This window comes from Rathayibacter sp. AY1F4 (assembly GCF_002931775.1).
Lineage (GTDB): Bacteria > Actinomycetota > Actinomycetes > Actinomycetales > Microbacteriaceae > Rathayibacter.
On the sequence record NZ_PSVE01000017.1, the window covers coordinates 1 to 56108 of the forward strand.

The following is a 56108-nucleotide window of genomic DNA, read 5'->3' on the forward strand; positions in this document are numbered from 1 at the left end:
GACGCCGACGTCCAGAGGACGAACTGGGGGGTCGAGCTGCAGAGCTGACACGAGACGCGGTGAGTCGGTAGGCGCACCGGAGCGAGCACGCACCGTCGGGCCGGCGGTTCATCCGGCCCTCTGTCACGCGGTGGGCAGCGTCCCGGCTCCGGCCGTCACTCACAGCCCAGCACCGAGGACCGGTGACCGCGCAGACAGAACACCTCATCACCATGTGCTGGCCGGTGCGCCGAGGGCGGGTTCGGGGATCTCACCGCGTCTCGGGCGCACGCGGACGCCTACCGGGTCGGGGCGGGATCTTCTCGAACGGGCACGGGGACGCACGCCGCGCTCGGGGCAGCGGCTCCTCGAACGGGCACGTGGACGCCTGCCCGGTCCGGGCCGGTGTCCGGCCGGCCGCGCCCGCCTTCCCGCCGCTCAGTACTCGATGCGCCCGCGCCGGTCGTGGAACTCGCCCGTCGGCCCGTCGGAGCCGAGCAGGGCGAGCGCGACGGTCGCGTCCGTGCCCTCGGTGACGGTCTGGTGCCCGCCGTGTCCGTTGAAGTCGGTCGCGGTGTATCCGGGGTCGCTCGCGTTGATCCGCATCGCCGGCAGGTTCTTCGCGTACTGCACGGTGAGCGCGACGACCGCCGCCTTCGACGCCGCGTAGGGGATCGCGGTGACGGGGAACTCGTCGTGGCCCTCGGTGCTCAGCCAGCGCGGCCAGCCGACTCCGGACGCCACGTTCACGACGACCGGGGCCGCGGAGGCCCGCAGCAGCGGGAGCGCGGCCTGCGTGACGCGCACGATGCCGACGACGTTCGTCTCGAGGACGCCCGCCATCGCCTCCGGGGTGAGGTCGTCGACGCCGAACGAGGTGCCGAGCACGCCGGCGTTGTTGACGAGCACGTCGAGCCCGGGCAGGGAGGCGATCGCGGAGTCGACGCTCGCCTGATCGGTGACGTCGAGGCGGACGGGGTGGGCTCCGAGCGCGCGGGCGGCGTCGCCGTCGGCGGTGTCGCGCATGCCGGCGTAGACGGTGTGGCCCGCCTCGAGGAGTCGGCGGGCGGTCTCGAGGCCGAGGGAGCGGTTCGCTCCGGTGATGAGTGTCGTGGTCATGCGCCCATCCTGCGCGGGTGGTCGGGCCTCGACCAGGCCGCGCTCGACGGGGGGACCGGCAGTACCTGGCTCGGCGACGGCGGGCGGAGGAGGATGGGCGGCATGGAGGAGTTCGCCGCGGTGCTGCGCTCGTGGCGCGACCGCATCCGTCCCGCCGAGGTCGGCCTGCCCGCAGGCTCGGGCCGCCGAGCCACGGGCCTGCGCCGCGAGGAGCTGGCGGCGCTCTCGGGCGTGAGCGTCGACTACCTGGTGCGGCTCGAGCAGGGACGCGCGCGGAACCCCTCGCCGTCGATGCTCCGCTCGCTCGCAGTCGCGCTCCGGCTCACTGACAGCGAGCGCGACCACCTCTACCGGGTCGCCGGTGCCGCCGTCCCCTCGCCGGGCGTCGTGCCGCAGCACGTGAGCCCGGGCGTGCAGCGGATAGTCGACCGCCTGGGCGACGTGCCGCTCGCGGTGTTCACGGCGGCCCACGACATCCTGCTGTGGAACCCGCTCTGGGCCGCCTTGAACGGCGACCCCTCGGTGTACACCGGGCTGGAGCGGAACCTCGTCTGGCGGCACTTCACCTCCGGACACGCGGGCACCGAGTTCGACGCGCAGCACGAGGAGGACTTCGCGAGCGACCTCGCGGCCGACCTGCGCGCGGCGACCGGGCGCTACCCGCGCGATCCGGCGCTCGCCGCCCTGGTCGCCAGGCTGCGGGAGGAGTCGCCCGAGTTCGAGCGGCGCTGGGCGGAGGTGCGCATCGCCGAGCACCGCGCGAGCCGGAAGACGGTGACGCGGACGCCCGTCGGACCGATCACGATCGACTGCGACGTGCTCACGGCTCCGGGCACCGACCTGCGGATCGTCGTCTACACGGTGGCGCCGGGCAGCGAGGACGAGGCGCGGCTCGACCTGCTGCGGGTGACGGGGCTGCAGGCGCTGAGCACGGCGCCGGCGTGAGGCGGACGGGCGCGGCTGGGGCGCGCACAGCGGAGCGGGGCGCCGGCTGAACCGGGCTGAGCTAGTCGAGCGGGCTGAGCCGAGCCGGGCGGGGTAGGCCGGGCTCGTCCCACGGCGGGCGGGACCGGCTCGGCGCGGCAGACGGCGCAACCTGCCGATGCGGGCGAGCGGCGGCGAATGACGGCCGAGGTGGACGGCGAGACGCGTCCGCGGCGCCGACGTCCGCGCCCCCGGACCCCCCGCCTCCCCTGCTCAGGACGCGCAGTACGCGGTGATGAACGCGTAGAGCTCGCCCTTCTGCTCGGGGGTCGCGGCGACGACGACGGTGCCCTGCCGGCCCGCGGTCTCGACGGTGACCGGCAGGCGCGTGCCGACCTTGTCCTCGGCGAGCGCGTGGGTGTCGCAGCGGGTGGGGACGGCGTCCAGGACCACGGAGTCGAAGGTCCCGGCGGGAACGGAGCGGTCGAGGGTCCAGGCGTCGGCGGCGTCGGGCGGCTGGAGCAGGATCGTGGCGTCGACGCTGCGGAGCACGAGGGGGGTGCCCCGGACGTCGGCGGTGATCGTGAGGCGCGCCGGCTCGTGCGCGGCGCCTCCGGACGTGTCGATCCGCAGGGCGAGGTCGGCGTCGACGGTGCGGGCGAAGCATCCGGACCGGGCGAGAGCGTCGACGAACGAGAACGGGTCGTCGGCGGGGTACGCGTGCTCGCCGTGGCCGTCGATGGCGAGGACGACCTCGAGCGCAGCGGGCGCCTCCGCGGCAGGGCAGGCGGGCTCGGGCACGTCGACGCGGAGGTCTCGCGAGGTCCCGTCGGGGACGCCCGTGCCGCCGGTCCAGGTGAGCGGGGCGGCGAGGCGCGGGTCCGTGAGGCGGGCCGCGGTGACCTCGATCGGGGCGCCGCTCCCGTTGTGGACCTCGAAGGCCATGGTGCCGCCGGCGATGTCGGACCGGTTCTGCTGGACGGAGACGGTGACCCCGGGAGCCGAGGCGGACGAGGCGGAGGAGCGGGTCGGGTCGGGGGCGGCCTGAGCCGGGGTCGCCGCAGCCGGGGTGGCCTCGGTGCCGCTCGGGGCGCCTATCGCGCCTCCCGGCGCGCAGGCCGCGAGGGCGGGCAGGAGGAGCAGCGCGGCGGCGAGGGCGCGGAGGCGTCGCATCGTGCCTCCCTCCGCTCGCCGTCAGTCTGGCGCCCCGGACCCCTCTTCGCGAGCGGGCGCTCCGGCGCCCCTCAGCTCGATCGATGCGTCACGAACGGTCGCCACGGCGGCCGGATGACGACCGTTCGTGACGCATCGCCGGAGCGGCGGGGGTGAGGACGCGGGGACGCGCACCCATCCGAGTGTGCGTCCGCTCCGAAGAAGGGCGGGGACTTCAGGAGGAGACAGATGGCACGCGGCAGATGGCACGTCGGCACGATCGTCGCGCGAGTGCGCGCATCCGCAGCGATCGGGGCCTCCGGGCTCGACGCGGTGGAGCGGGCGGAGCGCCGGGCAGAGGTCCTGCGCATCGCCGGAGGAGTCGACTCCGGTCGTCTCGGCGACGACCAGGCGATCGCGGCGTTCGGCCGGATCGTCGACGGCCTGCAGAGCGACCTGCCCGGCTCGGCGCTCGGCGCCTAACCCGCGAGCCCGGCGTCCCAGCACCCGCCCGGAGCGGACACCCGCCGGGCCGACATCCCGAGCCTCCGCGGCGCTGAGACCCGCCGGGCGAGCGTGCCGAAGGCGCACTGGGCGCCGAGACCCGGCACCCCGAGCGCCCGCGCGCCGCGGAGCCCCGCTACCCCAGCGTCCCGAGCGCGATCCGCGGCAGCAGCCGCTGGATCGCGACGGCTGCCGCGCCGCGCGCCCACTCCACGAGCCCGCCGTCGTCGACGAGCAGGGCCAGGGGCGGAGCGTCCGGGTCGCGCGTGGCCGCGATCGCGGCGTCCACCACCGCGGCCTGCTCCGTGTAGAGGGCGACGCCCTCCCCGGCCAGGATCACCGTGCCGGACATCGAGAGGTTGCCGATCGCGGCGATCATCGTCCCGAGCGCCGTGCCGGAGTCGGCGAGGATGCGCTCGGCACCGGGGTCGCCCGCGCGAGCGGCGGCGAAGCCCTCGGCCAGGGTCAGCTCGCGGCCGGTGGCGACGAAGAGCTGACGGAGGAGCGAGGGCAGGCTGAGCATCGCGGTCGAGCAGCCGCGGTGGCCGGCCTCGCAGACGGGGCCGGTGGGATCCAGCGGGTAGTGGCCGCCCAGGCCGAGCCCCGCCTCCGGGGGCGCGACCACCCGGTCGTGCACCACCAGTCCGTAGCCGACGCCCGCCCCCACCGTGAGCACCGCGAAGTGCGGGATGCCGCGGCCCCGTCCGAACCAGTGCTCGGCTCCCGTGAGCGCGACCACGTCGTTCTCGAGGGCGACCGGCAGCCCGAGGGCGGCGGAGAGCGGAGCGGCGAGGTCGACGTCGCGCCAGCCGAGGAACGGCGCGCGGCTCACCCGGCCGTCGGCGGCGATGCTCCCGCCGAGCGTCACGCCCAGGCCGGCGAAGGCGGAGGGGCCGCCGAGCTCGTCGACGACCGAGACGATCGCGGCGATCACGTCGGCGGGCTCCGTGCCCGGCAGCGGGCGGACCAGCTCCCGCTCGGTCCGAGCGCGCAGGTCGGTGCGGACGGCGAGGACCTCGGTGCCGGTGATCTTCACGCCCGCGAAGCTCAGCGCGTCGGCGCGGATGTCGAGCGGGCGGGCGGGGCGGCCGACTCCGGTGCTCTGCTCGGGGCCCTCGACGACCAGGCCGCCGTCGAGGAACGGGCGCGCGAGCCGGGTCAGGCTGGCGGGCGAGAGGCCGAGGCGGCGGCCGAGCTCGGCCCGCGAGACGGGACCGTGGATCAGGACCTCGCGCGCCAGGAGCTCGGAGGAGCTCCCGGAGGCGTCCTCGGCGACGATGGTGTCGGTCACGGGGCTCCTTCTTTCCGGCCTGGTAGAAAGCTACCGGCAGTGCGCCGCTCCAGGAACGGATCCGGACACTCGCGCCGCTCTTGACACCCCTATTACTTCTGCTCTAGAAATAAGCCATGCACCGCAGCATCGCCCCCACGAACGACTCCGTGACCCTCTCCGGCCGGGAATCGCGCCTCTTCCACTTGCAGGACGGGGGCACCAGCGTCGTCGTCGACGCCCGCCTCGTCACCTTCCCCACTATCGTGCACTGGGGCGCCGCGCTCGGAGATCTTTCCGCCGCCGAACTATCCGCCCTGGCAGACGCCGCCCTCCCCCAGCGCGTCTCGGGCGGGCTCGACGCCTTCGCGCCGTTCGGCCTCGTCGCCGTCGAGGCCGACGGCTGGCAGCACGCCCCCACCTTCGAGGGCACCCACGAGCGCGCGGCCGCGTCGGAGCGGTTCGAGGTCGAGAGCATCGAGGCGCTCGGCTCCGCCCTCCGGACCGTCGCCACCGGCGCGGGCGTGCGCCTGACCGTGGACCTCGAGGTCGACGCGGCCGGCCTGCTCACCCAGCGCGCCCGGGTCGAGAACCTCGACGCCCGCCCGTTCCGCCTCGAGCGCTTCGAGCTCGGCTTCCCGCTCCCCGCGACCGCGCGCGAGATCCTCGACACCACCGGCCACCACCTCCGCGAGCGCCACCCGCAGCGCCGCGCGCTGACCATCGGCGAGCACACCCGCCGCACCCGCCGCGGCCGCCCCGGCGCCGACGCGACCCTCCTCCTCGCCGCGGGCACGCCCGGCTTCGGCTGGGAGCGCGGGCTCGTGCACGGCGTCCACCTGGGCTGGAGCGGCGACACCTCGCTCCGCGCCGAGCGCACCGTCGAGGGCGTCTCGCTCCTCGCGGCCGGCGAGCTGCTGCGGCCTGCCGAGATCGAGCTCGCGCAGGGTGAGAGCTACGAGACCCCGGTCGCCTACGGCTCCTGGGGCGACGGGCTCAGCGCTCTGCAGGCCCGGTTCCACGCGTCGCTCCGCGCCCGCCCGCAGCACCCCGTCGCTCCGCGGCCCGTCACCCTCAACACCTGGGAGGCCGTCTACTTCGACCACGACCTCGCGCGCCTCACCGCCCTCGCCGAGCGGGCCGCGCGGATCGGGGTCGAGCGCTTCGTGCTCGACGACGGCTGGTTCCTCGGCCGCCGCGACGACACCGCGGCGCTCGGCGACTGGACCGTCGACCCTTCGGTCTGGCCGGAGGGCCTCACTCCGCTGACGGACGTCGTCACCGGCCTGGGCATGCAGTTCGGCCTCTGGGTGGAGCCCGAGATGATCAGCCCCGACTCCGACCTGGCCCGCGCGCACCCGGAGTGGATCCTCGGCCCGGCCGGCCACCTCCCGGCCTCGGGGCGGCAGCAGCAGGTCCTCGACCTCTCGCAGCGCGGCGCGTTCGAGCACGTGCTCGACGCCCTCGACGCGCTGCTGACCGAGTACCCGATCGCGTACCTCAAGTGGGACCACAACCGCGACGTGATCGAGGCGGTCTCGCCCGCCACCGGCCGCTCCGCCGTCCATGAGAACGTGCTCGCGCTCTACCGCCTGCTCGACGAGCTGCGCTCCCGGCATCCCGGCGTCGAGATCGAGTCGTGCGCCTCCGGGGGCGCCCGCGTCGACCTCGGGATCCTCGCCCGCACCGACCGCATCTGGACGAGCGACTGCATCGACCCGCTCGAGCGGCAGACCATCCAGCCCTTCACCCAGCTGGTGGTGCCGCCCGAGCTGATGGGGCAGCACATCGGAGGGCCGCGGTCGCACTCGACGCAGCGCACCCACTCGCTCGCCTTCCGCGCCGGCACCGCGCTGCCCGGCCACCTCGGCATCGAGTGGGACGTCTCGGATCTCGCCCCCGCCGTCGAGGAGGAGCTGACCGCCTGGGTCGCCTTCCACCGCGAGCACCGGGCGCTGCTGCACACCGGGACGGTCGTGCGCGCCGACCTCGCCGACGACGCCGCCTCGCTCTCCGGAGTCGTCGCCGCCGACCGCTCCGCCGCCCTCTTCACCTTCGCCCAGCTGCGCACCGGCGAGACCTACCCGCCCGGCCGGATCACGCTCCCGGGCCTGGACCCGGAGCGCACCTACTCCGTGGCGCTCGCCCCGGTCACGTCGCCGCTCGGCGGCCCCGGGCAGTCGCCGCTCGGCTGGGCCGAGCACGGGACCGCGCTCCGCGGCCGCGTACTGGGCACTGTCGGGCTCCAGGCCCCCGTCCTCGATCCGGAGCAGCTCGTCGTGCTCGTGCTCACCGCCCTCTGACCCGCCCTCCCGGCGCCGGAGCCGACCCCGCTCCCCCGCCGCCGCACCTGCTCTCGCACCGCCCTCCGCGGTCGAGCGCGCCCTGAGACCTGTCCCCACGCGCAAGGAGGCGCCGCATGTCCGCTCATCCGCATCCCCCCGGGTTCTCCCGGCGGCTGTTCCTCTCGGTGCCGCTCGCCGCGGCGTCCGCCGCCGCCCTCGCCTCCTGCGCCTCCTCCGGCGCCGGCGACGGAGTGACCACGCTCGACTTCTTCCAGTTCAAGGCGGAGGCGGTGGAGGACTTCGCGCGGATCATCCGCGAGTTCGAGGCGGCCAACCCGGACATCCGGGTCATCGCCAACAACGTGCCCGACCCCGACACGGCCATCCGCACCCTGCTCGTCAAGGACAAGGTGCCGGACGTGCTGACCCTGAACGGCAGCGGCTACTACGCCGACCTCGCGAAGGCCGGCGTGTTCCACGACTTCACCGGCGACGAGCTGGTCGAGCGGGTGAACCCGGCGGCCCTCGACATCCTCGCCGCCCTCGGCAGCTTCGAGGGGAAGGAGGTGAACGCGCTCGCCTTCGCGAACAACGCGGACGGGATCCTCTACAACCGCACGATCTTCGCCGAGAACGGGATCGAGGTGCCGACCACCTGGGACGAGCTGATCGCCGTCTGCGAGACGCTCACCGCCGCCGGGATCACTCCTTTCTACGGCGCGCTGCTCGACAACTGGACCGGCGCCCCCGCCTTCAACGCGCTCGGCGGGCAGCTGCAGCCGGACGGCTTCTTCGACGCGATGCGCGAGGAGGGAGCGGCGCTCGGCCCTGACTCCCCCGTCTCGTTCACGAAGGACTACGCGACGACGATGGAGCGGCTCGGGCAGCTCTTCTCGTACACGCAGGAGGGCTCGTTCGGCCGCGGCTACGACGACGGCAACCAGGCCTTCGCCGCGGGCGAGGCGGCCATGTACCCGCAGGGCATCTGGGCGATCAACCCGGTGCGCACGAACAACCCCGACATCGATCTCGGCGTCTTCCCCTACCCGGTGCTCGACGACCCCGCGGACACGCGGGTCACCTCGGGCGTCGACGTGGCCGTCGCCATCGGCCGCGGCACTCCGAAGCTCGACGCGGCCCGCCGCTTCGTCGACTTCCTGCTGACCCCCGGAGTCGTCGAGCCGTACGTCGAGAGCCAGGCCGCCTTCTCGCCGCTGGTCGGCGCCGCACCCAACTCGGACCCCACGCTGGCCGAGCTGCAGCCCTACTTCGAGCAGGGACGGCTGATCGGCTTCGTCGACCACCAGATCCCCGCGAGCATCCCGCTCAACCCCACGCTCCAGGCGTTCCTCGCCAGCGGGGACGCCGACGCGGCGCTCCGGACCCTCGACAGTGAGTGGCGCAAAGTCGCGGCACGCACGACCAGGAAGTGACCCCATGACCACGACCACGACGGCCGCCGCGCAGGCGGTGGCGACCACTCCTCCGCCGCCCGCGCGCCGCAAGCGCACCATCGGGCGCACCTCGAAGACCTTCTACTGGATGACGGTCCCCGCCGTCCTGCTCTTCTTCGTGCTCCACACGGTCCCGGTCCTCACCGGGATCTTCTTCAGCTTCACCGACTACGCGGGCTACGGCTCGTGGGACCTGATCGGCGCCTCGAACTACCTCGCGCTCCTCCAGGACGACCGTGTCTGGAAGGCCTACGGGTTCACCTTCGGCTTCGCGATCGTGGCGACCGTGCTGGTGAACGTGATCTCGCTCGCCATCGCCGTCGCCCTCAACGCGCGGATCAAGTTCCAGACGGCGTTCCGCGGGATCTACTTCATCCCCTACGTGCTCTCGACCCTGGTCATCGGCTACGTGTTCCAGTACCTCTTCGCGAACTCGCTGCCGCAGATCCTCGGCGCGATCCCGGTGATCGGCGAGAACATCCTCGCGAACGCCGACTGGGCGTGGGTGGCGATCGTGGTGCTGGCGGTCTGGCAGGCCTCGGCCTTCTCGATCATCATCTACCTCGCCGGACTCCAGACCATCCCGGGCGAGCTCTACGAGGCGACCTCGCTCGACGGAGCGGGGAGGTGGCGGCAGTTCACCTCGATCACGTTCCCGCTGATCGCCTCCTTCTTCACGATCAACATGGTCATCTCGATGAAGAACTTCCTCCAGGTGTTCGACCACATCATCGCCCTCACCAACGGCGGTCCCGGCACCTCGACGGAGTCGATCACGCTGCTGATCTACCGCGGCGGCTTCCAGGGCGGCGAGTACGCCTATCAGACGGCCAACGCCGTCCTCTACTTCCTCATCATCATCGTGGTCTCGCTGATCCAGTTCCGAGTCCTCAGCCGCAGAGAGGCGTCGTTCTGATGACATCGACCATCACCCCCACGACCGCGATCGCCCTCGGCGAGCCCGAGGGGCGGCGCCGGCCCTCCCGCGACACCTACCGGATCAACTGGTGGGCGACCGCGCTCATCGCGGTCTGCTCGCTGACGATCCTCCTGCCGCTCTACTTCGCCGTCGTGACCGCGCTGAAGACGCCCGACCAGCTCGGCGGCACCGGGTTCGAGCTGCCGACCTCGATCTCGTGGGGCAACTTCGCCGAGGCGTGGACGGCGACCCGCTTCCCGCAGGCCTTCGTGAACACCGCGCTGATCACGGTCGGAGCCGTCGTGCTGACGCTGTTCTCGAACTCGATGGTCGCCTACGCGGTCGCCCGGAACATGCACAGGCCGTTCTTCAAGGGCGTCTACTTCTACCTGCTCGCCGCGGTCTTCGTGCCGTTCCCGATCATCATGCTGCCGGTGGTGAAGGAGACGGCCCTGCTGGGCCTGGACAACCAGGCCGGGCTGATCCTGCTCTACGCCGTGTTCGGGCTCTCGATCAACACGTTCATCTACACGGCCTTCATCCGCTCGATCCCCATCGAGCTCGAGGAAGCGGCGCGCACCGACGGCGCCTCGACCTGGCGGACCTACTGGCAGGTGATCTTCCCGCTGCTCGGCCCGATGAACGCGACCGTCGGGATCCTGACCTGCGTGTGGGCGTGGAACGACTTCATCCTGCCGCTCGTGGTGCTCTCGGACCCGTCCGCCCGCACCCTGCCGCTGGCCGAGTACGTCTTCCAGGGGCAGTTCAACACGAACTACACCGTCGCCTTCGCGTCCTACCTGATGGCGATGGCGCCGCTGCTGATCGTGTACCTCTTCGCGCAGCGCTGGGTGGTCAGCGGAGTGATGCGCGGGTCGATCAAGTAGCGGTCGCGGCGAGCGCCGCCTCGAGCAGGTCCGTGAGCACGGTGCCTCGCGAGCCCGCGTCCTCCGGGTGCCACTGCACGCACCAGAGCGGCGCGGACTCGTGCTCGAGGGCCTCGACGGTGCCGTCGTCGGCGCGGCCGACCACGACGAGGCCCTCGCCCGGACGGTCGACGGCCTGGTGGTGGGAGCTGCGGACGACGAGCTCCGCGGCGCCGAGGATGCCGGCGAGGGCGCTGCCCGGCTCGAGCGCCACGCGGTGGTCGACCATCCCGGACAGGTGCTCGCCGGGGACCGACCGGCCGACGTGACCCGCGCCGGGCAGGTGCTGCACGAGGTCGCCGCCGAGAGCGACGTTGACCAGCTGCATCCCGCGGCAGATCCCGACCAGCGGGGTCCGCGTCTCGACGGCACGGCGGACGAGCGCGATCTGCGCGCGGTCGGCCGCGGGGAAGGACTGGCCGCGGTGCGGGTCGTCGGGTCGGCCGCCGTAGAGGGACGGGTCGACGTCCTCCCCTCCGGTGACCACGACGGCGTCGGCGGCGGCGAGCCGGCGCTCGAGCTCGGCGGCGCCGGCCTGCTCGGCAGGGACGCGGTCGACCACGAAGCCCGCGGCGGTGGCGGCCGTGACGACGCTCGCGGTCAGCAGCTGCAGCTCGATCTCGAACTCGGGATCCTCACGGCCGCCGTCGGCGACGTCGACGACGAGCAGGACGGGGCGGTCGGAGGCCATGCGGACATCGTGCCACCCGGCCGGCTCCTGCAGAACGTCGGCGGAGAGCAGGGCCTCTGCGTCGGCGGGCGAGGGACCGCGCTCTCGGCGTGCGTTCTGCAGGAGCCCGCAGACCTCTCCCGGGGACTGGTCAGGATCCGGCACCGCGATCTAAGATGTTCACGTTCACATTCCGTGCGAAGACGCACACCTCCGCGGCCCTGCGGATCGTGCCTCGACGCCGCACCCGATCACGAGGGCCATCTGCATGAGACGATCACGATCGGCGGTGAGGACCGCTCTGGCGGTCGCGACCGTCGCCGCCACGGCGCTGCTCGGCGCCACGGTCCCCAGCTCCGCCTTCGGAGCCACCGAGACCCCGCTCCTCCACTACACCTTCGATACCGCCCCCACCGGCACCACGGTCGCCGACACCAGCGGCAACGGCTACAGCGCGACGCTGCGCGGCTCCGGAGCCCAATTCCGCAACGGGCTCATCAGCCTCCCCGGCGGATCCGCCGCGGCCGCCCCCTACCTCGAGATCCCCACCGCCGGCCTCGTCGGCAAGAAAAACCTGACCTTCTCCACCTGGCTCGCCCACAAGGGCGGCACCGGCAACGTCGCCGCCGCGTTCGTCGGAGCGCCCGTCGCCTCCGGCGCCTCGTTCTCCTCCGGCTACTGGCTGCTCAACCCGAGCAACCTCTCCGGCTACACCAAGTCGGTCGTCACCAACTCGGTCAACGCGGGCGCTCCCTACAACACCGAGGTCGGCGCCGGAGCGACGGGCACCCCGACCGTCGGCGCGCGCACCCCCGCGGGCCTCTCGCTCTACACGACCGTCGTCGACGGCTCGACCGGCAAGCTCACCGTGTACGTCAACGGCGCGCAGATCTCGCAGAGCACGATCGCCCGCGACGTCTCCTCGTTCGGCCCGTCGCTCGTCGCGTACATCGCGCGCTCGACCTACAACGACCCGGGCTGGAACGGCGAGATGGACGACTTCGCCGTCTACGACAGCGCCCTCAGCAGCAGCTCCGTGCAGGCGCTCTACTCCTCGCAGGCCCTCGACCGCGCCGTCGCGTCGGTCACGGTGCCCACGGAGGCGACCGCCGGCTTCACGGTGCCCACCACCGCCAGCGGCGTCGGCATCACCTGGACGTCGAACAGCGCGGCCGTCGCGATCACCGGCGGCACCGCGACCGTCACTCGCCCCGCCGCGGGACAGCCGGACGCCACCGCCCCCCTCACCGCCACCTACAGGGTCGGCACCGAGACCCGCTCGGTCGACTACACGGTGCGCGTCGCCGCGCAGCTGGACGACGCGACGAAGGTCCAGCGCGACCTCGCCGCGATCGCCATCCCGAACGTCGGCGACATCCGGACGAACGTCTCGGTGCCCACCACCGGCACGCTCGGCTCGAGCATCGCCTGGAGCGTCGTCAGCCCGAGCGGAGCGACCGTCCGCGACGGCAGCGCCGCCGGCACCCGCACCATCGACGCCGACCGCCCCGCGACCGGGAGCCCTGCGATCGACGTGGTCGTCCGCGCGACCGCGACCAGCGGATCCACCACCCGGACCCGCGACTTCACCCTCCGGGTGCAGCCGCTCCCCGCCGGCACCGACGACACCGAGGCGTACGTCTGGGCGTTCTTCACCGGAGAGGGCGACGGCGCCGAGCGCATCAGCCTCGCCGCCTCGAAGGGCAACGACGCGCTGAGCTGGAACACGCTGAACGGCGGCAAGCCGGTCTTCACCTCGAACCTCGGGACGATGGGCCTGCGCGACCCGTTCATCATCCGCTCGCACGAGGGCGACAAGTTCTTCATGCTCGCCACCGACCTGAAGATCGACGGGCTCCCCGGCGGCTTCGACACCGCGCAGAAGTCGGGCTCGAAGTACATCGAGGTCTGGGAGTCGACCGACCTGGTGAACTGGTCCGCCCAGCGCCACGTCAAGGTCTCCACCGACTTCGCCGGCAACACCTGGGCCCCCGAGGCGTATTGGGACGACGAGCTCCAGACCTACGTCGTGTTCTGGGCCTCGAACATGTACCCGACCACGAACACGGCCGACCGCGCCTCCGTCACCTACAACCAGATGATGTACGCGACGACCGAGGACTTCACCTCCTTCTCGGAGGCGAAGCCGTGGATCGACGTCAAGCGCGGCGCCGGCAAGGGCACCATCGACTCGACGGTCGCCAAGGACGGCGACACCTACTACCGCTTCACCAAGGACGAGGCGTCGATGACCCTCCGCGAGGAGAAGAGCACCGACCTGCTGGCCACCGTCTCGGGCTCGCTGCCCGGCACCGGCGGACCGGCGGACGAGTGGTCGCTGGTCAAGGAGAAGGTGGCCTCGGGCCTGCCCAACGGCGAGCCCGGCAAGACCTTCACCAGCGGTGAGGGCCCCAACGTCTTCCCCGCCAACGAGGGCGACGTGAACGGCCTCGACTGGTTCCTCTTCATCGACCAGCCGAACTACCACGACGGGCCGAACCACTACATCCCGTTCGGCACCGACGACCTCGCGAACGGCGACTCCTGGCAGCCGCTCGGAGCGAAGCTCCGCACGGGCCTGCCGCAGAACGCCGACGGCGGCAAGCCGCGCCACGGCACGGTCATCCCGGTGACGCGCTCCGAGTACCAGAAGGTGCTCGAGGGCTACGCCCCCGGCCTGGCCGTCGCCTCGGTCGCTCCGCTGACCGCGACGACCACGGCCGGCACCGCGCCGGTCCTGCCCCGCGCCACGATCACGACCGCCGCCGGCACCACCAGCACGGTCGACGTGGCCTGGGACGCCGTCGCGCCCGCCGCCTACGCCACGGCCGGGACCTTCACGGTCTCGGGCGTCGCGCAGGACGCGTCTCGCATGCCGGTGCAGGTCACGGTCACCGTGCAGTCCTCGCTGAAGGTGAGCGCGACCGCCACGTCGCGCTGCGTCGCCGGCAAGGTCGTGCTGACGGTCGTCGGCAAGAACGGCGACACGGTGCCGATGGACGTCTCGATCAGCACCCCGGAGGGCGTGAAGACGATCGCCGGCGTGAAGCCGGGCGCCTCCGGCTCCGCCGCGTTCACGGTGCGCTCGACGCAGCTCGCCGCGGGCGATGCGACGGTCACCGGCACGGCCACGGTCGGCGGCAAGACCGTCACGGCCACGGCCACCGCGCCGTACAGCGCGCGCAGCTGCGGCTGACGCACGGCACTCCCCGGGAGCCCGTCGCACCTCACCGGTGCGGCGGGCTCCCGTCGTCGTGCGGGGAGCCGGGACACCGCCCTGACGCCGAGACGCCGCCGCCTCGGCCGCGCTTCGACGGACGGCGCGGCGCCTCGTCACGCGGGCGGGCCCGGGACGGCCCGCCCGGCGTCATCCGGCGACGGCTGCCGGTCCGGCTTCGAGCAGGTCGCGGACGCTGCGCGGCTCGCGTCCGAGGAGGCGCCCGAGCTCGGGGCCGGTGCCCGCGAAGAAGCCGTGCTCGGCCGCCTGGTGCATCCCGAGGGTGAAGCGCACGAGGAACTCGGGCTGACCCGCCGCGACGCGCGCGGCGACCCACTCGTCGTCGCCGAGGACGCGCAGCTCGACGGGCCGCCCGCCGACCTCGGCCGCGATCCCGGCGATCTCCTCGAACGTCGGAGCCTCCGTCGCGGTCAGCGTGATCGGCCCGTCGTGCGGGCTCCCCGAGAGGAGGAGCCGGGCGGCCGCCTCCGATTCGTCCTCGCGGGCCGTCCACGAGACGCGGCCGTCGGAGGGGACCTCGATCACTCCGGTCTCCCGCCACGGTCCGAGGAACAGGCCCAGGCTGTGCGCGTAGAAGCCGTTGCGGAGCGACGTCCAGGCGAGTCCGGACTCGGCGAGCAGGCGCTCGGTCGCCGCGTGGTCCCGGCCCGGGCCGAAGGGGGTGTCGGCGGCGGCGCCCTGGTGGCTCGTGTAGAGGACCCGTCCGACTCCGGCCGCGACGGCCGCCTCGACGGCGGTGCGGTGCAGGGCGACGGCGTCGGCCCGCGGATCGCTCGAGGAGACGAGGAGCAGCTGATCCGCTCCATCGAAGGCGGCCGGGAGGGAGGCGGGGTCGGCGTAGTCGCCGACGCGCACCTCCACTCCGCGCTCCGCGAAGCGGGCGGCCTTCGAGGCGTCGCGGGCGACGACGGCGATCCCGGAGGCGGGGACGGAGTCGAGGAGGTGGTCGACGGTGGCGCCGTTCAGAGCGCCGGTGGCACCGGTCACGATGATCATGGGGAGAGCCTTCCGATGAGGGGTATCAGCGATACCACGAGGAAGATAACCACGGAATTCCGCCGATAGCAACCGTGCGCTACCGTCGATACGTGACCAGCCCCACTCCTCCGACCGACACGCGCCTGCGCATCGTCGAGGCGGCCGCCGGCCTCCTCCGCGACGAGGGCCCCGCCGCCGTCACCACGCGAGCGGTCGCCCAGGCGGCCGGGCTGCAGGCCCCGGCGATCTACCGCCTCTTCGGCGACAAGGACGGCCTGCTCGAGGCGGTCGCGGAGCACGTGCTGGCCACCTGGGTCGACTCCAAGGCGCGGACGGTCGAAGCGGCCGTCGCCGGAGGCGTCGACCCGGTCGAGGACCTGCGCGCGGGCTGGGCCGCGCAGGTGGAGTTCGGCCTGGCCAACCCCGCGCTCTTCCGCCTCCTCAGCGATCCGGGCCGCGCCTCCGGATCGCCGGCCGCCCTCTCCGGGCGGCGGGTCCTCGCCGCCCGCGTGCAGCGCGTGGCCGCCGAGGGCCGCCTCCGAGTGCCGGAGGAGCGCGCCGTCGGCCTCATCCAGGCGGCGGGCACCGGCGTGGTCACCACCCTGCTCTCCACCCCCGCCGCCGACCGCGACCCCGGTCTCGCCGACGCCGCGCTCGACAGCGTGCTCGCGGGGATCCTCGCCGACCCGCCCTCCCCCGGCGACGGCGGGCGGCTCACCGCCCTCGTCGGCGTCCGCGCCCTCGCACCGGAGCTCGCCGGCCTCACGCCCGCGGAGCGCCTGCTGCTCGCGGACTGGCTCGACCGCGCCCTCGCGGCGGCCGCGCAGGAGTGACGGGCACGCAGGAGTGAGGGGCAGGCAGGAGTGACGGGCGCGCTTCCACCACAGGAGTGACGAGCGCCGTCCCGCCGCGGGGACGACTGCGCCTCCGTCCCGCAGAGGCGCGGGCTTCGCGGCTAGGCGCGCCTGCCGTCGGGCGGGAGGATCGACGCCTGGATGAGCGGCACGGGGAAGTGCGACGCCCGCAGCGGGTCGAGCAGGCTGTCGGTGATCCCCGCGGTGAAGTCCTCCGTGCCGAAGACCTTGAACAGGGCCTCCCGCCCGAACTTCGAGCTGTCGGCGACGAAGAACGCCTCGCGCGCGGACGCCATCATCAGCCGCTTGAGCTCGAGCTCGTAGCTGGTGGTGCTGTAGATGCCGTCGTCGCCCACGGTGTCGGCGCCGAAGATCGCGACGTCCACCCGCAGGTTCGAGAGCTGCTGCACCGAGGTCGGCCCCCACATCGAGAAGGCGTTCGGCAGGAGCTCGCCCCCGATGAAGACGAGGTGGATCGTCTGCTTGCGGGCGACGGCGAGGGCGACCCGCAGGTCGCCGGTCACGACGGTGAGGCGCTGGTTCTCGAGGTGCCGCGCGACCTCGAGCGTCGTGGTGCCCCCGTCGAGGAGGATCGTCTGCCCCTCGAGGACGCGCTCGGCCATCGCCCGCCCGATCGCCGCCTTCTCGCTGCGGTGCAGCTCCTCCTTGAAGTGGTGCGGAGTCTCGGACTGCTTCACCGGGATCGCACCTCCGTGCGTGCGCTTGACCAGGTCCATCGCCTCGAGCCGCTCGAGGTCGCGACGGATGGTCGACGGAGTGACGTCGAACCGCTCCGCGAGGTCTCGCACCGACTGGAAGCCGCCGTCCTGGAGGGCGTCGACGATCTCTGCTTGACGGGACATCCCACACCTCGATCCTGGTCTCGCCTCCGTCGAGGCTACGGGGCGGAGCGGGGAGGAGGCGCAGACGGCGCGCGGAAACGCGCAGATTGCGCGCATGCGCGGGCGGCTGCGCGTCCCGATCGCCGGGTGCGCGGCGGATCTGCGCGGTCGAACGCACCGTCTGCGCCCGCGATGCGCGATTCGCGCGCTTCCCACGTCCCATGCGCGAAAGAGTGCAGCCATCTGCGCGTTATCGCTTGACGGAGTGCTCGATCAGCGATTAGCGTCGGGCTCCTGCGACGGATTCCGACACAGCAGCGTCAGAACACCGCACCGGATGAGGGCCGAACGGCCGCCATCCTCTCGTTCACGAAGGAGTCAACGAATGGACCGCTCTCGACTTTTCCGAGGCATGACGCTCGCAGCGGGCGCCGCAATCCTCCTCACCGGATGCACGACCGTCGGCGCCGGCTCCGACACCGCCGCCGGCAGCGGAGGCTCGGCCGCCCCGGGCGAGATGGTCATGGTGACCGTCGTCAAGGCGCAGACCATCCCGTGGTTCCAGCGCATGGCCGTCGGCGTGCAGGACTTCGCCGACGAGACCGGGATCGACGCCCGCCAGGAGGGCGCCGACGACGTCAGCCCCGAGAAGCAGACCGCGATCGTGCAGGACCTGATCGCGCAGCGCCCGACGGCCATCACGGTCGTCCCAAACTCGCCCGAGTCGCTCAGCAACGTGCTCGCCCAGGCCCGCCAGCAGGGCATCATCGTCGTCTCGCACGAGGCGTCCGGCATCGAGAACGTCGACGTCGACATCGAGGCCTTCGACAACGCGTCCTACGGCTCCGAGATCATGGACAACCTCTCGGAGTGCATGGGCGGCGAGGGGAAGTACGTCCAGTTCGTCGGCGGCCTGACCGCGAAGACGCACATGGAGTGGGTCGAGGCGGCGTACGAGACGCAGCAGGCCGACTCCCCCGGCATGACCCGCGTCGAGACCCCCATCGAGAGCACCGACAACCAGGAGACCGCGTACGAGCGCGCGAAGGAGATCCTCGCGAAGTACCCCGACATCGCGGGCTTCCAGGGCTCCGCCGGCAACGACGTCCCCGGCATCGCGCGCGCGGTGCAGGAGGCGGGCCTCCAGGACCAGGTGTGCGTGATGGGCACCTCGATCCCGTCGGTGGCCAACCAGTACCTGGCCGACGGCTCCATCGACAAGATCTTCTTCTGGGACCCGGCCCTCGCCGGTGAGGCCCAGCTGTCGATCGCGAAGATCCTCGCCGACGGCGGCGAGATCACCGAGGGCACCGACCTCGGCGTCGAGGGCTACGACTCGCTCAAGAAGCTCGACGGGTTCGACAACGTCTTCGTCGGGAACGCGTCCGTCGCGGCCGACGCGGAGACCGCCGCGCAGTACGACTTCTGATCCCCCTCCACCCCCGCTCCGGGGCGCGCCGCCCGCGCGCCCCGGAGCACCCTCAGGAAGGTCGACGATGACCGACGCTCCCCCCGGCACCATTGCCCCGATCCTCAGCGCCCGCGGCATCACCAAGCGATTCGGCGGCGTCACCGCCCTCGACGGCGTCTCGCTCGACCTGATCCCCGGCGAGGTGCACTGCCTCGCCGGCGAGAACGGCTGCGGCAAGTCCACCCTGATCAAGATCATCTCCGGGGCCGAGCGCCCCGATGCGGGCGAGATCTCCATCGACGGGGACACCCGCTCCCGGATGGACACCACGTCCGCGATCACGAGCGGGATCCAGGTCATCTATCAGGACTTCTCGCTCTTCCCCAACCTCACGGTCGCCGAGAACATCGTGCTGACCTCGGCCGTCGCGGCGAAGCACCGCCTCTACCGCGCCGGCACCGCGCGCCCCCGGGCGAAGGCCATCGTCGACGAGCTGCAGCTCGACCTGGACCTCGACGCCGACGTCGCCGACCTCTCGGTCGCCGACAAGCAGCTCACGGCGATCTGCCGCGCCCTCGTCAACGACGCGCGCGTCATCATCATGGACGAGCCCACCACCGCGCTGACGCACACCGAGGTGGCGCGGCTGTTCACGATCGTGGAGCGGCTGCGCAGCCGCGGCGTCGCGCTCGCGTTCGTCTCGCACAAGCTCGAGGAGGTCCTCGAGATCTCGCAGCGGGTGACGATCATGCGCTCCGGCCGCGTGGTCACCAGCGGCCCCGTCGCCGACTTCGACCGCCGCTCCATCGCCGAGCACATGACCGGCCGCGAGCTCGACGAGTCGCGGATCGTGAGCACGCTCGACGAGTCGGCGCCCCCGATGCTCGAGGTCGTCGGCCTCTCCCGCCCCGGCGCCTTCCACGACGTCTCGTTCTCGGTGCGCCCGGGCGAGATCCTCGGCATCACCGGGCTCCTGGGCTCGGGCCGCACCGAGATCGCGGAGGCCGTCTTCGGCTCCCAGCCCGCCGCCTCCGGGATCATCGCCGTGGACGGAGCGCCCACCGCGGTGCGCAGCATCCGCGACGCCGTCCGCGCCGGGATCGGCTACGTGCCGGAGGACCGCCTCTCGCAGGGCCTCTTCCTGGAGAAGCCGATCGCGGACAACATCATCGCGGGCTCCCTCGACGCGCACCGCACGCCGTGGCGCTCGCTCGACAAGCGGCGGATCCGCGCGACCATCGACCGGCTCTTCGCCGAGCTGTCCATCAAGGCCCCGAACCCCCAGGCGCCCGTCCGCTCCCTCTCGGGAGGGAACGCGCAGCGCGTGGTGATCGCGAAGTGGCTGGCGACCGACCCGAAGGTGCTGATCCTCAACGGACCCACGGTCGGAGTCGACGTCGGCTCCAAGTCGCAGATCCTCGAGCTGCTGCGGCGCGAGGCCGCCCGCGGGATGGCCGTCGTCGTGATCTCGGACGACGCCCCCGAGCTGGTCGCCTGCTGCCACCGCGTGCTGGTGGTCGCCCGCGGCCGCATCGCCCACGAGCTCCGCGGCGACGAGATCACCGCCGAGAACCTCCAGAACAGAATGGCGGTCTGACGTGTCCACGCTCCGATCCCTCCGAGGCGCGAACAACGAGGGCGTCCTCGCCCTGGTCCTGGTCGCCCTCGTGATCGTCATGACGGCCGTGAACCCGGTCTTCTTCAGCGCGACGACGGGTCTGTCGATCCTCCGCAGCGCCACCGTGCCGCTGATCTTCGCGCTCGCGGTCCTGATCGTCATCGTCTCCGGAGGCATCGACGTCTCGTTCGCGGCCGTCGCGATCTTCTCGGCCTACACGGCGGTCAGCGTCACCATCGCCACCGGGCAGGACCTCCCCGCGCTCGCGATCATCGCGATGGCCGTGGTGATCGGGGCGGTGCTCGGCCTGGTCAACGGCTTCGTGATCGCGCGGTTCCGGCTTCCCACGCTGATCGTCACGCTCGGCACGCAGGGCGTGTTCGTCGGGGTGATGTACACCTTCGTCGGCGCCCAGTACTACGCGCAGCTGCCCCCGTCGCTCGCGGCGCTCTCCTCGGTCAACGTCGTCGACGTGGCGACCTCGGGCGGCCGCGCGGCCCTCCACCTGATGACGCTGCTCGCCGTCGTGCTCGCGGTCGTGGTCTGGCTGATGCTGACGCGCACGATGTTCGGACGCTCGCTCTACGCGATCGGCGGCGACATCGAGGCCGCCCGCCGGGCGGGCTTCCGCGTGGTCAGGACCCAGCTCTCGGTCTACGTCCTCGTCGGCGTCCTCGCCGCCCTGGCCGGGATCGCGCACATGGTCCTCGGCCGCAGCGCGAACCCGCAGGACCTGGTGGGCGACGAGCTCGACATCATCGCCGCGGTCGTCCTCGGCGGCGCGTCGATCTTCGGCGGCCGCGGATCGGTGCTCGGCACGGTGCTGGGCGTCGTCCTGATCCAGGTGATCAACAACAGCCTGCTGCTCGCCGGCGTCCCCAGCGCCTGGCTGCGCGCCGCGGTCGGAGTCCTGCTGATCGTCGGGGTCGGCGTGCAGGCGATCGCCGCGCGCCGCAAGGCGAAGCGGGTCCGGCCCGTCGACGACGACGTGAGCCACGAACGAGAGAGCGCGAGGGTCGCATCATGACCGACGGATCCCGGACCACCTCCGAGCACCCGGCTCGGCGCATGAACGACCGCCTCGACGCGTTCACCCGCGGTGTCGTCGGACGCGCCGCGGGCAACCGCGGGACGGGCCGCATGCTCATCGCGCTCGTCGTCGCGGTCGCGATCTTCGCGATCGCCAACCCCCGCGTGTTCCTCAGCCCGCTCAACCTGCAGAACATCGGCGTCGCGGCTCCTGAGATCGGCGTGATCGCCATCGCGATGATGCTCGCCATGCTCACGGGCGGCATCGACCTCTCCCTCGTGGCGATCGCCAACCTGTCGGCGGTGACGATGGCGACGATCTACTCCCAGGTCGCCGCCGCCGACCCCGCCGCCGCGGAGGCGATGACCGTGCCGATCGTCCTCGCGGGCCTGGTCGTCGGAGTCCTCTGCGGCGCCCTCAACGGATTCCTCGTGAGCGTCGTCGGGATCACCCCGATCCTGGCGACCCTCGGCACCATGCAGATCCTCAACGGCATCGCGGTGGTGTGGACCGGCGGGACCACGCTCTACGGAGCACCGTCGGCCCTGACGACCTTCGGCATGATGGCCGTCGGGCCCGTCCCGGTGCTGTTCCTCGTGCTGCTCGTGGTGGCCGTCGCGGTCGCCCTGCTGATCAACACGACCTCCCTCGGCCGCAAGGTGCAGCTGGAGGGAGCGAACCCCGAGGCCGCGCGCTTCTCGGGCATCCGCAGCGTCAGCGTCCTCTCGCGGAGCTACATGATCGGCGGGCTGCTCGCCGGCGGCGCCGGGGTGCTGTTCCTCGCCCGCAACCCCACCGCGTCCGCCGACTACGGCTCCTCGTACGTGCTGCTCGTCATCGTCATCGCGGTGCTGGGAGGGACGAACCCGTCGGGCGGCTTCGCCTCGGTCGCCGGAGTCGTGCTCGCCACGCTCACCCTCCAGGTCGTCTCGAGCGGATTCACCGCTCTGCGGCTGACCTCCTACGAGTACGCCATCGCCCAGGGCGTCCTCCTCATCGCCGTCATGGTCCTCGACTCCGTCACCGCGAACCGGCCGCGCCGGCAGCGGGCGACGGCCCCGACCCCTCCCGCACCCGCGCGGCCCACCGTGGACGCGTCCACCAGAACGGAGCACCAGTGAAGAAGATCATCAACGAGCCGAAGGACTTCGTCGACGAGTTCGTCGAGGGCATCCTGCTCGCCCACCCGACCCTGGTGAAGACGCCGGGCACCGACCTGCGGATCCTCGCCCGTGCCGACGCCCCCGTCGCGGGGAAGGTCGGGATCGTCACGGGCGGCGGCTCCGGCCACCTGCCGCTGTTCAAGGGCTACGTCGGCACGGGGCTGTGCGACGCGGTCGCCATCGGCAACGTGTTCTCCTCGCCGTCGTCCGCGCAGATCCTGGAGGCGACCAAGGCCGTCGACGGCGGCGCCGGCGTCCTCTACCTGTACGGCAACTACGGCGGCGACGTCTTCAACTTCGACCTCTCGGTCGACATGGCCGAGCTCGAGGGGATCCGCACGCTGACCGCCCTCGGACGCGACGACGTCGCGAGCCAGCCGAAGGAGCGGGCCGCGGACCGCCGCGGAGTCGCCGGGATCTTCTTCGCGTTCAAGGCGGCCGGCGCCGCCGCCGAGCGCGGGGACTCGCTCGACGAGGTCGCGGCCGTCGCCGAGGACGTCATCGAGCACACGGCGACCATGGGAGTGGGCCTCTCCCCGACGATCCTCCCGATGACGGCCAAGCCGAGCTTCGAGCTGGCCGAGGACGAGATGGAGATCGGGATCGGGATCCACGGCGAGCCCGGCATCCACCGCGGCGCCCTCGAGTCGGCGGACAGCATCGCCGAGCACCTCACGGAGCGGCTCGTCGCCGACCTCGGCATCGGCGAGGGCGACCGCGTGGCCGTGCTCGTCAACGGCATGGGCGCCACTCCCCTCGAGGAGCTGTACCTGCTCTACCGGCGGGTCCACGGGCTCCTCGCCGAGCGAGGCGTCACCGTCGCGAAGAACTACATCGGCGAGTACGCGACCAGCCTCGAGATGGCCGGAGCGTCGATCTCGCTCCTCGCCCTCGACGACGCGCGTCTCGAGCTGCTGAACGCCCCCGCCCAGTCCCCCTTCTTCCGAGAGGTCTGATCACGATGAACGGAACCGAACTCAGCTCCGCGATCGCGAAGTGCCTGGTCGTCTTCCCCGAGCACGCCGACGAGCTCGGCGACCTGGACCAGGCGCTCGGCGACGGCGACCTGGGCATCACGGTGTCGCTCGGCGCCAAGGCCGCCCGGGAGGCACTCGCGCTGCTCCCGGACACGGCGACGCCGACCGAGGTCGTGCTCGCCTGCGCCAAGGCCTTCGCCAACGCGAACCCGTCCACTATGGCCGCGCTCGTCGCGGGCGCGCTGCTCGCCGGCTCCCGGGTCTGGGGCGACGCCGCCACCATCGGCTCCGACGACGTCAGCTCCTTCGCGCTCGCGGCCGCCGAGTCGATCAGCCAGCGGGGCAAGTCGCAGGTGGGCGACAAGACGATCCTCGACGCGATGTTCCCCGCGGCCGAGGCGCTGCGCACGTCGGAGCCCGGCCCCGCCGCCCTCGACGCGGCGATCGCGGCCGCCGAGCAGGGCGTGATCAGCTCGAAGGAGCTGCAGTCGCGGCGCGGCCGTGCGTCGTGGCTGCAGGACCGCAGCATCGGCCTGCAGGACCCCGGAGCCACCGCCTACCTGCGGTTCCTCCAGTCCTGGAAGGCCGCCAATTCCGACCAGGGGGCGGAGCTCCCCGCGGAGACGACCTCCGACACAGAGATGAAGGTGCACTGAGATGGCGAGAATCGGATTCCTCGGACTGGGGACCATGGGACGCGGGATGGCGGACAACCTCGTGAAGGCGGGGCACGACGTCACCGTCTGGAACCGCAGCGCGGTCCCCGAGGTCGCGGGAGCGGCGACGGCCGAGTCCGTCGCCGACGCGGCGGAGGGCGCGGACTTCGTCCTCTCCTGCTTCGCCGACGACACGGCCGTGCGCGAGGTCGTGCTCGCCGAGGGCGGGCTCGCCGGCCTCGTCGATCCGTCGACGATCGTCGTCGACCTGTCCACGATCAGCCCCGAGGCCAGCGACGAGGAGCGCGCGGCGTTCGACGCCCGCGGCGTCCGCTTCCTGGACGCCCCGGTGTTCGGCTCGAAGGGCGAGGCCGCGGCGGGCGGGCTCTGGGTCGTCGTCGGAGGTGACGCCGAGGTCTTCGCCGAGGCGCGGCCCGTGCTCGACGCGATCAGCGAGACCGTCCACCACATCGGCCCCGGCGGCTCCGGTGCTCGGATGAAGCTGGTCGGCAACCTGATCGTCGCGTCGCAGCTGCTGGCGCTCGGCCAGGCGCTCACCCTCGCCGAGAAGGGCGGGCTCGACCTGCACAAGGTGCTGGAGGTGCTCGCCGTCACCGACTTCAAGTCGCCGATCTTCGACGGCGTCGGTCCCTCCGTCCTCGCCGGCGACTACTCGCCGTCCTTCGCCCTCGCGCTGATGCAGAAGGACGCGGGGCTGATCCAGGCCTACGCGGACAGCGTCGGCGCGCCCGTCCCCGGCGTGGCGACGGCCCGCCACTACATCGACGAGGCGATGGCCGCCGGCTTCGGCGGGGAGAACGCCTCGGCGCTGATCAAGGCGATCGCCGCCGAGGCCGACGTCGACCTGACCCGGCGCTGACCCTCCGCCCCGGGGTGCCCCTGCCCGGCCGTGACGGCCGCCGCAGGGGCTCCCCCGGCACCCTCCCCGTCCCGGCCGCGCCGCGTGCTTCACTGGAGGGATGACCACGCGTGACGACCACATCGCCGACTTCGCCGAGTTCCTGACCGCCTCCCCCTCCTCGTACCACGCGGCCGCCGAGGCGGCACGGCGCCTCGAGGGAGCCGGATTCACGGGGCTGGACGAAACGCAGGCGTGGCCCGCGGAGCCCGGCCGGTACTACGTCGTCCGCGACGGCGCGATCATCGCCTGGCACCTGCCCGAGGGCTCCGGGGCGACCACGCCCTTCCGCATCCTCGGCGCCCACACCGACTCCCCCGGCTTCATGCTGAAGCCCCGGCCGACGATCGGCTCGAAGGGCTGGCTGCAGGCCGGCGTCGAGATCTACGGCGGCCCGCTGCTCAGCTCCTGGCTCGACCGCGAGCTCGAGCTGGCCGGGCGCGTGGTCACCCGCGACGGCTCGACGCGCCTGCTCCGGACCGGCCCGCTGCTGCGCATCCCGCAGCTCGCGATCCACCTCGACCGCACGGCGAACGAGGGCCTCACCCTCGACCGCCAGAAGCACACCGTCCCCGTGTTCGGCGTCGGCGACGCCTCCGAGGTCGACCTGCTCCAGCTGCTCGCCGCGCACGCCGGGCTCGACGACGCCTCCGACATCGCCGGCTACGACCTGCTCACCGCCGACACGCAGGCGCCGCGCCGCTTCGGCCTCGACGAGATGTTCCTCGCCGCCGGGCGGATGGACGACCTCAGCTCCGTGCACGCCGGCCTCGTCGCACTCCTCGCGGCGAGCGCCGATCCCGCGGCGCCGCCCGCGCACATCAGCGTGCTCGCCGCCTTCGACCACGAGGAGCTCGGCTCGGCGAGCCGGTCCGGAGCGAGCGGGCCGTTCCTCGAGGACGTCCTCTCGCGCATCGGCACGGCCCTCGGCGCCGGCGTCGACGAGCGCGCCCGGGCGATCGCCGCCTCCTGGTGCCTCTCGGCCGACGCGGGCCACTCCGTGCACCCCAACTACTCCGAGAAGCACGATCCCGCGAACCAGCCGGTCGCCGGGAAGGGGCCGCTGCTCAAGATCAACGCGACTCAGCGCTACGCGACGGATGCGCGCGGTGCGGCGCTGTGGGCGGGCGTCTGCGAGCGCGCCGGGGTCGGGTACCAGGAGTTCGTCTCGAACAACTCGGTGCCGTGCGGATCCACGATCGGCCCGCTGACCGCGACCCGGCTCGGCATCTCCACGGTCGACGTGGGAGTGCCGCTGCTCTCGATGCACTCGGCGCGCGAGCTCGCCCATGTGGACGACCTGGTCGCCCTGACCGTGGCGATCGAGGCGTTCTTCACTCCCTGAGCCGGGTCGGGCGCGATCGGGACACGGCGGACTGGACCCGCCGGACGGGCCCCCGCGGCTCCGCTCAGTCGCCGGGCGGCCGCCGGCGCTGCTGCTTCGTCTCGGACCGCTGCTGCTTCGCGGCGAGCCGCCGGCGGGTGGAGCCGCGCGTGGGCCGGGTCGGGCGCCGCGGGGCGGAGGGAGGCGCGAGGGCCGCGGTGATGATCCCGCGGAGCAGCTCGAGGGCCGTCTCGCGGTTGCGCAGCTGCGAGCGCTCCTGCGCCACCGTGACGGTGACCGCTCCGGAGACGAGCCGCCTCCCGAGGCGCTCGAGCAGGCGCGAGCGCTGCTCGTCCGAGAGAGCCGTCGACTCCTCGACGCTCCAGGTGAGCTGCACGCGGCTGTCGGAGGTGTTCACGTGCTGCCCGCCGGGCCCGGAGGAGCGCGAGAACCGCCACTGCAGCTCCGATGCGGGGACGACGAGCCCCAGCCGCACCTCGAGATCCATGCGGCAAGCCTGGCACGCGCCCGCCTCCGAGCGGGAGCGCCGGCGATCCGCTCCCGGGTGCGGTGTCCTCTTCCGGACGTGTCCGCTACAGGCTCTTGTCCCCGCCGTGGTCACGTCCGGACACTGGAGAGGTGCCCGGGCGGGCGCATCGGCCGACTCCTCAGGGCCACCCGAAGGCGTCGAGGGGTCGGCCGCACCGCTCGGTCCCGCGGGGGCTCAATCGCGCGGCACCGTCTCGGCGAGGTCGATCTCGCCGTCGTCCAGCGCTCCCGGCTCGAGCGCCTCCGGATCGTCGAGCACCGTCTCGCCGGCACCGGCGTCGCCGTCGCGGGTGCGCGAGTCCGCCGCCCACGCCGTGCCGAGCGCGAAGAGCGTCGCCACCCCGTAGTGCTCCATCGCGGCGGCCACGCGGCGGCGGCCGGTCCGAGGGTTCATGCCGAGCCGGTGCGACGCGGTCTCGAGCGTGACGCCCTGGCGCATCAGCCGGAGCAGCGGCAGCCAGCTCTGGTCGACGGCTCCGATCGGAGCGGCCTGCCGCCACAGCACCTCGAAGTACGACTCGACCAGCCCCGCCAGCGCCGCATGGCGCACGCCGAGCACGCTGGTCGGCTTCGTCTCGCCCCGCTCGAACGGGACGGCGAGGTGGTCGCCGTCGACCCAGAACCAGCTCGGCGGACTCTCGAGGAGCCGGTACTCGACGCCCGCCGCCTGGTACGCCTCCACCCGGGCGAGCACCCGCGGGTCGCGCGCGCCGGCGGCCGGCATGATGACGCGCACCCGGTCCTTCGCCGCGAGCGCGTGCCCGAAGCGGATCGCCCGCTCCGTCGGCGGGTCGAGGAACCGCTCCACGTTCGGGAGCACCGCCACGAGCGAGCCGGAGTCGCGGCGGACGAGGTCGAACCAGAGGTCCTCGGACGCGTGCGGCCCGTGACGGAGGAGGGTCGGCACCGGATCCGTCGCGTCCTCGCCGACCCGCCAGGCGCCGAGCAGCATCGGCAGGCCCGCGACGACGCGCTCGATCCCGTCCAGGGACTCCCTGCCCGCCCGCCGCGCCGACTCCGTGTGCCGGGCGATGGCCGCGGCCGCCCACTCCATCGGCGCCGGGAAGTCGAGCTGCTCGCCCTCGCCGCCCATGAGCCCCCGGCCGCGGAGCCGCTCGATCGCCGCAGCGACCTCGGCCTCGTCGATGTGGGTCAGCTCCGCCGCGTCGGCCAGCGTCGCCGGCCGTCCCCGCAGCAGCGCAGCCAGGAGTCCGTCGTCGTCCATGCGTCTCCTTCGCCGTGGGCCGTCACCCGAGGGTGCCGTCTCCGCGGTCGAGGAGCAAGGGACGCGCGGCGGACGGCGGGGAGCGGCCAGGCGGGGGCGGCGGATGAACTCGTGACGAGCACGGACCTCGGCCCGCCTGAGGAGACCAGCCGGAAGATCAGGGCCGTCCCTGGTTCTCCGTCTCGATGCCTCCCCAGACCTACTGTTCTGCGACGTCCCGTACGCGACCGGACTCCGAGCCCTTGAGAGAGGAGACGTCTGGTCGACTTCAGACGCTCGGGCTCCCGTCGTCGAGGTCCTCGTGGTGGCGGTCGACGTATCCAGCCATGCCGGGGACCGTGAAGGCGATCTGGCCGTGCTCGGGTGAGTAGACCAGTCCTTTGCTGATGAGCGCGGCACGGTAGGGCCCGAGGCTGGTTGTCGGGATACCCATTCGCTGCGTGACGAGAGCGGTGGAGGAGGGTCCCTCACCGTCGGCTGCCATGGCGCGGAGCATTCGTCGCTCTGAGCGCGTGGCTCGCTGCCATCGTGAGCGGAAGAACCCGGCATCGAGCTGTTCGGTCCCGTACTGCACTGCTGCCGTGGCGTCGGCCAGAGTGACAAGACGACTGGAGAGGTTCCATGCGGCCTGCCCGTACTCCTGAATGAAGTACGGGTAGCCGCCTGCGGCTTCGAGGAGAATCTCGAGCGCATCGGGAGCGAACTCAGCGCCGAGCCGCTCCGCGGGCTCTCGGAGAGCGTGCGCCGCATCGTCGCGAGAGAAGGTGCCTATCTGTCGGTAGTTGAAGAGGCGCTCGGCGTACGAACGCGTCTCGGTGAGGACACGGGGGAGATTCGGGAGGCCGGCGGCGATGATGTAGAACGGCCACTCCCGCTGGTTCGCCGCATGCTGAGCGGCGATGAGCGCACCCATCGTCTCCGCATCGAGGTCCTGCATCTCATCGACGAACACACCGAAGGCACGACGACGCTCCCCCAGAGCGGTGGAAACGTCTTCGACGAGCTCGAGGAGGTCGACTTCAGCGTCGCCGGAGTCGGCACGTCCGTCGTTGAGTGCGACTCCGAGTTCGATCCCCGTTGCACCGACCTTCGCATTGAACGAGGAGATCGTGCCGAGTGCTTCTCGCATCAGCGCCGTCGGCTTCGAGCGGGTGAGCTTGCGAGCGGACACGACGAGCTCTCGAGCCAGGGCACGCCGTACGGCCCGCGCGCCGCCTTCATCCCGACGCGCCTCGAGGCGCACCGTGAGCCACTCGAACGACTCCGCCATGCGGTGCATCTCGTTCAACAGCACCGTCTTGCCGACGCCGCGGAGGCCCGTGAGCACGATGCCGCGGTCGCTCATTCCATGCGTGACACGAGCGCGGATCGTGTCGAACGCTTCGAGCTCGCCAGTCCGACCAACGAGCTCGGGCGGCCGCCGACCGGATCCAGGGCTGTAGGGGTTCTGCTCAGGCAACATCTAGCCGATGATAGTCACCTCTAGCCGAAACCTAATTCATCGCTATCGACTGCAATCGTCCGCGCCGGCGCCACGTGGTGGCGACCATGCGATGCTGCGAACCCCCGTTCCAGCTTCCCTTCGAGTCGCCGCCGGGCAGCGCATCGGACCCTGCACGCTGAAGGGCGAGCGCGAGCCTTGTCCGCTCCGACCGAGGATCGGCTCGCGCCGTCGATCCGGGTTCGGCCGGGCGCATGATGCTGCGGTCACTCGGACAGCAGCGGGATCGAGCGGCCCAGGCGCCTGCCGTACTCGGCGATGGCGCGGCCGACGGGGAGCCGCTCGGCCTCGTAGCGCTGGAGCGCCTCGTCGACCGGGTGCCGCGCGAGGGAGCCGGCGAGGGCCAGCGCGTCGCCCGCCGCCTTGGCCGCGCCCATGGCCGTGTGCGGCCGCACCATCACGGAGGCGTCACCGAGGAGGGCGACCCGGCCGCGGACCGTCCGCGGCGGGACGTAGTCGACGATCGCCTGCAGGAAGGGCTGCGGCTCGGCGAGGACGGAGGCCGCGAAGGGCGGCGGCAGGCGGTCGACCGCGTCCTCCTCGAGCCGACGGCGGAGATCGGGAGCGAGATCGCCGGGCGCGAGGGACACGCTCTCCGGCAGACGGCCGGACGCCGTCATCACTCCGCGGAGGGCGTCCTCGGAGAGGGGCCGGTACCAGACCCAGTTGTAGCGCCGTCGGCCGGGCTCCACCTCGCCGGCGGGTCCGGGGACGAGGTATCCGAGCATGTGCTCGCCGGGCGCGGTGTAGAAGGCGAAGCGTCCGAGCAGAGTCGCCGCGGCCTGGGCGGGGAGCGCCGACTCCGGGATCAGCCCGCGCCAGGTCGAGTAGCCGGCGTAGCGGTTCCCCGGCGCCTCGGGCGCGACCGCCGCGCGCACGACGGATCCGAGGCCGTCGGCTCCAAGGACGACGTCGAACTCCAGGCCGCTCCCGTCGCGCAGCTCGACGACGACCGGGTCCGTCCCGGTCGAGGGGCGCACCCCGGCGACGGCGTGACCGAGGAGGTAGCGGTCGGCCGGGATCCGCGAGCGGAGCGTGTCGTAGAGGTGGTCCCACGACACCTGCGTCTGCGGGGAGGGGTCGCGGCCGATCACGCGCCCGGAGCGGTCGGGGTGATGCGCTCGTGCGCGACGACGCCGACCCGCGCCTCGTCGTCGCGGCCGATCGCGTGCAGGAGGTCGATCAGGTCCTGCTGGGCCACCAGCCCGGCTCCCCGCCGCGACAGCCCCGTCGCCGACCGCTCGAGGACCGTCACGCGGTGCGCGTCGCGGATGAGCAGGGCCGCGGCGAACAGTCCGCCGATCGAGCCGCCGACGATCCCGACGTCGAGCGGGCGCACCGCTCCTCCTGCTGCCATGAGCGCGACCGTACCGGCGAGCGGGCGGCCCTCGTTCCTACAGACGGCGGAACAGCGCCCCTCAGGCGCGGTCGTCCGCGCGCAGCAACCGGATCATCCCGCGGAGCAGGCGCGCCGCCGCCTGCCGCTCCTCCTCCGCGAGCCCCTCCAGCATCCGCAGCTCCACCCCGCGGACGGCGGCGGACGCCTCGGCCAGGCTCCGGCGTCCGCGCTCGGTGAGCCGGGTGGGGAGCGCCTTGCCGACCGGAGCCGCGTCGGGGCGGGTGACGACGCCGTCGCGCTCCAGAGTCTGCAGCAGGACGTTCATCGACTGCCGGGTGACGAAGGCGCCCCGCGCGAGCTCCGAGTTCGAGAGGCCCGGCCGCTGGGCGAGGAGCTCGAGGCAGGAGTAGTGGGTGACCGTCATCCCGAGCGGGCGGAGCACGGCCTCCATCGCCGCGCGCAGGGCGCTCGACGCCTCCTTGAGGAGGTAGCCGAGCGAGGTCTCGAGGTCGATGCCGTCTTGACTCATGTCAGTATTCTGACATACGCTCCTGTGTGTCAGAAAGCTGACACAACCGAGGAGGAACCCCATGCCCGTCACCGGCCCCGACTTCGTCTCGCTCCAGGTCCGCGACCTCGCGGCGTCCCAGGCGTTCTACGAGCAGTACCTCGGCCTGGTCCGCTCGCCCGCCGGCCCGCCGCACGCCGTCGTCTTCGCGACGACTCCGATCGCCTTCGCCCTGCGCGACCTCGCGCCCGGCACCGACCTCGACTCCGCCTCCCGCCCCGGTGTGGGCGCCGCGATCTGGCTGCACGCGACCGGCGTGCAGGAGATCCACGACGCGCTCGTCGCCGACGGGCACCCCGTCGTCGCGGCTCCGATCGACGGCCCGTTCGGGCGCACCTTCACCTTCGCCGACCCGGACGGCTACCACGTCACCCTGCACGACCGCGCCTGAGCGGGACGATGCGGACCGCGCCTGAGCTGAGCGGGGCGGAGCGGACGGGACGGGGCCGGGCGCCTCAGCTCATCGCGCGCAGCTGAGCCGCGAAGAGGTGCAGCGAGCGGTCGACCTCGGGCAGCGCCGGCGTCCGATTGAGGTGCCCGTGGGGCATGCCGGCGGCCAGGTGCCCGGTCACGGCGACGCCCGCCTCCGCGAGCTGGCGCAGGAGCAGCTCGGCCGACCCCCGCAGCTCGTCGTACTCGTTCACGAGGACCGTGACCGGAGGCAGACCCGCCAGCGGCGCGGAGCCGGGCAGCGCCTCGACGGGGAGGTCGGCGATCCGCCCGAGGTAGGTGCGCACCATGCCCTCGATGCTCGACGGAGGGAAGCGGAGGACCGGCGGCAGCTCGCGCAGCTCGGCCGCGATCGCGTCGTCGACGGCGGGGTTGGGGAAGTGGGCGAAGGGGTAGGCCAGGAGCACGTGCTCCGGCAGCCGCGCACCGGCGTCGCGCTCGCGGAGGACCGCGCCGAGGGCCAGGGCCGCTCCCGCGCTCGCGCCGCCGATCGCGACGGGCGTGGATCCGGACTCCGTGCTGCGGAGGTGCCGCCAGGCGGCGTGCACGTCGTCGAGCGGGACGGGGTAGCGGACGTCGGGGCCGGCGAGCCGGTAGTCGACGGAGACGACCCGGGCCCGCGCCCGGTGCGCGAGCTCCGCCGCGACGACGTGCGACTCGCGCATGTCGACGCTGCCGGCGGCGAATCCTCCTCCGTGCACCCAGAGCAGAGCGCGCTCGGGCGCGGCGGGCGAGTACACGCGCAGCGGGACCGGTCCGTGCGGGCCGGACGCCGTCTCCGTGACGACGTCGATCCCCTCGGGCAGCGACCAGGGCCCCGGATCCTCCTCGAACGCGGCCATGCGGGCGGCCTGCTCGGCGTCGAGCGGATACGCGAGGCCGGCCAGGAGGGGCAGCCGAGCGGCGAGGTACGGATCGAGCGGCATCGGCGCCTCCTGCGGGGTCGGGGTCGCGGACCACGCTAGCCCGGCCGCGAGCCCTCGAGCTGCTCCTGCTCAGCCGCGTCTCTGCAGGAGCAGCACGCCGTCCAGGAGCACGGCGGCCGTGCCGTCGGGAGCGGTCACGGCGCGCTCCCTCGTCTCGACGAGCTCCGCGGTCCATTCGGCGGGGTCGAGGGCCAGCTCGGCGAGCTCCTCCTCGGGGCCGACGAGGTGCATCGCTCCGTGGCGGTGGTCGTCGCCGCTCGCCCACGGCGGGGGCGCGGCGTGCGAGACGACGGCGAGGCGGCCGCCGGGAGCGACGACGGAGGCCGCCCGCCGCAGCACGTCGATCCGCGGGAACTCGGCCATCGAGTGCAGGAAGCTCGCCGTCACCAGGTCGAACTCCCCCACGACCGGCCAGTCCTCGGCGAGGTCGGCCTGCACGAAGTCCACGTCGGCGCCCCGCTCGGCCGCGGCCGCGCGCGCCCGGCCCAGCGCCGTCTCGGAGAGGTCGAGCCCGGTGACGCGCCAGCCGAGCGACGCCAGCCACAGCGCGTCCGCCCCCTCGCCGGCGCCGAGGTCGAGGGCGCGGCCCGGCGGCAGCGAGCCGACCAGCCCGACCAGCGTCGCGTTCGGGCGGCCCGACCAGATCCGATCGGAGTCGGCGTAGCGCGCCTCCCACTGCTCGCGTGCGGTGCTCATGCTGCTCCTCGTCCCCGGGCGCAGGGGCACCCGCGTCGAGGATGCCGCGCCGCTTCTCCGGCCGCCAGCGCTCGTGCCGAAGCGGCACGGGCACCCGGCCCCGCGGACGACACGGCCGGACGGAGCCGCGGCACCACGCGGACCCGCCGGACGCACTTCCCCGACACGCCCCGCGCCGATTAGCGTCGGTGCATGGCCCTCCGACTCGAAGAGATCATCGTCGACTGCACCGACTTCCGTACCCTCGGGCACTGGTGGCAGGAGGCGCTCGGCTGGGACGTCGTCGACGAGGACGAGGACGGCATCGAGCTGCTCGCCCCGTCGGGCCGCGGGCCGAGCCTCCTCTTCCTCGACGTGCCCGAGCGCAAGACCGTGAAGAACCGCCTGCACCTGGATTTCGTGCCGGACGACCAGGAGGCGGAGGTCGCGCGCCTGGTCGGCCTGGGGGCGACGCGGTCCGACGTCGGGCAGGGCGAGCAGTCCTGGGTCGTGCTCGCCGACCCGGAGGGCAACGAGTTCTGCATCCTCTCCGCTCGGGAGTGAGAGCGCTTCCACTTTCCAGGACGGTTGTCGGGAAAGCGCTTCCATGCGCATGCATCGAAAAAGATTCTGAAATGTCAAGGGTAGAACGATCGTTCTCGACTCCCTAGCATCGCCTCCGACGCGTTTCCCGACCGGGAGCGCGCGGAGCCGAGGAGTCACCGTGACCACCTACGACAGACCCGTCGCCGCCGTCGGCATGACGCAGTCGCAGCAGCAGGGCGAGCTGCTCGCCGGCCGCGCCCTCGAGAACCGCACCCTCGGCCTCTACGCGTACGCCTACCGCCTCACGCTGTCGGACTCCGCGGCGAGCGCCGCCCTCCGCCACGCGGCGGTCACCGTCCGCAGCGGACGGCCGCAGGGACTCGACGACACGGGCGCCCTCGACCTGATGCGCTCCGAGGTCGGACGCGCGAGCGTGCAGCGCGGCGGCTCCGCGATGGAGCGCGCCGAGCAGGCCCCGCCGGCGATCCGCGAGGACGACCTGCTGCGCTCGGGCTTCCACCGCCGCCTGCACGCCCTGCCGACGCTCGAGCGCCAGGCCTGGCTGCTCCGGCACACCGGCGGCCACGACGTCGACGCGATCGCGGCGATGCTGCAGGAGCCGGCGGAGCGCATCCGCTCGGCCCTCGCCTCGGCCGCCCGCACGCTGGTCGAGGGCGAGCTGGCCGAGAGCGAGTCCGCGGAGTAGCGCGGCACCGAGGTGCCCGAGAGACGCCGGGTCCAGCCGGCGGCGCCCCTCAGGCGTCTGGGACCCGGCAGCGACTCGGCGCGACCGGGAGGACGGGGTCAGTCGAGGTAGTCGATGTCGTCCCACGGCTGGTGGACGTCACCGGTGTCGCGGTCGTCGTCCGGCACCTCGAGCTCCTCGAAGATCACCGGAACACCTGTCGAGATCAGGACGCTGACCTGGCGGTTGCCCACGATCACGAAGTCGACGAGGCCTCCTCCGGCCTGCGTCGCCTCGGTCGCCGACCGCTTCAGCTCGGCGACGTCGGTCCCCTGGGACAGCCCGTAGGTCTTGCCCTCGATGGTGACGGTGGTGCGGATCATGTGGCGCTGCTGCTCCTCGGCTCGATGGGTTCAGCGTACGAATCGCGACAGAGCGCTGCCAGGCCTTGCGGTGGAGGCCCGCGGCTGCCACGGGTGAAGGGGCCGGCTGAGGCGAGCGGCGTCCGGAGCCGAGGCCGGAAGCAGCGGGACGGGCCGCTCGGGCTGATCCGCCGCTCCTGACCTCGGTTCCGGACACCGGGCGGCGGAGTCGACCGGGCGCGCTCCACGGAACTCCCGCCGTAGCGTGGAACCTGTCCGCACGTTCCGCATCCAGCGACAAGGAGGATCCGATGACCGAGAAGAACACTCCCGAGGACCCGCAGACCACCGACCCCGAGCACGTCGACCCCGAGACGGCCACCGACCCCGAGGGCGACCCGGTCGAGAACCCGTCGGGCTGACGCCCGCACCGTTCCCGTGTCCGGCGCCGCCATACTGACGGAGTGCAGGCCGAGGACGACGAGCGCAGGGATCTCGAGCGGATCCTGTCGGCCCGACCCCGCGACGACGGCGCCGACCGGGACGAGCGGCGCGAGGCGCTGCGACGGCTCGGCGAGCTGGAGGCGGAGGACGCTCCTCCCGGAGTGACGGGGTCCGGCGCGCAGACCGGCGCCGCGCCGTCCGTGGCGCAGCCGGGTACGGCGCATCCCGGGACGGCGACCGACTCGCGCGCCCCCCTGCCGGCGACCGCACTTCCGCTGTCGGCGACCGCCGGCTCCGGGACTGCGGAGTCGCCCGCCGAGCACCCCGACCGGCCGGCCCCGCGGACGCCGCACCCCCGCCGCCGCCGCCTCGTGCTCGCCGCCGCGATCGTCGGCGGAGCCGCGGTCGGCGCGATCGTCCCCACCGCGCTCCTCCTCCCTCCGCCCGCGGACCCCGTCGCCCCGCCGACCGCCTCCGCGGATCCCGCCGACCGCTTCGCCGCGCTCGTCGAGGGCTGGGAGCCGACCACCGACGTCCCGCCGGGTCTCGCCCTGCTCGCCGGGGAGGCCGTCGTCTACGGCTCCGGGTTCGACACCGCCGAGAACGACCGCCTGCTGATCACCGAGCCGAACGGCACCACGGTGTGCCTCGCCGTGCAGCGCCCGGACGCGTCCTTCTTCGCCGGCTGCACCGGCTCGGAGGCGTTCTTCGCCGGGGAGCCCCTCCGGGTCAGCGGCACGACGCTCCGCAGCGGCGCCCCGGTGTACACGCAGATCCTGCTCCGCCCGGACGGGACGATCGAGGGCGGCTACCAGCTGGTGCCGGAGTCGCCGCAGCCCGAGGCGGAGGACCCCGGAACGGTGGAGTCCGGAACGGTGGAGTCCGGAACGGTGGAGTCCGGAACGGTGGAGTCCGGGTCACCGGACCCCGCGATAAGCGAGCCCTGAACCGCCGGGCCCGCGACCAGCGAGCCGTGAGCCCGCGACCAGCGAGCCGTGAGCCTGCGACCAGCGAGCCGCTACGCGCGCGTCGCCTCCGCCGCGTCCGCGATCACCTCGGCCGCGGACGCCGTCCGCTCCCACACCGCGCGCTGCCGCTCGGCGCCCGTGCCCCGCGCCAGGACCCGCTCGACGCCGCACGCCGCGACCTCCTCGTCGCCGGACTCCGCCAGCGCCCGACCCGCGTGGTCGAGCAGGCGCGCCAGTACCGCGGAGGCGGGGGCCGGGCAGCCGTCGAGCGGATCGATGAGGTCGCCGGTCGTGCCGTGGCGGCTCGCCAGCCAGGAGGAGACGGCGATCACCGGAGTCGGCAGCGGCACGGGCGGGACCCCGGCGCCCGCGTCGCGCACGGCCGTCTCGGCGAGCGCCCGGATCAGGACGGCGATCAGCGCCGAGTCCTCGGCGTGCAGCGGGACGTCGGCGATGCGCACCTCGACGGTCGGGTGCGCACGGGAGAGACGGGCGTCGAAGTAGAGCATCCCCTCGTCCAGCAGCACGCCGCAGGAGGTGAGGGAGGCGACGACGCTCCGGTACTGCTCGACGTCGCCCCAGATCCCGACCGGGCCCGCGGTGGGCCAGCGCCCCCACGACTGGTAGCGCCAGCTGGCGAACCCGGTGTCGACGCCGGCGCGCAGCGGGGAGTTGGCGCTCAGGGCGAGGAGGGCGGGCAGCCAGCCGCGCAACCGGTCGAGGACCGCGATCCCCTCCTCCGGCGACCCGATCCCGACATGGACGTGCAGGCCGCAGGTGAACTGCTCGCGGGCGACGAGGCCGAAGCGCTCGGCCATCCGGTCGTAGCGCTCGTCGGCCGAGAGGTGCGGCTCGAACGCGGCGGGGCTGGTCGCGACCGCGATGGCGCGAGCACCGACCTCGCGGGCGGAGTCGTCGGCCAGGCGGCGGCCCTCGCGCAGTCCGGCCAGCAGCGCGTCGTGCGTGCGGGCGGGAGCGCCGACCGCCTCGATCTGCTCCGCCTTGAGCTCGGCGGCCAGGGCGACCGCCGCGGAGCCGCGGACGGAGCCGAGCAGCAGCGGCGCCGCGGGCGTCGGGAGGAACGTGCCGGCGTCGACGAGGAGGTACTCCTCCTCCACCCCGAAGGTGCGGGCGCTCATCGGAGCGCCTTCCGCTCGAGTCCCCCGCCGCAGCCCACCCGGTCATCCCACCGTGCCGGGCGCCCGCCGGGCAACCGTCCTCGGCCGATGTTCAGCGTCGGGACGCCCGCGACGACGCCGGTCCGCGGGCGGGCTGTCAAGGCCGGGTGCTGCCGGGCGCGGAGCGGCAGGATCGGAGCACACCCAGAACCGGAGGTCCCCGTGCCCGACAGCACTCCCGAGCAGGCCGAGTACGACGTCGCCGTCATCGGCGCAGGACCCGCGGGGACGGCCGCCGCCCTCCGCGCCGCGGAACTGGGAGCGCGCGTCGTCGTGCTCGAGGCCGCGCGCGTCGGCGGCACCTGCGTCAACACCGGCTGCGTGCCCACCCGCGTTCTGGCGAAGACGGCGCGGATGATGCGCGAGACCCGCTCCGCCGGCGACTACGGGATCGAGATCGGCACTCCCGTCCTCGACTGGGCCGCGACCGTGCGCCACGTGCACGAGCGCGTCGACCTGGTGCGCTCGATCAAGCGCGAGGCGCAGCGGTTCGAGGAGGCGGGAGTCGACCTGATCCACGAGGGCCGCGCCCGCTTCGTCGACGAGAGCACCCTCGTGCTCGACAGCGGCCGGCGGATCCGCGCGCGCTCGATCATGGTCTGCGTCGGCGGGCACTCGCGGCGGCTGCCGATCCCGGGCGCCGAGCTCGCGACCGTGCCGGAGGACGTGCTCGGGCTGACCGAGCTGCCGCGCCGCGTCGCCGTGATCGGCGGCGGCAACACGGGCGCCCAGCTCGTCACCGTCTTCAACGCCTTCGGCTCGGAGGTGACGCTCCTCGACGTCGCCCCGCGGATCCTGATGACCTCCGACTCCAGCATCTCCGAGCACGTCGCGTCCGCCTTCGAGCGCCAGGGCGTCCGCGTCCGCACCGGGATCGAGACGGTGTCGGGCATCGAGCGGCAGGACGACGGCTCGCTCGCGATCGCGTGGCGCGAGGGCGGCGAGGACCGCACGGCCGAGGTCGACGTGGTGATCATGGCCACCGGCTGGCCCGCCGATGTCGAGGACCTCGGACTCGAGAACGCGGGCATCGAGGTCGTCCGCTCGGCGATCCCCGCCGATCAGTACTTCCGCACCGTCGTGCCGCACATCTTCGCGGTCGGCGACGCGAACGGGCGCGACATGCTCGTCCAGGCGGCGCAGTTCGAGGCGGAGGCCGCCGCCGAGAACGCGGTGCTCGGCGCGAACCGGCGCACGCCCCAGTTCCTCCTGCCCGCGGGCGGATTCACGGACCCGGACTACGCGGGCGTCGGCTTCACCCAGGAGCAGGCCCGCGAGCGCGACCCGCAGTGCGTCGTCGCCTCGGTGCCGTTCTCGCACCTGGACCGCGCCGTCATCGACGACCGCGAGAACGGGTTCCTCACGCTGATCGCCGACCGGCGCCGCGAGCTGCTGCTCGGCGCGCACGCGGTCGGCGAGAACGCGATCGAGGTCGTGCAGTCGGTGACCACGGCGATGGCGGCCGGAGTCGACCTCGCGACCCTCGCGAACGTCCGCTTCGCCTACCCCACCTACAGCGCGGTGATCGGGATGGCGGCGCGCGCGCTGCTGGCCGAGCCGGCGCGCCCGACCGAGCTGGACTGACGCGCTACCCGATCCCCGAGGCCGGCGCCAGCCCCGAACCGGCGGCCCGCCGCCTCCGAACCACTGGAGACGGGCACTCCGCCCGCCCCGCCGAGAGGAACCCCCGTGCCGATCCCCGCTGTCGACTACAACCACGTCCGACTCACCGTCCGCGACATCGCCGTCTCGCGCCCCTTCTACGACTCCGTCTTCGGCTTCGACGTCGCCTTCGAGGCGCCGCCGGCCGACGCGTCGCCGGAGGAGAAGGAGCAGCTGGCGTTCGTCTTCGGCGGGGTGATCTACCAGTTCCCGGGCGGACTGCTCGGCCTGCGCCCCGTCGCGCCCGGCGACGACCGTTTCGACGAGGACCGGGTCGGACTCGACCACGTCAGCTTCACCGTGCCCGACCTCGACGCGCTGAAGGCCGCCGCGGCCGTGCTCGACGACCTCGGCATCGCCCACGAGCCGATCAAGGACGCCGGCGGCATGAGCCTCCTCGAGTTCCGCGACCCCGACAACATCGCGCTCGAGATCACGTCGCCGAGCTGATCGGAGCCCGCTGATCAGGTAGCGCGCGCAGCGAGATCTCCCCTGCACAAAAGGGGGAGGTCTCGATGCGCCGTCGCACGGCTCCTCGACTAGCGGGGCACCTGTGCGAACAGCCGGCGTCTCCCCGGAGGGAAGGTCGAGACGATCGGGGACGACATCGCCTGGATGCGTCGAGACGCAGACGGGCGTCTGCGCGCGGTCACCCCGAACGTGGCTCCTTCGGAGTCGCTCCCGGCACCGGGGAGAAGACGAATCCCGCCGCGATCCAGACGCTCTGGGGCAGCACGCTCTTCACCAACGTCCCCCTCACCGACGACCACGACCCTCTCGACGGAGTGAATGCCTCCTGCCGGGCCGCTCTTGCGTGCAGGCGTGCGAACCTGATGCCCCCACCGGCGCCGTAGAAGCTTCGCGCTCCTCGATGAGCGAGAAGACATAAGCTCGCCCACATGGCAGCCGGCGCAGTGATGCACAACTTCGCGATACAGCTGGCTGATGTGGACCGCGGCGCCTACGAAGACATCACGCTGCGGGCCGCTCGGCACCCTTCCGAGACCGACGTGTACATGATGACGCGCGTGCTCGCGTACTGCCTCGAATACGTGGAGGGGATCACCTTCAGCGAGGGGATCTCGTCGACGGCGACCGAGCCGGCGGTGCTGGTCCGCGATCTCACCGGCAGGCTGACCACGTGGATCGAGGTGGGCGCGCCGGATGCCGAGCGACTGCACTTCGGGAGCAGGCTGGCCGACCGCACGACGGTCTACACGCATCGCAACCCGGAGAAGGTGATCGCGGCGTGGTCGGGCAAGCGCGTCCACCAGCTCGAGCAGATCACCGTCCAGAGCTTCGACCAGGGGTTCCTGGATGCCGCGGTCGCGGTACTCGAGCGCCGCAACACGCTGACCGTGTCGGTCGTCGAGGGGCAGCTGTATCTCGAGTTCAACGGCGTGACGTCGAGCAGCGGCATCCACGTGCATCAGCCGGGCTGAGCCGGCGCCGAGTGTCACGAGGTTCGTGTCTAGAAGACCGGTTGGAGGACACGGTGGAGCATGACGGCAGAGCACTCGGCGCGGACGAGACCGATGTCCATCATCGGCCCTCACCTGTCGCGAGCGTGCACGTCCGGGCGGTCGTGACCTGGCTGGCGATCTTCCCTCTGGTCACCATCGGATGACGGTGCTGGCCCTCGTCGCGGACGAGTGGCCTCCTGTCTTGCGAGCCTTTGTCCTGACCGCCGTCGTGGTGCCGCTCGCCGTCTACCAGATCGTGCCGCGACTGCTCCTCCTGCACGGCCGTATCGTCGCCTTCCGCGGACGTCGCCGAGCGGCCCGTGGCTGAAGTCGGATGCTGACGGCTCCGGGTGCTGAAGGGCTGAAGGGCTGAAGGGCTGAAGGTCGCTCCTCGTCGAGCGCAGTCTCGGCGAGCCAGTCGCGGGCGATCATCGCGGCGGATGCCTGCTCGTCGACGCTGCGGGTGTTGAGCTGGAGGAGTCCCTCGGGCGTGAGTGCGGCGCTGATCGCGTCGATGATCTTGGCGGCGTCCCCGTCGATCTTCTCGCTCGCCACGGGGACGACGTCGGAGTCACTGCGGCCGGCGCCGGCGGTACGGAGTCGTCGTCGACACCCGGACGAGGCCCGCGCGCTCGAGGATGGGCCGCGAGTACTCGGTCGAGTCGCTGTGCACGAGGGTCTTCCCGAGGGCCTGGGCGGAGGCGGCGCGGGCGGCCGTGACCAGGCCGTAGAGCCCGCGTCCGCGGTACTCCGGCAGCGTCGCTCCGCCCCAGATGCCGGCGAAGGCGGTTCCGGGGACGGGCTCGAGCCGGCCGCCGGACGCCATCCGCCCGTCGACTTCGGCGACCCACAGCTCCATGCCGTCGCCGCGCGCCAGGCGGGCGACGAGCGAGTCGGCGATCGACACGTCGACCTCCTCCTCGAAGGCGGCGTCGATCATGGCGCTGAACGCGCGGACGTCCGGCTCGTCGACGACCCGCCGCAGCACGACCCCCTCCGGGACCGGCCGGTCCGAGAGCAGCGCCTCGACCGGGCCGATCATGATCGACTCGGCCTCGTCCGTCGCGAAGCCGTTCGCGACGAGCGCGTCGTGCAGTCCGGGGGCCTCGTCGTGGCCGCGGGTCTTCCACTCGACGCGGGTGATACCGGGATCGGCGTCGAAGTGTGCGCAGGCCGCGGCGACCAGGCGGGCGATCTCCGCGGAGGAGGCGCCGGCGAGGTCGCGGTAGGTGACGAAGCCGCGTCCGCCGGCGAAGGTCACCAGACGCAGAGGCCCCTCGCGCGTCACGGAGACGGCGCTCGGGGTCTCGGCGTCGGAGCGGAGCTGGTCGTCGTAGGCGCGGAGGTAGTCGGAGCTCATCGCCCCGACGCTACCCCCGGACCCGGGCGATCAGGTCCTGGATGAAGGGGATGACGTCCTTCGCCTGGTCGACGCTGGCGAATCCGGTGGCGACGAGCGGCCAGATCGAGCCGATGAGCGTGGCGATCACGGCGGCCACCGCGGCGACCCAGGCGAGGGCCGCGTTGCGGGAGAGGAACGCGACCGCGAGGCAGGCCAGGCCGACCGCGTAGCTGAGGACGATCGAGAGGACGATCGCGCCGACCGGGACGTCGAGCGCCCCGGCCGTGGTGCCGTCTGCCGCGCCGATCAGCCCGAGGACGGGCAGCAGCACGGCGACGACGACCACGAACGAAAGCACGACGCCCGTGCCGAGCGCGATCCAGGCCGCACGCGGCTTGCGTCGCGCGCCGTACGAGCGGGTGCGCACGGGACTACTCCCGACCGGCGGCGGACGACGCGCGGTCGTCCTCGGAGCGGCGGGCGTCGGCGTCGTCGGACGCGTCGTCGCGATCGGCCGCGGCCTCGTCGCGCTCGACGTGCTCGGGCTCCTCCGCCGGAGCGACCTCGACGGTCGCGGTGCGGGGGTCGCCGTCGTCGTCGACCGGCTCGACCTGGACGCGGACCACGAACTCTGCGGTCTCGACGACGGCCGGGGCCGCGTGCGTCTCGACGCGGGGGTCGTCCTCGTCGCGCTCGGCGGCGCGCTCGGCGTCGGCCGTCTTCTGGGCGGCTGCGCGCTCGTCGCGCTCGTCGGCCGCACGGTCCATCGCGTCCGCGGCGTCGTCGGCGGCGTCCGCCAGGCGTCCGCGGGCGGAGTCGACGGCACCGGAGACGGCGTCGCGGGCGTTCCCGGCGGCCTCCTTCGCGGAGTCGCGGGCATCGGACGCGGCGCGCTTGGCGGTGTCGACGAGCGGCTCCTTATCCTCCTCCGGCTTCTCGATCGGGTCGAACGGGCCGTGGACGTCGGTCGCCTCGACGTTGACGACGACGTGACCGCCGGCGACCGGCTCCGCCACGCGCTGCACCTGATCGCGCACGGCGTCCAGGACCTCGCGGACGGGGTGGGGGTACTCGACGACGAGGTCGATGTCGACGGTGGTGACGCCGTCGGCCTTCGAGACCGTGACTCCTGGGACGGTGCTGGTGCCCAGCACGCGGCGAGAGGCGCGGTCGAGGCCGCGGGCGACGGCTCCACCGAGGTGGTGGACGCCGGACACGCGCTGGGCGCTCTCGCCGGCGGCGGTCGCGACCCGGCTCTCGGTCGACTCGGGCTCGGACGGCTTCCCGTCGCGGCGGGCGGACTCGCGCCGGCTCTGCTCGTTCGGGGTCGGCTGCTCATGGGTGCGGATGCGCTCGACGGTGCCGGGCTCCATCGGATCGGACATGGGTGCTCCTTCAGAAAGACTTCCATCCCGCCTGAGCGGGGCTCTCCGGCCCTCCCGATCGGGAGGGCCGGACGGTGGTGCCGGCGGCTACTGCACGCGGGCGGTGCCGCTCATCTTCGTCCGCAGACCGCTGACGATCTGGATGACGACGGGCGTCTCCTCGCCGAGGAGGGCGTCCCACTGGCGGACGGCCTGGTCGACCGTCTGCCGGGTGCGGGCGGGCGAGGCGCCGCGGCGGGTGTGCGCGGTGACGCGCAGCACCTTCTGGTGCTTGATCTCGAACGCGGTCACGTCGACCGCGACGATGGACGGCTCCTGTGACAGGGCCTCCTCGAGGACCTGCTCGGCGACCTTCGCGTCGATGGTGACGGAGCCGCCCGTGGGCGTCCCCGCTCCCTCTCCGGAGCCGACGCGCAGCAGCGTGGAGGTGCGGCCGCGGCCCTGGCGCACGATGAAGCGCACCAGAAGCAGGATGAGGACGAGCGCGACGACCGCGATGACCCAGAGGATCCACGGGGTGCCGCCCGAGAGGGCCTGGCTCGTGGGGTCGGCCGCGTCCTGCGCGGCGGTGGACACGTTCTCCTGGACCTGCGGGAGCAGCGACCCCACCGCGACGGCGCCGCCGGCGAGGAGGAGGACGAGGCCCACGACGAACAGGAGCAGCCGGTTGAGGAATCGGTTCGTGGTGGTCATCAGCGGACCGTTCCCTTCTCGGACAGGCGCACCTTGGAGCGCAGGCGCGGGGTGCAGTCGAACGTGGCGAGCTCGGCGTCGACGGCCTCGCGGATCGGCGTGATGTCGATGCTGCGGCCGGAGGTGCGGGAGACCGTCACGTCGACGACGCGGGATCCGACCGACACCGACACGTCGTCCGGGTCGACGTCACCGGCGTAGCCGGCGGTGCGGGCGACGGCCTGCGCGATGACACGGTCGTCGACGATCGCCGCGGTGCGGTCGGTGCTGACGGCGCGACGGCCGCGACGGCCGGGCTTGAGCGACACGACGATCAGGACGAGCCCGATCAGCGCGAGCACGGCGCCGGCGGCGGCGGTCAGCGCGATGGGCGCTGCGGCCGCGTTGAGCAGCGAGGACGCTCCGTCCTGCGGGGCCACGAGCAGCGCGGGCTGGCCGAGGACGGCGAGGACCGCCTCCGTGCCCAGCCACGCGAACAGGAGGATGAGCAGGACGGCGAGGACGATCGCCGATCCGGAGCGGGACGAGTGCGTCTCGCGCCGCACCAGGCGCGGGTAGAGCGCCCGGCCGGCAGTGGTGGGAGTCGTCACGACACCCTCCTTCGTTCTCGGAGGTCGGCACCGGTGATCCGGAGGTCGACCCGGCCGATCGTGGAGCCCGTCAGTTCGAGGCAGCGCGAGCGGATGGTCGTCTGCGCCCGGCTGAGTCGGTCCAGCAGCGTCCCGGAGGACCGGCGGCCCGTCTCGCCCAGGGGCGTGACGTGGATGGGGGCGTGCGCGACGACGTGGAGGCGTCCTCCCTCGTCGTCGAGCTCGACGGACACGTCGGACGAGTTCACGTCCAGAGCCTCCGCGGTGACGGCCGACACGACTCGGCGCACGGCGCGCGAGCTGATCGTCGTGCGGCCGTGGCTGGCCTCGTCGGCCATCACCGCCGCGGTCACGAGGACCGCCGCCCGCGGAGGGTGTCGCCGAGGGAGCGCAGGTCGAGCTTGCCCTCGACGACCCGCCCGACGCCGTAGCCGATCGCCATGGCGAGCGCGACCCAGAGGAGCGCCCAGAAGCCGAAGACGAGGGCGGTCAGCGCGAGGACCGCGCCGAGGACCAGGCCGATGTGGGACGGAGTCACTTGACGCGGCTCTCGGTCTCGTCGTCCTTGTCGTCCGAGGGGATGAAGACGTCGGAGATGGTGACGTTCACCTCGGCGACCTCCATGCCGACGACCGAGGAGATGGCCTCGGAGACGGCGGAGCGGATGCTGTCGGCGAGCTTCTGCAGCGCGACGGGGTACTCGGCGACGACGGTGATGTCGGCGGCGACCTGCTTCTCGCCGACCTCGACGGAGATGCCCTGGCCGCGGTCCTGCGCGTTGATCGCGTTGCGGATGGCGCCGATGGCGCGGGCGGCGCCGTTGCCCAGGTCGTGCACGCCGGGGACCTCGCGGGCCGCGATGCCGGCGACCTTCTCGACGACGCCGTCGGCGATCGTGTTCTTGCCGGCCGAGGTGGCGGTGCCGTGCTTGGCCGAGGAGGCGTTGGCGAGGCTGGTGGGGGTGACGTTGGTCATGATCTTCTCCAGATGGTCAGAGGTCGTGGCCGGGGCCGCGGTGCTCACGATCCGTGGCACATGATGAAGACGTGACCCGCGGCCCGGACGTCCCGGTGGTTCAGCAAAGGTGCAGGGAACGTCGAGCGGAGATGCGTTTCGCGGCCACCGGCGTCCACAGGCCCCCGCGGCGCACTCGCTGAGCGGCCAGCGGAGTGCACAGGCCGCTTCAGGCCGAGGTCGCCGTCCCCGCCAGGAGCCGACGGTCGCGCCGACGGTGAGGGCGCGGCGCCAGGTGGGGCTCCCCCGCTCTTCGGCGACCGCGTCGAGGCCGCAGGACAGCAGGAGGACGACGACGAAGGCGACGAGTCCTGCTCCGACGCGGCCGATCAGCGGCCGCAGCTGTTCGGATGCGGGCGTCCACGCCCGCAGCGCGGTCGGCGTCGCCGTGCTGCCGCTGGACTCGCCGGTCGAGGTCGAGCTGATCCTCCGGATCCTCTGCGCGGTCCGAAAGTCGGCGTTCCGTCAGACCGCTCGAGGTTTCCGGCATCGGCCCCACCTCCGCTCAGCAATCACGTGGTCGGACGGCGGGAGCTTCGTGGAGGCGCCTGGATAGGATCACAGTCGTCCCCATCGGGGGCGACACCGTCCCAGGGAGTTCGTATGGCCAACCGTGTGACCTCACGAGACGTCGCGACGGCGGCGGGAGTCGCTCAGTCGACGGTCAGCTTCGTGCTGAACGACAGCCCCGGGCAGTCGATCTCCGCCGACACTCGTGAGCGGGTGCTCAGGGCTGCACGAGAGCTCCAGTACACGCCGAACCACGCCGGCCGAGCGCTGCGCAGAGGTCGGAGCGACATCGTCTTGCTGCTGCTGCCCACTTCCCCGCTGGGCAGCCTGAGCGCCGACATGATCACCTTCGTGACGGACGAGTTCGAGCGCGTCGGGTTCGCGGTGCTGACGCGTCGTGTTCCGGAGGGCAAGCCGATCTCGTCGATCTGGCGGGGGCTGTCGCCGACGCTGGTGATCGGCTTCGCGAAGGTGTCCGACGCGGAGGTCGAGGAGATGCGTCAGGCGGGTATCGCCTCGTTCATGCCGGACAGCCAGGCCTCGAGCCAGGAGGTCGGGAGGGTGCAGGCCCGCCACCTCATCGACGCCGGCCACCGCACCATCGGCTACCTCTGGCCCAGCGACCCCCGCCAGCGGGGATACGCCGTCGATCGCCTGGGCGGCGTTCAGCACGAGTGCGAGGAGAGCGGTCTCGACGCACCGAGGGTGGTCGAGATCGACTTCGACGTCGAATCCGCCACTACGGCGATCGCAGAGCTCCGGGCGGCTGAGCCACGGGTGACCGCAGTCTGCGTCTACAACGACGAGTACGCGTTCGCGGTGCTCGCTGCGATGGACGGCCTGGGGCTGCGGGTCCCCGCGGACATGGCGGTCATCGGCGTCGACAACATTCAGCTCGCCGCTTTCGCGCATCCGCCGCTCACCACGGTCGACATCGGCCTGTACGGCGTCCTCGCGCAGATCGCCCGCATCACCACCGACGAGTTCTCCCGGCCGGGACGCGTGATCGAGGTCGAGGAGACCTCGGTGACCCTCGTTCCTCGCGCATCCGTCTGACTTCCGTTGACAGCGGCTCGATCGTCTGCATAAAGTACAAATACGTATTTGTAGTCGGCGTCGAATCATCCGTGCCGACAGGTCAGAGAGGACCCTTCATGAGTCGGCACCATCGCAGATCCGCCCAGGACACTCCGGGCATCAGCCGGCTGACGAAGGGCCTGCGCGCTGCAGCCCTGCTCGTCACCGTCGGGATCGGGCTCGCCGGTTGCGCACCGGCCACCCCGTCGTCGGCCGGAGACAGCGGCAGCGCCGACGTCGTCAGCCAGGCCGACATCGACACGGCCATGACCACTCCCACGGAGCTGACCTTCTGGTCCTGGGTGCCGAACATCGACCAGCAGATCGCGCTCTTCGAGAAGAAGTACCCCGCGATCACGGTCAACGCCATCAACGCCGGAACGACCTCGGCCGAGTACACGAAGCTGCGATCGGCTCTCGCCGCCGGCAGCGGAGCACCGGACGTCGCTCAGATCGAGTACCCGTTCCTCCCCACCTTCGCCCAGACCGGGGACTTCCTCGATCTGCGCCCCTACGGCGCGGAGGCACTCGAGTCGGACTTCGTGGATGCCGCCTGGTCGCAGGTCACCGGAGCGAACGGCGAGGTCTGGGCCTACCCCCAGGACACCGCGCCGGTCGCGATGATGTACCGCGCGGACCTGTTCGAGAAGTACGGCATCGAGGTGCCCACCACGTGGGACGAGTACGCGGCCGCCGCGAAGACCCTGCACGACGCCGCTCCCTCGACGTACATGACCAGCATGGGCGCGAACGAGTACGGCGCCTTCTCCGCCCTCGAGCAGCAGGCCGGCGCCCAGCCCTACGTCGTCGACGGCGACGCGATCACCCTCGACGTCGACAACTCCGTCTCGGAGAAGGTCTACGGCTACTGGAACGACCTCGCCGATCAGGACCTCGTCTCCAACGACACGAGCTTCACCTCCGACTGGTTCCAGTCGTTCAACGACGACAAGTACGCCACCTGGATCGCACCGGCCTGGGGTCCTGCCTTCCTGAACTCGGCCGCAGCCGACACCGCCGGTCTGTGGCGGATCGCGCCGCTCCCCCAGTGGGACGCGGCGAACCCGTCCTCGGGCAACTACGGAGGATCGACCTCCGCTGTGATGGCCGACACGAAGAACCCGATCGCCGCCGCGAAGTTCGCCGAGTTCATCAACACCGACTCGGAGTCGACGAAGCTCTTCACCACCGTCCAGGGATACTTCCCGGCGACGAAGGCGATCCTCGACGACCCCGACTTCATCAACAAGACCTTCGATGACTTCGGCGGCGACGAGATCAACAAGACCTACGCGGACATCAGCGAGACCATCCCCCCGGGCTTCCAGTACCCCGCCTTCTACGACAAGGCCCAGAGCGACTGGATCGACACCGTCGGCAAGGCGCTGACCGACAAGACCGACCTCGGCACGGCACTCGGCGCTCTCCAGGACCGCCTCGTGACCTTCGCTGAGGATCAGGGCTTCACGGTCGACTGACACCCCTCCCCCGGGCCCCTCGCCCTCCGCGAGGGGCCCGGTCCTCCGACATCGTCGACCCCGAAGGATCCACACCAGTGAGCGCTGTGACCACCCGCACCAACGCCTCGAAGGGGCTTCGTCACAGCCGACGAGCTCCCGGCCCGAACCAGAGCCGCACGGGCTACCTCTTCATCGCCCCGTTCATCGTGCTCTTCGCCACCCTCTTCATCGTCCCGCTGCTCTACGCCGCGTACTTCAGCCTCTTCAAGCAGCAGATCGTCGGCGGCTCGACCTTCGCCGGCCTCGAGAACTACGCGCGAGCCCTCCGCGACCCGCTCCTGCTCGACGGAGTGTGGAAAGTAGCGCAGTTCTTCGTCCTGCAGGTCCCGGTCATGCTCGTCCTGGCCCTCGCCGCGGCCCTCGCCATCGACAGCGGCCTCCTGCGGGCATCGAAGGTGTTCCGCCTCGGAGTCTTCGTCCCCTACGCCGTCCCCAGCGTCGTCGCCGCGCTCATGTGGGGCTACCTCTACGGCCGCGACTTCGGACCCTTCGCCCAGCTCGCGCAGACTCTCGGCTTCCAGTCCCCCGACTTCCTCAGCGCCGGCTTCGTGCTCCCGTCGCTCGCGAACATCGTCACCTGGTCCCTGACCGGCTACAACATGATCATCCTGTACGCCGCCCTCCGCGCGATCCCGACGGATCTCTACGAGGCGGCCGCCATGGACGGCGCCGGCCCCTGGCGCGTGGCATGGAGCATCAAGATCCCGGCCCTTCGACCGGCCCTCGTGCTCTGCCTGATCTTCTCGGTGATCGGAGCGTTCCAGCTCTTCGCCGAACCGAACCTCATCCAGCGGCTGGCACCGAGCGTCATCTCGTCGTCGTTCACCCCGAACCTCTACGCCTACACGCTCGCCTTCACCGGTCAGCAGGTCAACTACGCCGCCGCGGTCTCCTTCCTGCTCGGCCTGATCATCGTGGTCGTCTCCTTCTTCGTGCTCTTCCTCACCAACCGAAAGGCCCGCTCGTGAGTGCCGCCGCCCTCGTCGAACCCTCCACGACGCCAGCCGACCCGCAGGCCCCCCGGCGCTCGCGTCGCCACCGCCCAGGCGCTCCCCGCCGCAGCAACATCCTCACCATCGCGATGATCGCGCTGCTCGCCTACTTCCTCTTCCCGCTCGTCTGGCTGCTCATCTCCTCGACCAAGACAGCCGGCGACCTGTTCGCCACCTTCGGACTCTGGTTCGGCAACAGCTTCGCCCTGATCTCGAACATCGAGAACACCCTCACCTACAACGGCGGCGAGTACAGCCGGTGGCTCATCAACACCCTCGTCTACTCGGTCGTCAGCGCCGTCGGCGCGGCGTTCGTGGCGACCATGGCCGGCTACGGGTTCTCGAAGTACCGCTTCCGCGGCAACAAGAAGCTCTTCTCCATCGTCCTCGCCTCGATCATGGTCCCCACCACCGCGCTGGCACTGCCGCTCTACCTGCTCTTCAGCTCGGTGGGCCTCGTGAACACCCCGTGGGCGATCATCCTCCCCTCCCTCGTCAGCCCCTTCGGGCTGTACCTGATGAGGATCTACGCCGACGACTCCGTCTCGGACAGCACGCTCGAGGCCGCGCGGATCGACGGCGCCGGCGAGTTCCGGATCTTCTTCCAGATCGCGCTGCGCACCCTCAGCCCCGGCATCGTCACGGTGCTCCTGTTCACCCTCGTGGCGACCTGGAACAACTACTTCCTCCCCCTGATCATGCTCAACGACCCCTCCCTGTACCCGATCACCGTCGGTCTCGCGGGCTGGTCGTCGCAGGCGCAGGGCGGCTCGGGCGGCACCACCAGCCTCCTCTCCTCGGTCGTCACCGGGTCGGCGCTCTCGGTGGTGCCCCTGATCCTCGCCTTCCTCCTGCTCCAGCGGTTCTGGCAGTCCGGCCTGACGGCCGGTGGTGTGAAGGAGTGATCGCCCCGTTCGCAGAACTGGGCTCGGTCGTCGACTTCGGCGTCCACCGCGTGCGGATCGGCGGGCAGCTCGAGCTCCTGCCGGTGGAAGGGGGCCTTCGGCCCGTCCGCCTGCCGCAGCGGTTCTGGTCGCGCTTCCCGCCCCGCTCCGACATGCTGCAGACGATGGTGACCCGCCCGAGCGGCGTGCGCCTCCTCGCCAGGACCACGGCGACCAGCATCACCCTGCGCGTCAGGGCGACCGCCGTGCAGTTCGGTGACGACCCCGTCGCCCCGGACGCCTTCGTCGCGACGATCGCCGGCCACGACGACCTCGTCGTCCGCAGCCCAGTGACCGCCGTGCAGCACCTCACCCCCTCGGGTGACGCGACCGGAACCGAGCAGCTGCACCCGTTCTCGACCGTGGAGTTCGCTGGGCTGCCCGAGGGCGAGAAGACCGTCCAGCTCTGGCTGCCGCAGATGACGATGATCGACCTGCTGGGCATCGAGGCGGACGCACCGCTGCACCCCGGCCCCGGCCGCGAGCGACCGGTCTGGGTGCATCACGGCAGCTCCATCAGCCACGGCCCCGATCTCGCGTCACCGACCTGGACCTGGCCCGCTGTCGCCGCCGAGGCGAGCCGCCACGAGATCGTCAACCTCGGCTTCGCCGGCCAGTGCATGCTGGACCCCTTCGTAGCGGACGCCATCGCCGACACTCCCGCCGACCTCATCAGCCTCGAGCTCGGCGTGAACATCGTCGGATCACGAGCGACCGACCAGCGCACCTTCGTCCCCGCCGTGCACGGCTTCCTCGACCGCATCCGACGCGGCCACCCCGACACACCCGTCATCGTCGTCTCGCCCATCCTGTGGCCCGGCAACGAGGACACCGCCGGCCCCACCGACGTCGAACGCGACGCGGACGGTGTCACGAGATTCCACGCCCGCGGCACGGTGCAGGACGTCGAGCAGGGAGCGATGAGCATCGCCCTCGCACGACGACACCTCCAGTACGTCGTCGACGCCCGAGCGCTCGACGGCGAGCCGATCTCCTCCGTCAACGGGCTCGACCTCTACGGCGAAGCGGACGCCGCCGCCCGGATGCTCCCGGACGGCCTCCACCCCGACGCCGGGCAGCACCGCCTGATGGGCGAGCGTTTCGCCCGGCTCGCCTTCACCACCGACACGCTCCCCTCCCTCACGACCTCTATCGAGACGATCAGGACCGCATGAACAGCCCGCTCCCGCTTCCGCCCTTCCCCCTCCAGGGAACCGTCGACACGGGGTCCTCCTCCTTCAACGACGGCTGGGAGTACCGCACTCCGCTCGGCCCCTTCTCCTCCCCGAACGCGGCGGGCGCCGAGCTCACCCCGGTGCGTCTCCCCCACGACGCACTGCGTGACGCGACCCGCAGCGCGAACGCGCCGTCCGGAGGGGCGTCCGCGTACTTCCCCGACGGGGCCTACACCTACCTGAAGTCCTTCCCCGTCCCGGACGACTGGGCCGGAAAGGTGGTGCAGCTCGAATTCCAGGGGGTCTACCGGCACGCCCAGGTGTTCGTCAACGACGCGCTCGCCGGCAACCGCGCCGACGGCTACGCCCGCTTCTTCGTGGACATCACCCCGTTCCTCCGCCACGGCGAGGAGAACACGACCCGGGTCGAGACGCGCTCGGGAGGCGATTCCCGCTGGTACTCCGGGACCGGCATCCACCGCCCCGTCCTCCTCCACGTCCACGACGCCGTGCACGTCGTCCCGGACGGCGTGACGGTGACCACCGTCCGGGTCGAGCACGATCAGGCGGTCGTGGAGGTGGCGACCACGGTCGTCAACCGCGGTCTCGTGACCCGGACCGTGCCCCTCGTCACCGGCATCCACGACCCGTCCGGACGCGAGCTCGGCGAGCAGTCCGACGTCATCACCCTCGTTCCCGGCCGCTCGGGCGTCGTCCGCCAGCGCTTCTACCTCCCGGAACCGGCGCTGTGGAGCGTCGAGACGCCGACGCTGCACAGAGTCCGCACTCGCCTCGAGAGCGCCCCCGCCGTCGACACCGCGTTCGGGATCCGCGTCGTCACCGTCGACCCGCGCCGGGGTCTGCGCATCAACGGCGAGCCGGTGCTGCTGCGCGGCGCGTGCGTCCACAGCGACAACGGCGTCCTCGGCGCCGCCTCGATCGCGCGGGCGGAGGAGAGGCGGATCGAGCTGCTCAAGGCGGCCGGGTTCAACGCGATCCGCTCCGCCCACAACCCCGCCTCCCCGTCGCTGCTCGACGCCTGCGACCGTCTCGGGATGCTCGTCATGGACGAGGCGTTCGACATGTGGACCCGGGGGAAGACGCCCCGCGACTACTCCCACGACTTCCCGCAGTGGTGGAAGGCGGACCTGGAGTCGATGGTCCAGAAGGACGTCAACCACCCGAGCGTCATCCTGTACTCCATCGGCAACGAGATCGTGGAGGTCGGCGACCCGCACGGCGCCGTCCTCGCCCGCGACATGGCCGAGCACCTCCGCGCCCTCGACCCGACCCGCCTCATCACCAACGGCGTGAACCTCTCCCTCGCGGTCATGGACGAGCAGCCGGCCGAGTTCGGCGCGGGCATGGGCCTGAACGAGGCGATGGCCGCCCTGACCGATGGGACCGGCTCGATCGTCTCCGGCGAATCCGTGACCCGCAGGACGCAGGAGTCCAGCTCCGTCCTCGACGTCGTCGGCATCAACTACGGCGAGGCCCGCTACGCGCAGGACGCAGAGCTCTTCCCCGAGCGCGTGATCGTCGGAGCGGAGACCTTCCCGACCATGATCGGAAAGCTGTGGCCCCTCGTGCTCCAGTCGGACAACGTGATCGGCGACTTCACCTGGACAGGCTGGGACTACCTCGGCGAGGTCGGCATCGGAGCCACCGCGTATGCGGAGGACCCGACCGCCGTCGTCGCGCTCGAGCGGGAGTTCCCGTACCTGACCGCCTGGTGCGGCGACCTCGACATCACCGGCTGGCGACGCCCCCAGTCGTACTACCGGGAGATCGTCTTCGGACTCCGCACGGACCCCGCCATCGCCGTGCTGCGACCCGAGCACTACCAGGACACCGTCTCCTTCCAGTCCCCCTGGGCCTGGAGTGACTCCCTCACCTCCTGGACCTGGCCCGGGTTCGAGGGGAAGCCGATCGAGGTCGAGATCTACGCCGACGCCGACGACGTCCTCCTCCTCCTGAACGACGTGGAGATCGCGCGAGCCGAGATCGGGTCGAAGCGGCCGATGACGGCGAGCATCGTCACCACCTACCGGCCCGGCCGGCTGGTCGCCGTCGCCCGCACGGGCGGGGAGGAGGTCGGACGGACCGAGCTCCACTCGGCGTCCGGCCCGGCCGCCCTGCACGTCGTCCCCGACCGCGACGTGATCCGTGCCGACGACTCCGACCTCGCCTACGTCGCCCTCGAGTTCCGCGACGCCGCCGGCGTCCTCGACACGAGCGTGTCGGCCTGCATCGAGGTCGACGTGACAGGGCCCGGCGTGCTCGCCGGACTCGGCACCGGCAACCCGAAGACCGTCGAGGCGTTCTCCGCCCGTACCTGCACGAGCTTCGACGGCCGCGCTCTCGCAGTCATCCGGCCCACCGGCACCGGCACCATCACGATCACCGCCAGAACCCCGGGCGCCGAACCGACCGTGACGACGATCGAGGCGTCCGAGCCGATCGACGAAGGGACGCTGTGATGCCCGACTCGCAGTGCAGCGCCGTGCCGCCCGAGGACGAGAGCGGGGCGCTCGATCGGCAGCGGGAGCAGCGGCTGTCGGACCTGGTCGGATCGCTCACCCTCGAGGAGAAGGTCCACCTGCTGACCGGGCGGGACTTCTGGACCACGACGGCACTGGAGCGGATCGGACTCCGACCGATGCTGTTCTCGGACGGCCCCTCCGGCGTCCGCGGTGAGCTGTGGGACGAGCGGTTCCCGTCCGTGAGCTTCCCCTCCGCGACCGCCCTCTCCTCCTCCTGGGACCGCGGCATCGCCCGGCGCTACGGGGCCGCCGTCGCCGTCGAGGCGCGCAGCAAGGGCGTCGACGTCGTCCTCGGACCGACGATCAACCTCCACCGCTCGCCCCTCGCCGGTCGGCACTTCGAGAGCTTCAGCGAAGACCCCGTCCTCACCGGCGACCTCGCCGCCGCCTACGTGCAGGGCGCGCAGGACAACGGAGTCGCCGCGACCCCCAAGCACTACGTCGCCAACGACTCCGAGACGGAACGCCTGACGCTCGATGTCCGCGTCGGCGAACGCCCACTGCGCGAGCTCTACCTCCGCGCGTTCGAGAAGGCCGTAACCGACGCCGGAGCGTGGGCGGTGATGAGCTCCTACAACTCGATCAACGGAGTGACCTCCTCCGAGAACGACTTGCTCGAGACCCCGTTGAAGTCCGAGTGGGGCTTCGACGGCGTCGTCGTCAGCGACTGGCTCGCCGTGCGATCGATCGCGAGCGCGAACGCCGCGCAGGACCTCGCGATGCCCGGCCCCGACGGCGCCTGGGGAAGCGCCCTCGTCGATGCGGTGCACGACGGCCGCGTCCCCGTGGAGGCCGTCGACGAGAAGGTTCTGCGCATCCTCCGCCTCGCCGCCCGAGTCGGAGCACTCGGCGGCTTCGAGCCGGCCGCAGCGGACCCCTCGTTCGTCGAGGACCCGATCGCGTTCGCCCGCACGGCCTCGGCCGCAGGAACAGTGCTGGTGCGCAACGCCCACTCCGAGCTGCCGTGGAACCCCGACGCCATCGCCTCTGTCGCGGTGATCGGACAGAACGCCCTGACCGCCCGCAGCCAGGGCGGCGGCAGCGCCACGGTCGTCCCCGAGCACGTCGTCTCCCCGCTCGAGGGCATCCGAGCCGCGTTCCCCGACTCGACGGTCGAGTTCAGCCTCGGCGCGATCGTCAGCGACGGAGTGGCCGACATCCCCCTCGACCGCATCACCGATCCCGACACCGGCGCCCCCGGCGTCACTGTCCGATTCCTCGACGCGGCGGGCGTCGCCCTCCTCACCGAGCAGCGGCGATCCACCCAGCTGCTCTGGTTCGAAGGAGCGGCACCGCTGAAGGACGCACGAACCCTCGAGATCCGGACACGCTTCGTGCCGAGCGCGACCGAGCGCCTGAGGCTCGGCGTCGCCGTCGTCGGGCGCTCGCGCATCCAGGTGGACGGAGCGCTCCTCTTCGACGTGACGATCGAGCCCGTCGGAGACGACCTGGGAGCCGCGCTCCTGGCCCCGCCTGCGCAGTCCGCTCCACTCGACGTGACCGAAGGAGTGGCAGTCGACCTCCGCGTGGAGTACGAGATCGGGAACCAGGTCGACACGACAGGGGCGCT

The 56108-nt window shown here is 72.3% G+C and carries 55 protein-coding genes and 2 pseudogenes (1 of these 57 running past the window's edge); 32 read left to right on the forward strand and 25 right to left on the reverse strand.

The window, feature by feature from the left end; all coding sequences use genetic code 11:
• Positions 1-417 precede the first annotated feature (417 nt).
• Positions 418-1098 (reverse strand): SDR family NAD(P)-dependent oxidoreductase, encoded by a 681-nt coding sequence (locus C5C59_RS11500; RefSeq protein WP_104227483.1) that lies wholly within the window; start codon positions 1096-1098, stop codon positions 418-420.
• 102 nt (positions 1099-1200) lie between these two features.
• Between C5C59_RS11500 and C5C59_RS11505 the strand changes: the two genes are divergently transcribed.
• Entirely contained in the window at positions 1201-2043 is an 843-nt protein-coding gene (locus C5C59_RS11505; RefSeq protein ID WP_104239575.1) for a helix-turn-helix transcriptional regulator, read from the forward strand.
• A 252-nt stretch (positions 2044-2295) separates the two neighbouring features.
• Here the strand turns inward: C5C59_RS11505 and C5C59_RS11510 are convergent, their stop codons facing one another.
• Positions 2296-3195, reverse strand: a complete 900-nt coding sequence (locus C5C59_RS11510; protein WP_104239576.1) for a hypothetical protein — start codon at positions 3193-3195, stop codon at positions 2296-2298.
• Positions 3196-3423: 228 nt separating this feature from the next.
• Here C5C59_RS11510 and C5C59_RS11515 point away from each other — a divergent pair, with 228 nt between their 5' ends.
• Positions 3424-3657, forward strand: coding sequence for a hypothetical protein (locus tag C5C59_RS11515; protein ID WP_104224027.1), 234 nt, complete (start codon positions 3424-3426; stop codon positions 3655-3657).
• Between the two features lie 157 nt (positions 3658-3814).
• Here the strand turns inward: C5C59_RS11515 and C5C59_RS11520 are convergent, their stop codons facing one another.
• A complete protein-coding gene (locus C5C59_RS11520) occupies positions 3815-4969 on the reverse strand; it encodes an ROK family transcriptional regulator (RefSeq protein ID WP_104239577.1) in 1155 nt (384 codons plus the stop codon).
• Positions 4970-5085: 116 nt separating this feature from the next.
• On the opposite strand from C5C59_RS11520, the gene C5C59_RS11525 reads away from it, so the two are divergent.
• From C5C59_RS11525 to C5C59_RS11540, 4 genes are all read left to right on the forward strand, one after another.
• Positions 5086-7251 (forward strand): alpha-galactosidase, encoded by a 2166-nt coding sequence (locus C5C59_RS11525; protein WP_104251276.1) that lies wholly within the window; start codon positions 5086-5088, stop codon positions 7249-7251.
• Between the two features lie 116 nt (positions 7252-7367).
• Complete coding sequence (locus C5C59_RS11530; RefSeq protein ID WP_104251277.1) at positions 7368-8666, forward strand: ABC transporter substrate-binding protein; 1299 nt, start codon at positions 7368-7370, stop codon at positions 8664-8666.
• Between the two features lie 4 nt (positions 8667-8670).
• Positions 8671-9603: a carbohydrate ABC transporter permease gene (locus tag C5C59_RS11535; protein ID WP_104225874.1), complete on the forward strand. Its 933-nt coding sequence runs from the start codon at positions 8671-8673 to the stop codon at positions 9601-9603.
• The gene (locus tag C5C59_RS11540; protein WP_347877594.1) at positions 9603-10493 is read left to right on the forward strand and encodes a carbohydrate ABC transporter permease; all 891 of its coding nucleotides are present in this window, start codon (positions 9603-9605) and stop codon (positions 10491-10493) included. Before C5C59_RS11535 ends, C5C59_RS11540 begins: the two co-directional genes overlap by 1 nt.
• On the opposite strand, the gene C5C59_RS11545 is transcribed toward C5C59_RS11540, so the two are convergent.
• Positions 10486-11223, reverse strand: a complete 738-nt coding sequence (locus tag C5C59_RS11545) for a gamma-glutamyl-gamma-aminobutyrate hydrolase family protein (RefSeq protein ID WP_104238149.1) — start codon at positions 11221-11223, stop codon at positions 10486-10488. The genes C5C59_RS11540 and C5C59_RS11545 overlap by 8 nt on opposite strands.
• Positions 11224-11491: 268 nt before the next feature.
• On the opposite strand from C5C59_RS11545, the gene C5C59_RS11550 reads away from it, so the two are divergent.
• The gene (locus C5C59_RS11550; RefSeq protein WP_181134891.1) at positions 11492-14398 is read left to right on the forward strand and encodes an immunoglobulin-like domain-containing protein; all 2907 of its coding nucleotides are present in this window, start codon (positions 11492-11494) and stop codon (positions 14396-14398) included.
• Between the two features lie 171 nt (positions 14399-14569).
• On the opposite strand, the gene C5C59_RS11555 is transcribed toward C5C59_RS11550, so the two are convergent.
• Entirely contained in the window at positions 14570-15436 is an 867-nt protein-coding gene (locus tag C5C59_RS11555) for an NAD(P)H-binding protein (protein ID WP_104238147.1), read from the reverse strand.
• 92 nt (positions 15437-15528) lie between these two features.
• On the opposite strand from C5C59_RS11555, the gene C5C59_RS11560 reads away from it, so the two are divergent.
• Positions 15529-16251, forward strand: a complete 723-nt coding sequence (locus C5C59_RS11560; RefSeq protein ID WP_104238146.1) for a TetR/AcrR family transcriptional regulator — start codon at positions 15529-15531, stop codon at positions 16249-16251.
• A 122-nt stretch (positions 16252-16373) separates the two neighbouring features.
• On the opposite strand, the gene C5C59_RS11565 is transcribed toward C5C59_RS11560, so the two are convergent.
• Positions 16374-17135 (reverse strand): DeoR/GlpR family DNA-binding transcription regulator, encoded by a 762-nt coding sequence (locus C5C59_RS11565; protein WP_104238145.1) that lies wholly within the window; start codon positions 17133-17135, stop codon positions 16374-16376.
• Positions 17136-17526: 391 nt separating this feature from the next.
• On the opposite strand from C5C59_RS11565, the gene C5C59_RS11570 reads away from it, so the two are divergent.
• From C5C59_RS11570 to C5C59_RS11605, 8 genes are all read left to right on the forward strand, one after another.
• Positions 17527-18543, forward strand: a complete 1017-nt coding sequence (locus tag C5C59_RS11570; RefSeq protein WP_258060406.1) for an autoinducer 2 ABC transporter substrate-binding protein — start codon at positions 17527-17529, stop codon at positions 18541-18543.
• Positions 18544-18610: 67 nt separating this feature from the next.
• A complete protein-coding gene (locus C5C59_RS11575; RefSeq protein ID WP_104238143.1) occupies positions 18611-20122 on the forward strand; it encodes a sugar ABC transporter ATP-binding protein in 1512 nt (503 codons plus the stop codon).
• 1 nt (position 20123) lies between these two features.
• Positions 20124-21170, forward strand: coding sequence for an ABC transporter permease (locus C5C59_RS11580; protein WP_258062741.1), 1047 nt, complete (start codon positions 20124-20126; stop codon positions 21168-21170).
• Complete coding sequence (locus C5C59_RS11585) at positions 21167-22294, forward strand: ABC transporter permease (RefSeq protein ID WP_244229523.1); 1128 nt, start codon at positions 21167-21169, stop codon at positions 22292-22294. Before C5C59_RS11580 ends, C5C59_RS11585 begins: the two co-directional genes overlap by 4 nt.
• Positions 22291-23292, forward strand: a complete 1002-nt coding sequence (locus C5C59_RS11590; protein WP_104238142.1) for a dihydroxyacetone kinase subunit DhaK — start codon at positions 22291-22293, stop codon at positions 23290-23292. Before C5C59_RS11585 ends, C5C59_RS11590 begins: the two co-directional genes overlap by 4 nt.
• A 5-nt stretch (positions 23293-23297) precedes the next feature.
• The gene (locus C5C59_RS11595) at positions 23298-23969 is read left to right on the forward strand and encodes a DAK2 domain-containing protein (protein ID WP_104238141.1); all 672 of its coding nucleotides are present in this window, start codon (positions 23298-23300) and stop codon (positions 23967-23969) included.
• A gap of 1 nt (position 23970) precedes the next feature.
• Positions 23971-24849, forward strand: coding sequence for an NAD(P)-dependent oxidoreductase (locus C5C59_RS11600; protein WP_104238140.1), 879 nt, complete (start codon positions 23971-23973; stop codon positions 24847-24849).
• Between the two features lie 100 nt (positions 24850-24949).
• A complete protein-coding gene (locus C5C59_RS11605; protein WP_104238139.1) occupies positions 24950-26233 on the forward strand; it encodes a M18 family aminopeptidase in 1284 nt (427 codons plus the stop codon).
• Between the two features lie 64 nt (positions 26234-26297).
• Here the strand turns inward: C5C59_RS11605 and arfB are convergent, their stop codons facing one another.
• The 6 genes from arfB to C5C59_RS11630 all read right to left on the reverse strand — a co-directional run bounded on the left by arfB (position 26298) and on the right by C5C59_RS11630 (position 31355).
• Positions 26298-26720: an alternative ribosome rescue aminoacyl-tRNA hydrolase ArfB gene (gene arfB / locus C5C59_RS11610; protein ID WP_104238138.1), complete on the reverse strand. Its 423-nt coding sequence runs from the start codon at positions 26718-26720 to the stop codon at positions 26298-26300.
• 216 nt (positions 26721-26936) lie between these two features.
• Positions 26937-27986: a hypothetical protein gene (locus C5C59_RS11615; protein WP_104238137.1), complete on the reverse strand. Its 1050-nt coding sequence runs from the start codon at positions 27984-27986 to the stop codon at positions 26937-26939.
• A gap of 268 nt (positions 27987-28254) precedes the next feature.
• A complete protein-coding gene (locus tag C5C59_RS11620) occupies positions 28255-29448 on the reverse strand; it encodes an ATP-binding protein (protein WP_104225860.1) in 1194 nt (397 codons plus the stop codon).
• A gap of 245 nt (positions 29449-29693) precedes the next feature.
• Positions 29694-30581, reverse strand: coding sequence for an FAD-dependent monooxygenase (locus C5C59_RS11625; RefSeq protein WP_219812438.1), 888 nt, complete (start codon positions 30579-30581; stop codon positions 29694-29696).
• Complete coding sequence (locus C5C59_RS17490; RefSeq protein ID WP_219812437.1) at positions 30578-30844, reverse strand: FAD-dependent monooxygenase; 267 nt, start codon at positions 30842-30844, stop codon at positions 30578-30580. Before C5C59_RS17490 ends, C5C59_RS11625 begins: the two co-directional genes overlap by 4 nt.
• A 61-nt stretch (positions 30845-30905) precedes the next feature.
• Positions 30906-31355: a MarR family winged helix-turn-helix transcriptional regulator gene (locus C5C59_RS11630; RefSeq protein WP_104238136.1), complete on the reverse strand. Its 450-nt coding sequence runs from the start codon at positions 31353-31355 to the stop codon at positions 30906-30908.
• Positions 31356-31416: 61 nt separating this feature from the next.
• Between C5C59_RS11630 and C5C59_RS11635 the strand changes: the two genes are divergently transcribed.
• The gene (locus C5C59_RS11635) at positions 31417-31785 is read left to right on the forward strand and encodes a VOC family protein (protein WP_104238135.1); all 369 of its coding nucleotides are present in this window, start codon (positions 31417-31419) and stop codon (positions 31783-31785) included.
• A 64-nt stretch (positions 31786-31849) separates the two neighbouring features.
• On the opposite strand, the gene C5C59_RS11640 is transcribed toward C5C59_RS11635, so the two are convergent.
• Both C5C59_RS11640 and C5C59_RS11645 read right to left on the reverse strand, forming a co-directional pair.
• A complete protein-coding gene (locus tag C5C59_RS11640) occupies positions 31850-32770 on the reverse strand; it encodes an alpha/beta hydrolase fold domain-containing protein (RefSeq protein WP_104238134.1) in 921 nt (306 codons plus the stop codon).
• Positions 32771-32839: 69 nt separating this feature from the next.
• Entirely contained in the window at positions 32840-33466 is a 627-nt protein-coding gene (locus C5C59_RS11645; protein ID WP_104238133.1) for a class I SAM-dependent methyltransferase, read from the reverse strand.
• A 192-nt stretch (positions 33467-33658) separates the two neighbouring features.
• On the opposite strand from C5C59_RS11645, the gene C5C59_RS11650 reads away from it, so the two are divergent.
• Together C5C59_RS11650 and C5C59_RS11655 are read left to right on the forward strand one after the other, a co-directional pair.
• Complete coding sequence (locus C5C59_RS11650; protein WP_104224051.1) at positions 33659-34009, forward strand: VOC family protein; 351 nt, start codon at positions 33659-33661, stop codon at positions 34007-34009.
• A gap of 160 nt (positions 34010-34169) precedes the next feature.
• On the forward strand, positions 34170-34697 hold the full coding sequence (locus C5C59_RS11655) for a hypothetical protein (RefSeq protein WP_104238132.1): 528 nt from the start codon (positions 34170-34172) through the stop codon (positions 34695-34697).
• A gap of 98 nt (positions 34698-34795) precedes the next feature.
• Here the strand turns inward: C5C59_RS11655 and C5C59_RS11660 are convergent, their stop codons facing one another.
• A complete protein-coding gene (locus C5C59_RS11660; protein WP_104224053.1) occupies positions 34796-35059 on the reverse strand; it encodes a hypothetical protein in 264 nt (87 codons plus the stop codon).
• Positions 35060-35502: 443 nt separating this feature from the next.
• On the opposite strand from C5C59_RS11660, the gene C5C59_RS11665 reads away from it, so the two are divergent.
• Positions 35503-36429: a hypothetical protein gene (locus C5C59_RS11665; RefSeq protein ID WP_104238131.1), complete on the forward strand. Its 927-nt coding sequence runs from the start codon at positions 35503-35505 to the stop codon at positions 36427-36429.
• A 71-nt stretch (positions 36430-36500) separates the two neighbouring features.
• Here the strand turns inward: C5C59_RS11665 and C5C59_RS11670 are convergent, their stop codons facing one another.
• The gene (locus C5C59_RS11670) at positions 36501-37589 is read right to left on the reverse strand and encodes a glutamate--cysteine ligase (RefSeq protein ID WP_104238130.1); all 1089 of its coding nucleotides are present in this window, start codon (positions 37587-37589) and stop codon (positions 36501-36503) included.
• Between the two features lie 201 nt (positions 37590-37790).
• On the opposite strand from C5C59_RS11670, the gene C5C59_RS11675 reads away from it, so the two are divergent.
• The 4 genes and pseudogenes from C5C59_RS11675 (at position 37791) to C5C59_RS11690 (ending at position 40732) form a co-directional block, all read left to right on the forward strand.
• Complete coding sequence (locus C5C59_RS11675) at positions 37791-39212, forward strand: NAD(P)/FAD-dependent oxidoreductase (protein WP_258060409.1); 1422 nt, start codon at positions 37791-37793, stop codon at positions 39210-39212.
• A gap of 105 nt (positions 39213-39317) precedes the next feature.
• Positions 39318-39740, forward strand: coding sequence for a VOC family protein (locus C5C59_RS11680; RefSeq protein ID WP_104223996.1), 423 nt, complete (start codon positions 39318-39320; stop codon positions 39738-39740).
• 120 nt (positions 39741-39860) lie between these two features.
• Positions 39861-40063: pseudogene (locus tag C5C59_RS11685) on the forward strand (phosphoenolpyruvate carboxykinase domain-containing protein); the annotation flags it as partial.
• Positions 40064-40189: 126 nt separating this feature from the next.
• Positions 40190-40732, forward strand: a complete 543-nt coding sequence (locus C5C59_RS11690) for a YaeQ family protein (RefSeq protein ID WP_104238128.1) — start codon at positions 40190-40192, stop codon at positions 40730-40732.
• Positions 40733-40999: 267 nt separating this feature from the next.
• Here C5C59_RS11690 and C5C59_RS17330 read toward each other — a convergent pair whose 3' ends face one another.
• From C5C59_RS17330 to C5C59_RS11730, 9 genes are all read right to left on the reverse strand, one after another.
• On the reverse strand, positions 41000-41308 hold the full coding sequence (locus C5C59_RS17330; RefSeq protein ID WP_181134892.1) for a hypothetical protein: 309 nt from the start codon (positions 41306-41308) through the stop codon (positions 41000-41002).
• 16 nt (positions 41309-41324) lie between these two features.
• Positions 41325-42113 (reverse strand): GNAT family N-acetyltransferase, encoded by a 789-nt coding sequence (locus tag C5C59_RS11695; protein WP_104238127.1) that lies wholly within the window; start codon positions 42111-42113, stop codon positions 41325-41327.
• Positions 42114-42123: 10 nt separating this feature from the next.
• A complete protein-coding gene (locus C5C59_RS11700) occupies positions 42124-42522 on the reverse strand; it encodes a hypothetical protein (protein ID WP_104223994.1) in 399 nt (132 codons plus the stop codon).
• Positions 42523-42526: 4 nt separating this feature from the next.
• A complete protein-coding gene (locus C5C59_RS11705; RefSeq protein ID WP_104238126.1) occupies positions 42527-43480 on the reverse strand; it encodes an Asp23/Gls24 family envelope stress response protein in 954 nt (317 codons plus the stop codon).
• An 87-nt stretch (positions 43481-43567) separates the two neighbouring features.
• Positions 43568-44173 carry a hypothetical protein gene (locus C5C59_RS11710; protein WP_104238125.1) on the reverse strand — a complete coding sequence of 202 codons (606 nt, stop codon included), beginning with the start codon at positions 44171-44173 and terminating at the stop codon, positions 43568-43570.
• Positions 44173-44763, reverse strand: a complete 591-nt coding sequence (locus tag C5C59_RS11715) for a DUF6286 domain-containing protein (protein WP_104238124.1) — start codon at positions 44761-44763, stop codon at positions 44173-44175. The genes C5C59_RS11710 and C5C59_RS11715 overlap by 1 nt, the downstream gene beginning before the upstream one ends.
• Positions 44760-45116, reverse strand: a complete 357-nt coding sequence (locus C5C59_RS11720; protein ID WP_244230558.1) for a hypothetical protein — start codon at positions 45114-45116, stop codon at positions 44760-44762. The genes C5C59_RS11715 and C5C59_RS11720 overlap by 4 nt, the downstream gene beginning before the upstream one ends.
• Positions 45113-45301 carry a DUF2273 domain-containing protein gene (locus C5C59_RS11725; protein ID WP_104223990.1) on the reverse strand — a complete coding sequence of 63 codons (189 nt, stop codon included), beginning with the start codon at positions 45299-45301 and terminating at the stop codon, positions 45113-45115. The genes C5C59_RS11720 and C5C59_RS11725 overlap by 4 nt, the downstream gene beginning before the upstream one ends.
• Complete coding sequence (locus C5C59_RS11730) at positions 45298-45738, reverse strand: Asp23/Gls24 family envelope stress response protein (protein WP_104223989.1); 441 nt, start codon at positions 45736-45738, stop codon at positions 45298-45300. Before C5C59_RS11730 ends, C5C59_RS11725 begins: the two co-directional genes overlap by 4 nt.
• A gap of 373 nt (positions 45739-46111) precedes the next feature.
• Between C5C59_RS11730 and C5C59_RS17595 the strand changes: the two are divergent.
• From C5C59_RS17595 to C5C59_RS11770, 8 genes and pseudogenes are all read left to right on the forward strand, one after another.
• Positions 46112-46204: pseudogene (locus C5C59_RS17595) on the forward strand (RidA family protein); the annotation flags it as partial.
• A 188-nt stretch (positions 46205-46392) separates the two neighbouring features.
• Entirely contained in the window at positions 46393-47343 is a 951-nt protein-coding gene (locus C5C59_RS11740) for a LacI family DNA-binding transcriptional regulator (protein ID WP_219814003.1), read from the forward strand.
• Between the two features lie 98 nt (positions 47344-47441).
• A complete protein-coding gene (locus C5C59_RS11745) occupies positions 47442-48842 on the forward strand; it encodes an ABC transporter substrate-binding protein (RefSeq protein WP_104238122.1) in 1401 nt (466 codons plus the stop codon).
• 77 nt (positions 48843-48919) lie between these two features.
• The gene (locus C5C59_RS17600) at positions 48920-49852 is read left to right on the forward strand and encodes a carbohydrate ABC transporter permease (protein WP_258062745.1); all 933 of its coding nucleotides are present in this window, start codon (positions 48920-48922) and stop codon (positions 49850-49852) included.
• Positions 49849-50781, forward strand: coding sequence for a carbohydrate ABC transporter permease (locus tag C5C59_RS11755; RefSeq protein WP_258062746.1), 933 nt, complete (start codon positions 49849-49851; stop codon positions 50779-50781). Before C5C59_RS17600 ends, C5C59_RS11755 begins: the two co-directional genes overlap by 4 nt.
• Positions 50778-51995 carry a GDSL-type esterase/lipase family protein gene (locus tag C5C59_RS11760; RefSeq protein ID WP_104238120.1) on the forward strand — a complete coding sequence of 406 codons (1218 nt, stop codon included), beginning with the start codon at positions 50778-50780 and terminating at the stop codon, positions 51993-51995. The genes C5C59_RS11755 and C5C59_RS11760 overlap by 4 nt, the downstream gene beginning before the upstream one ends.
• Complete coding sequence (locus C5C59_RS11765; protein ID WP_104238119.1) at positions 51992-54475, forward strand: glycoside hydrolase family 2 TIM barrel-domain containing protein; 2484 nt, start codon at positions 51992-51994, stop codon at positions 54473-54475. The genes C5C59_RS11760 and C5C59_RS11765 overlap by 4 nt, the downstream gene beginning before the upstream one ends.
• On the forward strand, positions 54475-56108 hold the 5' portion of the coding sequence (locus tag C5C59_RS11770; protein ID WP_104238153.1) for a beta-glucosidase. 883 nt of this gene lie beyond the right edge of the window; 1634 of the gene's 2517 nt are visible here — the first part of the coding sequence; it begins with the start codon at positions 54475-54477; its stop codon lies beyond the right edge, outside the window. Before C5C59_RS11765 ends, C5C59_RS11770 begins: the two co-directional genes overlap by 1 nt.

Bases quoted from the DNA above. Each gene is read 5' to 3' on its own strand.
- C5C59_RS11515 (WP_104224027.1), top strand. From the start codon at position 3,424: ATGGCACGCGGCAGATGGCACGTCGGCACGATCGTCGCGCGAGTGCGC.
- C5C59_RS11535 (WP_104225874.1), top strand. From the start codon at position 8,671: ATGACCACGACCACGACGGCCGCCGCGCAGGCGGTGGCGACCACTCCT.
- C5C59_RS11525 (WP_104251276.1), top strand. From the start codon at position 5,086: ATGCACCGCAGCATCGCCCCCACGAACGACTCCGTGACCCTCTCCGGC.
- C5C59_RS11695 (WP_104238127.1), bottom strand. From the start codon at position 42,113: ATGAGCTCCGACTACCTCCGCGCCTACGACGACCAGCTCCGCTCCGAC.
- C5C59_RS11730 (WP_104223989.1), bottom strand. From the start codon at position 45,738: ATGACCAACGTCACCCCCACCAGCCTCGCCAACGCCTCCTCGGCCAAG.
- C5C59_RS11690 (WP_104238128.1), top strand. From the start codon at position 40,190: ATGGCAGCCGGCGCAGTGATGCACAACTTCGCGATACAGCTGGCTGAT.
- C5C59_RS11645 (WP_104238133.1), bottom strand. From the start codon at position 33,466: ATGAGCACCGCACGCGAGCAGTGGGAGGCGCGCTACGCCGACTCCGAT.
- C5C59_RS11600 (WP_104238140.1), top strand. From the start codon at position 23,971: ATGGCGAGAATCGGATTCCTCGGACTGGGGACCATGGGACGCGGGATG.
- C5C59_RS11505 (WP_104239575.1), top strand. From the start codon at position 1,201: ATGGAGGAGTTCGCCGCGGTGCTGCGCTCGTGGCGCGACCGCATCCGT.
- C5C59_RS11540 (WP_347877594.1), top strand. From the start codon at position 9,603: ATGACATCGACCATCACCCCCACGACCGCGATCGCCCTCGGCGAGCCC.
- C5C59_RS11575 (WP_104238143.1), top strand. From the start codon at position 18,611: ATGACCGACGCTCCCCCCGGCACCATTGCCCCGATCCTCAGCGCCCGC.
- C5C59_RS11670 (WP_104238130.1), bottom strand. From the start codon at position 37,589: ATGAGCGCCCGCACCTTCGGGGTGGAGGAGGAGTACCTCCTCGTCGAC.
- C5C59_RS11650 (WP_104224051.1), top strand. From the start codon at position 33,659: ATGGCCCTCCGACTCGAAGAGATCATCGTCGACTGCACCGACTTCCGT.
- C5C59_RS11555 (WP_104238147.1), bottom strand. From the start codon at position 15,436: ATGATCATCGTGACCGGTGCCACCGGCGCTCTGAACGGCGCCACCGTC.
- C5C59_RS11545 (WP_104238149.1), bottom strand. From the start codon at position 11,223: ATGGCCTCCGACCGCCCCGTCCTGCTCGTCGTCGACGTCGCCGACGGC.
- C5C59_RS11530 (WP_104251277.1), top strand. From the start codon at position 7,368: ATGTCCGCTCATCCGCATCCCCCCGGGTTCTCCCGGCGGCTGTTCCTC.
- C5C59_RS11510 (WP_104239576.1), bottom strand. From the start codon at position 3,195: ATGCGACGCCTCCGCGCCCTCGCCGCCGCGCTGCTCCTCCTGCCCGCC.
- C5C59_RS11595 (WP_104238141.1), top strand. From the start codon at position 23,298: ATGAACGGAACCGAACTCAGCTCCGCGATCGCGAAGTGCCTGGTCGTC.
- C5C59_RS11630 (WP_104238136.1), bottom strand. From the start codon at position 31,355: ATGAGTCAAGACGGCATCGACCTCGAGACCTCGCTCGGCTACCTCCTC.
- C5C59_RS11640 (WP_104238134.1), bottom strand. From the start codon at position 32,770: ATGCCGCTCGATCCGTACCTCGCCGCTCGGCTGCCCCTCCTGGCCGGC.
- C5C59_RS11620 (WP_104225860.1), bottom strand. From the start codon at position 29,448: ATGTTGCCTGAGCAGAACCCCTACAGCCCTGGATCCGGTCGGCGGCCG.
- C5C59_RS11705 (WP_104238126.1), bottom strand. From the start codon at position 43,480: ATGTCCGATCCGATGGAGCCCGGCACCGTCGAGCGCATCCGCACCCAT.
- C5C59_RS11500 (WP_104227483.1), bottom strand. From the start codon at position 1,098: ATGACCACGACACTCATCACCGGAGCGAACCGCTCCCTCGGCCTCGAG.
- C5C59_RS11585 (WP_244229523.1), top strand. From the start codon at position 21,167: ATGACCGACGGATCCCGGACCACCTCCGAGCACCCGGCTCGGCGCATG.
- C5C59_RS11765 (WP_104238119.1), top strand. From the start codon at position 51,992: ATGAACAGCCCGCTCCCGCTTCCGCCCTTCCCCCTCCAGGGAACCGTC.
- arfB (WP_104238138.1), bottom strand. From the start codon at position 26,720: ATGGATCTCGAGGTGCGGCTGGGGCTCGTCGTCCCCGCATCGGAGCTG.
- C5C59_RS11635 (WP_104238135.1), top strand. From the start codon at position 31,417: ATGCCCGTCACCGGCCCCGACTTCGTCTCGCTCCAGGTCCGCGACCTC.
- C5C59_RS11570 (WP_258060406.1), top strand. From the start codon at position 17,527: ATGACGCTCGCAGCGGGCGCCGCAATCCTCCTCACCGGATGCACGACC.
- C5C59_RS17490 (WP_219812437.1), bottom strand. From the start codon at position 30,844: ATGGCAGCAGGAGGAGCGGTGCGCCCGCTCGACGTCGGGATCGTCGGC.
- C5C59_RS11615 (WP_104238137.1), bottom strand. From the start codon at position 27,986: ATGGACGACGACGGACTCCTGGCTGCGCTGCTGCGGGGACGGCCGGCG.
- C5C59_RS11745 (WP_104238122.1), top strand. From the start codon at position 47,442: ATGAGTCGGCACCATCGCAGATCCGCCCAGGACACTCCGGGCATCAGC.
- C5C59_RS11660 (WP_104224053.1), bottom strand. From the start codon at position 35,059: ATGATCCGCACCACCGTCACCATCGAGGGCAAGACCTACGGGCTGTCC.
- C5C59_RS11710 (WP_104238125.1), bottom strand. From the start codon at position 44,173: ATGACCACCACGAACCGATTCCTCAACCGGCTGCTCCTGTTCGTCGTG.
- C5C59_RS11605 (WP_104238139.1), top strand. From the start codon at position 24,950: ATGACCACGCGTGACGACCACATCGCCGACTTCGCCGAGTTCCTGACC.
- C5C59_RS11565 (WP_104238145.1), bottom strand. From the start codon at position 17,135: ATGTCCCGTCAAGCAGAGATCGTCGACGCCCTCCAGGACGGCGGCTTC.